This window comes from Atopostipes suicloacalis DSM 15692 (assembly GCF_900129085.1).
GTDB classification, from domain to species: domain Bacteria; phylum Bacillota; class Bacilli; order Lactobacillales; family Carnobacteriaceae_A; genus Atopostipes; species Atopostipes suicloacalis.
On record NZ_FQUF01000021.1, the window covers coordinates 1 to 48118 of the forward strand.

Annotated in this window: 37 protein-coding genes, 1 tRNA gene and 1 pseudogene; 27 read left to right on the forward strand and 12 right to left on the reverse strand. The window is 34.4% G+C overall.

The window, feature by feature from the left end; genetic code table 11:
- Window positions 1–289 precede the first annotated feature (289 nt).
- Window positions 290–1750 carry a PTS transporter subunit EIIC gene (locus BUB96_RS07060; protein ID WP_073298178.1) on the reverse strand — a complete coding sequence of 487 codons (1461 nt, stop codon included), beginning with the start codon at window positions 1748–1750 and terminating at the stop codon, window positions 290–292.
- Window positions 1751–2493: 743 nt separating this feature from the next.
- Between BUB96_RS07060 and BUB96_RS07065 the strand changes: the two genes are divergently transcribed.
- The 4 genes and pseudogenes from BUB96_RS07065 to BUB96_RS07075 all read left to right on the forward strand — a co-directional run bounded on the left by BUB96_RS07065 (window position 2494) and on the right by BUB96_RS07075 (window position 6291).
- Window positions 2494–3423: a DUF7916 family protein gene (locus BUB96_RS07065; protein WP_073298179.1), complete on the forward strand. Its 930-nt coding sequence runs from the start codon at window positions 2494–2496 to the stop codon at window positions 3421–3423.
- Between the two features lie 13 nt (window positions 3424–3436).
- Window positions 3437–4690 carry a PTS sugar transporter subunit IIC gene (locus BUB96_RS07070; RefSeq protein ID WP_073298180.1) on the forward strand — a complete coding sequence of 418 codons (1254 nt, stop codon included), beginning with the start codon at window positions 3437–3439 and terminating at the stop codon, window positions 4688–4690.
- Between the two features lie 514 nt (window positions 4691–5204).
- Window positions 5205–5411: pseudogene (locus tag BUB96_RS10575) on the forward strand (transposase); the annotation flags it as partial.
- Window positions 5412–5730: 319 nt separating this feature from the next.
- On the forward strand, window positions 5731–6291 hold the full coding sequence (locus BUB96_RS07075) for a sugar O-acetyltransferase (protein WP_073298181.1): 561 nt from the start codon (window positions 5731–5733) through the stop codon (window positions 6289–6291).
- A 52-nt stretch (window positions 6292–6343) separates the two neighbouring features.
- Here BUB96_RS07075 and BUB96_RS07080 read toward each other — a convergent pair whose 3' ends face one another.
- Window positions 6344–6991, reverse strand: coding sequence for a YesL family protein (locus BUB96_RS07080; RefSeq protein ID WP_073298182.1), 648 nt, complete (start codon window positions 6989–6991; stop codon window positions 6344–6346).
- A 277-nt stretch (window positions 6992–7268) separates the two neighbouring features.
- Here BUB96_RS07080 and BUB96_RS07085 point away from each other — a divergent pair, with 277 nt between their 5' ends.
- The 8 genes from BUB96_RS07085 to BUB96_RS07120 all read left to right on the forward strand — a co-directional run bounded on the left by BUB96_RS07085 (window position 7269) and on the right by BUB96_RS07120 (window position 19387).
- Window positions 7269–8303: a LacI family DNA-binding transcriptional regulator gene (locus BUB96_RS07085; RefSeq protein WP_073298183.1), complete on the forward strand. Its 1035-nt coding sequence runs from the start codon at window positions 7269–7271 to the stop codon at window positions 8301–8303.
- Between the two features lie 71 nt (window positions 8304–8374).
- Entirely contained in the window at window positions 8375–9694 is a 1320-nt protein-coding gene (locus BUB96_RS07090) for an ABC transporter substrate-binding protein (protein WP_073298184.1), read from the forward strand.
- 83 nt (window positions 9695–9777) lie between these two features.
- A complete protein-coding gene (locus BUB96_RS07095) occupies window positions 9778–10689 on the forward strand; it encodes a carbohydrate ABC transporter permease (protein ID WP_073298185.1) in 912 nt (303 codons plus the stop codon).
- The gene (locus BUB96_RS07100; protein ID WP_084136985.1) at window positions 10686–11576 is read left to right on the forward strand and encodes a carbohydrate ABC transporter permease; all 891 of its coding nucleotides are present in this window, start codon (window positions 10686–10688) and stop codon (window positions 11574–11576) included. The genes BUB96_RS07095 and BUB96_RS07100 overlap by 4 nt, the downstream gene beginning before the upstream one ends.
- 42 nt (window positions 11577–11618) lie before the next feature.
- The gene (locus BUB96_RS07105; protein WP_073298186.1) at window positions 11619–14771 is read left to right on the forward strand and encodes a hypothetical protein; all 3153 of its coding nucleotides are present in this window, start codon (window positions 11619–11621) and stop codon (window positions 14769–14771) included.
- A 41-nt stretch (window positions 14772–14812) separates the two neighbouring features.
- Entirely contained in the window at window positions 14813–15724 is a 912-nt protein-coding gene (locus BUB96_RS07110; RefSeq protein ID WP_073298187.1) for an ROK family protein, read from the forward strand.
- 32 nt (window positions 15725–15756) lie between these two features.
- Complete coding sequence (locus tag BUB96_RS07115) at window positions 15757–16893, forward strand: ABC transporter ATP-binding protein (protein ID WP_073298188.1); 1137 nt, start codon at window positions 15757–15759, stop codon at window positions 16891–16893.
- Window positions 16894–16981: 88 nt separating this feature from the next.
- Entirely contained in the window at window positions 16982–19387 is a 2406-nt protein-coding gene (locus tag BUB96_RS07120; protein ID WP_073298189.1) for a family 16 glycosylhydrolase, read from the forward strand.
- 115 nt (window positions 19388–19502) lie between these two features.
- On the opposite strand, the gene BUB96_RS07125 is transcribed toward BUB96_RS07120, so the two are convergent.
- Both BUB96_RS07125 and BUB96_RS07130 read right to left on the reverse strand, forming a co-directional pair.
- Window positions 19503–20060 (reverse strand): hypothetical protein, encoded by a 558-nt coding sequence (locus BUB96_RS07125; protein WP_073298190.1) that lies wholly within the window; start codon window positions 20058–20060, stop codon window positions 19503–19505.
- Between the two features lie 347 nt (window positions 20061–20407).
- The gene (locus tag BUB96_RS07130) at window positions 20408–21214 is read right to left on the reverse strand and encodes a MurR/RpiR family transcriptional regulator (protein WP_073298191.1); all 807 of its coding nucleotides are present in this window, start codon (window positions 21212–21214) and stop codon (window positions 20408–20410) included.
- A gap of 201 nt (window positions 21215–21415) precedes the next feature.
- Between BUB96_RS07130 and BUB96_RS07135 the strand changes: the two genes are divergently transcribed.
- The 8 genes from BUB96_RS07135 (at window position 21416) to BUB96_RS07170 (ending at window position 35187) form a co-directional block, all read left to right on the forward strand.
- A complete protein-coding gene (locus BUB96_RS07135; RefSeq protein WP_073298192.1) occupies window positions 21416–22789 on the forward strand; it encodes a glycoside hydrolase family 1 protein in 1374 nt (457 codons plus the stop codon).
- A gap of 47 nt (window positions 22790–22836) precedes the next feature.
- On the forward strand, window positions 22837–24138 hold the full coding sequence (locus BUB96_RS07140) for a PTS sugar transporter subunit IIC (RefSeq protein WP_200789068.1): 1302 nt from the start codon (window positions 22837–22839) through the stop codon (window positions 24136–24138).
- A 578-nt stretch (window positions 24139–24716) separates the two neighbouring features.
- Window positions 24717–26213, forward strand: coding sequence for a TIGR02677 family protein (locus BUB96_RS07145; RefSeq protein ID WP_073298193.1), 1497 nt, complete (start codon window positions 24717–24719; stop codon window positions 26211–26213).
- Entirely contained in the window at window positions 26206–27369 is a 1164-nt protein-coding gene (locus BUB96_RS07150; protein ID WP_073298194.1) for a TIGR02678 family protein, read from the forward strand. The genes BUB96_RS07145 and BUB96_RS07150 overlap by 8 nt, the downstream gene beginning before the upstream one ends.
- Before the next feature lie 18 nt (window positions 27370–27387).
- Window positions 27388–31503: a TIGR02680 family protein gene (locus tag BUB96_RS07155; protein ID WP_073298214.1), complete on the forward strand. Its 4116-nt coding sequence runs from the start codon at window positions 27388–27390 to the stop codon at window positions 31501–31503.
- An 11-nt stretch (window positions 31504–31514) separates the two neighbouring features.
- Complete coding sequence (locus BUB96_RS07160) at window positions 31515–32810, forward strand: TIGR02679 family protein (RefSeq protein WP_143274298.1); 1296 nt, start codon at window positions 31515–31517, stop codon at window positions 32808–32810.
- Between the two features lie 180 nt (window positions 32811–32990).
- Window positions 32991–34313 carry a DUF1186 domain-containing protein gene (locus tag BUB96_RS07165; protein WP_073298196.1) on the forward strand — a complete coding sequence of 441 codons (1323 nt, stop codon included), beginning with the start codon at window positions 32991–32993 and terminating at the stop codon, window positions 34311–34313.
- Window positions 34314–34335: 22 nt separating this feature from the next.
- Window positions 34336–35187, forward strand: a complete 852-nt coding sequence (locus tag BUB96_RS07170) for a sulfurtransferase (protein WP_073298197.1) — start codon at window positions 34336–34338, stop codon at window positions 35185–35187.
- A 55-nt stretch (window positions 35188–35242) separates the two neighbouring features.
- Here BUB96_RS07170 and BUB96_RS07175 read toward each other — a convergent pair.
- Window positions 35243–35327 (reverse strand) — tRNA-Leu (locus tag BUB96_RS07175).
- A 153-nt stretch (window positions 35328–35480) separates the two neighbouring features.
- On the reverse strand, window positions 35481–35693 hold the full coding sequence (locus BUB96_RS07180) for a DUF378 domain-containing protein (protein WP_073298198.1): 213 nt from the start codon (window positions 35691–35693) through the stop codon (window positions 35481–35483).
- 519 nt (window positions 35694–36212) lie between these two features.
- Between BUB96_RS07180 and BUB96_RS07185 the strand changes: the two genes are divergently transcribed.
- Window positions 36213–37523, forward strand: a complete 1311-nt coding sequence (locus tag BUB96_RS07185) for a mechanosensitive ion channel (RefSeq protein WP_073298199.1) — start codon at window positions 36213–36215, stop codon at window positions 37521–37523.
- 73 nt (window positions 37524–37596) lie between these two features.
- Here the strand turns inward: BUB96_RS07185 and BUB96_RS07190 are convergent, their stop codons facing one another.
- Window positions 37597–38052, reverse strand: a complete 456-nt coding sequence (locus BUB96_RS07190) for a DUF2188 domain-containing protein (protein WP_073298200.1) — start codon at window positions 38050–38052, stop codon at window positions 37597–37599.
- A 154-nt stretch (window positions 38053–38206) separates the two neighbouring features.
- On the opposite strand from BUB96_RS07190, the gene BUB96_RS07195 reads away from it, so the two are divergent.
- Complete coding sequence (locus BUB96_RS07195; RefSeq protein WP_073298201.1) at window positions 38207–39088, forward strand: NAD-dependent epimerase/dehydratase family protein; 882 nt, start codon at window positions 38207–38209, stop codon at window positions 39086–39088.
- A gap of 329 nt (window positions 39089–39417) precedes the next feature.
- Here the strand turns inward: BUB96_RS07195 and spxA are convergent, their stop codons facing one another.
- Window positions 39418–39828: a transcriptional regulator SpxA gene (gene spxA, locus BUB96_RS07200; protein WP_073298202.1), complete on the reverse strand. Its 411-nt coding sequence runs from the start codon at window positions 39826–39828 to the stop codon at window positions 39418–39420.
- A gap of 306 nt (window positions 39829–40134) precedes the next feature.
- On the opposite strand from spxA, the gene BUB96_RS07205 reads away from it, so the two are divergent.
- The 5 genes from BUB96_RS07205 (at window position 40135) to BUB96_RS07225 (ending at window position 45192) form a co-directional block, all read left to right on the forward strand.
- On the forward strand, window positions 40135–41046 hold the full coding sequence (locus tag BUB96_RS07205; RefSeq protein ID WP_073298203.1) for an alpha/beta hydrolase: 912 nt from the start codon (window positions 40135–40137) through the stop codon (window positions 41044–41046).
- 15 nt (window positions 41047–41061) lie between these two features.
- Complete coding sequence (locus BUB96_RS07210; protein ID WP_073298204.1) at window positions 41062–42426, forward strand: condensation domain-containing protein; 1365 nt, start codon at window positions 41062–41064, stop codon at window positions 42424–42426.
- Complete coding sequence (locus tag BUB96_RS07215; protein ID WP_073298205.1) at window positions 42423–43100, forward strand: DUF6320 domain-containing protein; 678 nt, start codon at window positions 42423–42425, stop codon at window positions 43098–43100. Before BUB96_RS07210 ends, BUB96_RS07215 begins: the two co-directional genes overlap by 4 nt.
- A 125-nt stretch (window positions 43101–43225) precedes the next feature.
- A complete protein-coding gene (locus tag BUB96_RS07220) occupies window positions 43226–43525 on the forward strand; it encodes a phasin family protein (protein ID WP_073298206.1) in 300 nt (99 codons plus the stop codon).
- A gap of 56 nt (window positions 43526–43581) precedes the next feature.
- Window positions 43582–45192 (forward strand): ABC1 kinase family protein, encoded by a 1611-nt coding sequence (locus tag BUB96_RS07225; protein ID WP_073298207.1) that lies wholly within the window; start codon window positions 43582–43584, stop codon window positions 45190–45192.
- Window positions 45193–45285: 93 nt separating this feature from the next.
- Here BUB96_RS07225 and BUB96_RS07230 read toward each other — a convergent pair whose 3' ends face one another.
- The 4 genes from BUB96_RS07230 to BUB96_RS07245 are packed head-to-tail and all read right to left on the reverse strand — an operon-like array spanning window position 45286 to window position 47685.
- Entirely contained in the window at window positions 45286–45534 is a 249-nt protein-coding gene (locus tag BUB96_RS07230) for a GlsB/YeaQ/YmgE family stress response membrane protein (RefSeq protein WP_073298208.1), read from the reverse strand.
- Between the two features lie 36 nt (window positions 45535–45570).
- Window positions 45571–46011 carry a hypothetical protein gene (locus BUB96_RS07235; RefSeq protein WP_073298209.1) on the reverse strand — a complete coding sequence of 147 codons (441 nt, stop codon included), beginning with the start codon at window positions 46009–46011 and terminating at the stop codon, window positions 45571–45573.
- A 30-nt stretch (window positions 46012–46041) separates the two neighbouring features.
- Entirely contained in the window at window positions 46042–47055 is a 1014-nt protein-coding gene (gene floA, locus BUB96_RS07240; protein ID WP_073298210.1) for a flotillin-like protein FloA, read from the reverse strand.
- Window positions 47056–47076: 21 nt separating this feature from the next.
- Window positions 47077–47685: an NfeD family protein gene (locus tag BUB96_RS07245; RefSeq protein ID WP_073298211.1), complete on the reverse strand. Its 609-nt coding sequence runs from the start codon at window positions 47683–47685 to the stop codon at window positions 47077–47079.
- Window positions 47686–48118: the final 433 nt, after the last annotated feature.

Genomic DNA, 48118 nt, shown 5'->3' on the forward strand with positions numbered 1-48118 from the left:
ATTTATAAGATTCTAGATGACAAAGTACCATATGACGAAAAAAGAGCACTAGGTCTGCGGCAACAGAAACTAGTACTCAATTAAGTAAATATTTTTAAAATTTTCATGATTTAATTATACCATGAGAGATGCTTTTTTGTCTCTTTTTAGCATTTTCTTTTCAAATAAAATTATATGTGCTAATGATTTCAAAAAAGTATTAGATAAAAAAATTCTCTCGTCGTCGTATTTTACTGGAAAGATTCCTGAATACGATGGAGAGAGAATTTATTAATAGAGATTAGTTTGACTACTCAGGCACGACTTTTCCTGGGTTTTTTGGTTTTTCTCGTTTTTGTTCCATTTTCATATCGTCGTTGTAACCCCAGAAATAGGTGATGAGGCAAGAAACGACTAAGGTGAGAATGGTAATCATTACGGCGTACCAGAAATTTGAATTAATTCCTGCGTCGGGATCGATGTAAGAGGGGAGGCCAATAATTGAGCCGATAATGCTCCACATATTGACTCGAAGAAGTCCTGTGAAAAATCCGCCAACTGCACTCCCAATACTCGCGGCGATAAAAGGCCTTCTAAAGCGCAAGTTTATTCCGTAAATTGCAGGTTCTGTAATTCCACAAAAGGCAGAAATCGTTCCGGCGTATCCTAATTCTTTGATTTTAGGTTTTTTAGATTTTACAGCGACACCTAAAGCGGCACCGGCTTGTCCGACGATAGAAAAACTGACGATGGCGGACAAATAACTATAGCCTAGCAAAGCAAAGTCGTTGACGTAAATGGGAATAATTCCCCAATGGAGACCAAAAATAACCAAAATTTGATAGAGTCCTGCAATAATTCCCCCAAAAATTGCTGCATTCCAGCTTAATAAAACTTGTAGACCTTCAGCTAAGCCAAGAGAAATCCACGTAATTACCGGTCCTGTAAAGAGGAAAGTAACGGCGACGACAATACTCATCACAATAATTGGTGTAAATATCGACTGGATATAAGAAGGCAGCCATTTTCTCACTCGATCTTCCAAAATTTTTACTAACCAAGCCGCTAAAATCATGGGGAAAATGGAATAAGTATAAGCCACATAAGGGAAATCCACCGGTCCCACGGATAAAATAAGTAATTCTTCCTCGGCCGCTTCGAGAATCGATGGGTACATGATCACTCCGCCAATTACCGCGGTCAAAACAGGGTTTCCCCCCAACCGTTTTGCTGCATTGTATCCTATCAAAATGGGCAGAAAATAAAAAACAGTATCCGCCATCGCATTGATGATGAGATAAGCACTGCCACTTTCCGTAATCCAACCCGAAGTTGTCCCAATCGCAAGCACACTTTTAATAATCCCAGACGCTGCCAAAATATGAATAATCGGCATCACCGCACCTGTGATCACTCCAATCACCTGATTGAACCCATAGCGCACTTTGCCCATGAAGGTTTTTTGATCCTTGAAACGCGATGGAGATTCTGCTTCTTTTTCTTCTTGTTGATTAGGAAGAAGAGCCGTGAGCTCTTTATAAATTTCATCGACTGCTTGTCCCACAATAACTTGGAATTGATTATTGGCTTCGACAATTCCCATAACCCCAGAAAGGTCTTCCAAACTTTCTTTATCTGCTTTTGAGTCATCTTTTAGGTAGAAACGTAAACGCGTAATACAATGAATCACATTATCGATATTTTCTTCTCCACCGACGAGTGCAAGAATTTCTTCAGCTAACTGTTTATAATCCGTTTCTTTCTTTGCCATCGCATTCCATTCCCTTCTATAGAAACTTTTATAAAATAAGTTTCCCATATGAAAGGGTTTTATTCTAGTAAAAGAGCTTGAGGAGTCAACACGCTTTAGTTATTGAAACAAGATAAATGTATTAAAGTAAGATTGTATACAACCTCCACTTTTTCTATGATCTAATTTTTATATTATATCTTCTTAAGGGCATGGGTATCTATTATTTACTGAATAACTCATGTAGATTTTAATGTGAAAGATTTACTAGCAAGCATTGTTTAGCGTCCTCCTTGATGGATTATAATATTATCAGTATCTAAATAACTATATTAATTTTTTAGGTTATATAACCTAAATTGCAATCTTTAAAATTCATTATCTTCCTGAATAATTCACAATTTTTCTATTAATAGTAGCTAGCTTTGATTTAACAGCTTTTTTTAGTTATCTTATCACCTATTAGGTAATAAAATAATTAACTATAAATATTGTAACTACAACGTTTATTAATTTTTTTAAAATATATGAATTATTCAGAGTATATTTTATTGACAAATATTGAAAGCGCCTATATAATATTACTACTGGTTACAACCAGTTAGGTTCTGTAAATAAGAAAGGGAGTGGAAAGCGCATTCTTTAGCCCACAACTAAAGAAATTTGTAAAACAGCCTCTTAAATTGGAGGTATGAATTGAACCTAAATTGAGTCGTATAATTAATTGTTTCTATGTAATATTAAAATAAAGGGGATTAAAATCAATGAATAATAAAAGACTTTTAAACTATAATGCTTCAGATTTTCTTACTGCTAAACCTTTAGAGTTAAAACAAGCCATTTTAGCTTCAGAAGGAAGAACTATAATGGTAGAAAATGTACCGACTGAAGGTTTGTTTCTAAATGGTGTATCTAATGCTGAGGTTGAAAGAGCTGCGGGAGCAGATATGATTATGTTTAATGCAATGGACTTATTTGATCCATATATATTAGGTGTACCTGAAGATATCCCAAATTCCGAACATTTAAAATGGATAAAAGAAGCCACTGGACGTTCTATTGGTGTAAATCTTGAACCAATAGATATGGAAGCTGATATGGCGGAAAATCGAGATGAGATTTCACTAGGTCGACATGCAACTCCTGAAACATATGAAAAAGCTAATGAATTAGGTTTTGATTTTATTACTTTAACCGGTAACCCAGGAACAGGTGTAACTAATAACACTATTTATACCGCAATAAAAGAGGCTAAAAATCATTTCAAGGGTTTAATTATTGCTGGAAAAATGCATGGGGCTGGTGTGGATGAAAAAGTAATGGATTTAAATATTGCAAAAAAATTCATAGACGAAGGAATAGACATACTCTTAGTTCCTGCACCTTACACTATTCCTCATTATCAAGAAAAAGATTTACGAGAAATAGCAGACTACGTAAGAGAATTTAATGAAGGTAAAGATATTAAAGATAAAGTATTAATTATGACTGCTAATGGTACTAGTCAAGATTCATCAGACACTGAGACGATTAAAAAAATTGGTTTAGCCTCTAAAGCAGGCGGGGCACATCTACAACATATAGGAGATTCTTTTAGTGGAATCTGTTTACCAGAAAATATATGGGCATTAGGACAAGCAATTCGTGGTTATCGTCACCAAATGATAATGTTAGCAAAATCTAATAAAAGATAAGGAGTTATAAAAAATGGAAGAAAAAGTTCAAAAAATAGCTTCAAAAATAAGTGCACAGCCTCATTTATTAGCATTGAGAGACGGTATGGCTTCAGCTTTACCTTTAATTATTATAGGATCTGTCTTTATGTTAATTGCAAATTTTCCTGCGGAAATTGTTACAAATTGGCTTGATAGTTTTGGAATAGTTGATTCTTTTAATAATGCATCTGACGCTACTTTTGGAATTGTAGGTTTAGCTGTTACTTTTACTGTTGCTTTTATGTTAGCAAAAGGTTATAAAGTAGACTCTCTATCAGCTGGATTAATATCAACAGCATCTTATGTACTGGTAACGCCTTTAGTTACGAGTGAAGCCGGATCAGGTTTTCCAACACAATATTTAGGCACAGCTGGAATGTTTGTAGGAATTATTGTAGCTTTGGTTTCTACTGAGATTTTTAGATTATTAGTCCAACAAGAAATAACTATTAAAATGCCAGATACTGTACCACCGAATGTTAGTCGTGCTTTTAGTGCAATTATTCCAGGCTTCGCTGTTATTTTTATATGGACTGCAACGCTGATGCTTTTAAATAGTTTAGGTGTGGATAACATTCATCAATTGGTTGCGGATTTAATTGCAACTCCATTAAGTAAAGTCACTGGGACCCTTCCAGGAATTATTGTAGTAATTCTTTTACAATGTTTCTTCTGGTTTTTTGGAATTCACGGTGCTCAAATTACAGGACCAATTATTGAACCATTACTTTTTGCAGCTTCTGATCAAAATAGAGTTGCTTTACAAGCAGGCAAAGAATTACCAAACATCATTACTTATGAATTTTTATATAACTTTGTTTTTCCAGGAGGTGCGGGAGCTATAATTGCTCTAGCAATTTTATTATTTATTGCTTCGAGAAGTGAAGCTAATAAAACACTTGGAAAATTATCTATAGTTCCAGTGTCTTTTCAGATAGCAGAACCAGTAATTTTTGGGTTTCCTACAGTATTAAATCCTAGTATTGTTATCCCTTTTGTAGCTGCGCCTGTAATAAATGCAATTATAATCTATTTTGCAATGGATTTGGGTTGGGTTGCAAAACCAATAGGAGCGGTTGTACCGTGGACAACACCGCCTGTTATTGCTGGGTTTTTAGCAACAGGTGGTCGAATTAGTGGAGCCGTTATGAATATCATTACCATTATGATAAGTATGGCGATATACTATCCTTTCTTCAGAGCAGATGATAAGTTAAAATTAAATCAAGAAATGTCAGAACATTAAAAATTTGTTCCTATAAACTATATACAAGATCATTTTTAAGATTTATTTTATTGTAAATCAGTAAATAATGAGGAAGAGAGTAATTAAAACAAGATAAATCTAATTTTTGAAGAGTTAGAATTGGATGGCCTGGAATTTATATCATCCAACATTTAAATAACCACGAAACTTATTTATTGAGAGAATAGAATAAGTTTCGTGGTTTTTCTGTATATATCTATTTGATATATAGTTTATTTTGTAAACAAAACAGAATCTAGATGGAAAAAAGGTAAGCGATGAATAGGTGGATAACCTTAATTATCCGTAAAACGTTTCAATATAATTTTTAATATGGACGAAATTAAATGATTATAAGGAGTGATCATGTGAAGTACTGCGAAAATTGTGGAGCATGGATAGATTATACTTAGTTGGACAGAAAAGATAAGGTGTGTATAAAAATATACAGGAAGAATTTATTATGTCCACACGTCGTAAGCGTCGAACTTTTAGAGAAGACTTTAAAAAATAAATCATCGATTTATACAAATTTGGTTAATCCAGAAAAGAAAATATAGTGGATTACAATTTGATGCCTTCGGCCTTTGATAAATGGACTCGTCAATATAGTTAATCCGGTTCTTTTAAAGAGAAAGATAACCTAACATCTGAGCAAAAAGAATTACATGAATTACGAAAAGAAAATACACAGCTTAAAATGGAAAACGATATTTTAAAGTAAGCAGCCAAAATCATGGGGAAAATGGAATAATTATAAGCTACATAAGGGAAATCTAACGGGGCGATTGATAAAATAAGTTTCCCATATGAAAGGGTTTTATTCTAGTAAAAGAGCTTGAGGAGAGGGACAGGAGATTAAGATTAATTAATGTTTTTAGATAAAAAATCGGGGTTTTTGTTTTTTAATTGTTAATGAAAACGATGCTTCTTTCTGATATGCTTTAATTATTAAATTAGCAACAGGATATGGAATCGTTAAGAAAATAGGAATATATTGTAGACAAACATTAAAAAATTAATAGAATAGAGGATATAAAATGGATGATTATTCTTTTCTTCATAACGGAGAGATGTATGATCCGAATATTGAAGAATTAATGGATGAACAACAAGAATACAAGATGAGACTTTTTAAATTTAACCAAACAGAACCTATTGAAAAGAATAAACGAAAAAAACTGTTAGAAGAAATGTTTGCAGAATTTGGCGAAAATTCGTATATAGAACCTCCTTTAAATGCAAACTGGGGTGGGAAGTTTGTACATATTGGGAAAAATGTTTATGCGAACTTTAATCTTACGCTTGTGGATGATACTCACATTTATATTGGGGACTATGTAATGATGGGTCCTAATGTTGTGATTATCAGTGGTAACCATCCCACTTCTATAGCCCTTCGAAAAAAAGGATTGCAGTATAATCAATCGGTCAAAATTGGTGATAATGTATGGATAGGTACGGGGACTCAAATTTTACCTGGGGTTGAAATAGGTGAAAATAGTGTAATAGGAGCCGGCAGTGTGGTCACAAAGAGTATTCCTGCGAATGTTGTAGCTGCAGGCGTTCCATGTAAGGTTATTCGTGAAGTGGAAGATTAAGTGAGATAAAAATAATATCATCCTAATAAAATACATTAGAATGATATTATTTTTATCTATTTTTATTGTGTTTAGCGGACCAAATGAGCTTAAAATATACTTTCTTCAAAGCCAAAACAATAATAAAGGCTGGTAAACTAGCGAGAAAGAAGATAAATATAAATGGCCAATGAAGAATTAGATTATAATGTAAAACAAGAAATAAAATAATTAATAAAGATCGTAGAGGACTTGAAAAAGAAAGTAGCAAACTATTTTCAATTTTTTTAAATGTAGTTAAATTAAAATTAGTATAAAAGACAAAGAAATAAAGAATTGTTATGGTGACAATAGAGACAAGAAGAATAAATAATGGGCAAACAATTTTAAAAATTAAAGTGTTAGAACTAAAAAGTACTATTAGACGGTAATCTATCCAAAAAAACAAAACCATAGCATATAATAAGATCATCCATTTATTTATTACTCGCCATTGTTTTTTATATATTTTAATAAAGTGCTTTGTGAGTGGGACTTCGTTATTCTTCCAAGATACTTCTTTTAATGTTTCAAATAAACTTATAGTAGCAGGGCCAATCCCAGCTACTATAAGACCTAGTAAGCAACCGACCAACCATAGAATGTTAAGGTAAAATAATCTAGTGACCCACTGAAATATATCCATTAAAAAATTGTTTTTTTCTTCAGCTGAATGTTTCATAAAGCGGTTTACCTCCTTTTAAAATTATAGTATCAAAAAAGATCCTGGAATGCATGCTTTATTTTTAATGGATAAAATCATGTGTTTTTTTATACAGTAAATAAAAAAATAGAAAACCTTATAGTCAAGCGGTTTCCAATGTTAAAAAAACAGAAAATTATTGAATTTTGAATATCAAAAAATGAGTTAAAATAAAAATAGTGTTGACAAATAAATAAGGATATTATATATTACCCATATAGAAAGCGCTTTACTAACCGTAGAAGGAGTGATGTGGATGAAGGCTACAATCTATGATATTGCTGAATTATCGGGTTATTCTATATCCACGGTATCAAAAGTTATAAATAACAATCCGAATGTTAGTGATAAAGCTAAAACAAAAGTATTAGATGCTATTAATCAATTAGCTTATCTACCAAGCTCTTCAGCAAGAGCTTTAGCTACAAATAAATCACAAATGATAGGGGTGGTATTTACTGAAGATTTAGGGGTAGGGTTAGCTCATCCGTTTTTTGGTCCTGTGATTGAATCGTTTAGAAAATTTGTAGATTTATATAATTATGATCTTCTCTTTGTTTCAAGAAATATAAAAGAAGAAAAAGACTATGTTAATCAATTAATACGACGTGGTGTTGATGGAATTATTGTTTTTAGCACAGATACAGAAAAATCAAGCACTTCTGTTTATCAAAACTTTAAAATACCAACAGTATTTATTGATATGAATTTTGAAAATAGTAATGTGGTGTATAGTGATAATCTCCAAGGTGTTCGCTTAGCTGTTGACCACTTAGTATCTTTAGGACATAAAAAGATTGCTCATATCCATGGCGAAAGAGAAATATTTACATCCGAAGAAAGAATCAAAGGATTTAATTTAGCAATGAATGAACATAACTTAAATCTACCTGAAGAATATATTGAAAATGGAGGTTATTATTCAATTGAAGGCGGAAGAACAGCAATGATGAAGTTATTAAAGTTGGACGATCAACCAACTGCTGTATTCGTATCAGGAGATAAGATGGCGATAGGAGCAATCCAAGCAATTAAAGAGGTTGGAAAATCAGTCCCAGAAGATTATTCAATTATAGGCTATGATGATATAGAAATTGTTCAATATATAGAACCAGCACTCACAACAATAGCTCAAGATAAAGAGTCCATTGGAAGACAAGCAGGTAAAATGTTAGTAGACAATATTCAAAATGAGAATGTTCCATATTCCACTAAGATTATACCTGTTCGATTAATTAAGAGAGAATCAGTAGCTAGACCAAAGGGAGTAGTAAAAAGGTTAGAAATATAATCAATATTAAATAAAAGTAAAGCGCTTTACTTTAACGTTTATGAAAGCGCTTAAAAAGGAGAAGTTATACTATGAAATATTTAAAAAATGGGTTTAAATTAGCCTCTATAGCAAGTCTAAGTTTATTATTAGGAGCATGTGGAGAAGATAAACCTGATTTAACTATTATGTCCTTTACAGATGAACTCCAAAGACCAATTGATAAATTTGAAGAATTACATGATGTCAATGTTGAATTGCAAATTATTCCTAATGAAAGCTACAGAGAAACCTTGCAACCTATCCTAGAAAGCGGAGAAGGAGCACCTGATGTTTTTACAGGTGAAATTGTGTTTATGCAACAATGGTTAGACGCAAATTACTGGGAAGATCTTTCAAGTGATCCTTACAACGTAGACGAATGGTCTGATGATTATGTAGATTATGTTTGGGATTTAGGCAAAGACAGTGATGGCAATGTTCGTGCAGTTTCATGGCAAGTTACTCCTGGTGGAATTTACTACCGCAGAAGCATTGCAGAAGAAGTTTTAGGCACAGATGATCCTAAAGAAGTGGGAGATATGATGTCTACCATGGAAGGGTTAATGGATGTTGGAGCTAAAATGAGTGAAGCTGGTTATGCACTATTCCCAGACGAAGGATCCATTTCTAAATTTACATCGGCATTTGGTGCAAACGAAGAACCATGGTTTGATGAAGAAACAATGGAATTAAATATGAATGAACAAAGACTTTCATACTTTGATTATGCAAAAGAGCTAAGAGATAATCAATATTCTGCTTTAGCTCCTGCTTGGTCACCAGCTTGGTATCAATCTTTTGATGGACCTATTCCTTATAACTTAGGGTGGGATGAATTAGAAGACGCTGAAGGCGAATCTACGATTGAAGTCTTTGGAGTTGCCTTACCAACATGGGCTTTAGATGCTGTTTTCAAGCAAGAAGCTAGTGAAAATGCCGGAGATTGGGCAGTTACTAATGGGCCTACTTCTTATTTTGAAGGAGGTACTTGGTTAGGAGTCTATGAAGGTTCTGAAAACAAAGATCTAGCCTTTGAATTTGTCAAAATGATGACTCATGATGAAGAATTCTTGACAGAATGGGTAGATGAAACTGGTGATGTTTTAAGCTATAGTCCTGTCACAGATAAAGTAAAAGAAGACATTTCAGATGATTTCTTAGGTGGCCAAAATCATTATGAGTTTTTCTTAGATGAAGCTGACACAATTGATGCTTCAACTGTTACGCCATATGATCAACAATTAAACGACTTATTTGGTACACAAGTTGGACTATATGTAGACGGTGAAATTACTAAAGAAGAAGGAATTCAGGCGTTTTATGATGAAGTGAATAATAGCTTCCCAGAGATAATTACACCAGATAATTAAAGATTCTAAAATCAAATCTGGGGTTTTCTAGCAGAATTAGCCCCAGATTTCTTTTTATATTTAATCAAAGAAGGGAGAAACCTATGTTAAGACAGAGAAAGTTACAGCCATATGCTTTTATAGCACCATTCCTTATTGTTTTTTTAATTTTTAATATTTATCCAATCTTTCTGACTTTTTATTTTAGTCTAACAAATTATAGTGGAATGGGAGGAATAGATAATGCTACTTTTATAGGTTTGGATAATTACAGACGTTTAATTACTGATGGATATTTTTATAAATCCATACTTAATACAATTATTATTTGGGTGGGAGGATTTGCTGTTCAATTATTAATTGCTTTAGGTCTTGCTTTAGTTTTTTCAGATATTCAATTAAAACTAAAAGGCCTTGGGTTCTTTAGGACACTATTCTATCTACCAAATATTGTTACTGTTGCATCTGTATCTATTTTATTCAGTCTGATTTTAGATTGGAACTATGGTTCATTAAATCAATTGCTTATGCAGATAGGAATTTTAAATCAGCCAATTAATTGGTTAAATAATCCTGCTTATGCACAAGGATCTGTGTCTGTAATTAATACATGGATGTGGTTTGGTCAAACCTTTATTATTTTATATGCAGGAATCGCTGGTATAGATAATGATTTACTTGAAGCATCATTCATAGATGGAGCAAATTGGTGGCAACGGTTCAGATACATTACATTGCCACAGATTAAACCAATTATGTTATATGTGATGATTACTTCTTTAATTGGTGGCTTACAGATGTTCGAATTGCCTCAATTATTAACGGATGGAACTGGCTCACCTCAAGGATCCTTAAGAACAATAGTCTTGTATTTATATAATCAATCCTTTTTATATAATAACTTTGGATACGGTTCAACAATTGCATATGGATTATTCTTTATCACAGTTATTTTCTCGATTATTATATTTAAAACAATGTATGCTGATCAAGTAAAGGAAGGTGAAAGACGATGAGCGCTAGAGATAAAACTATCTCTGATGATGCAATCTCATTATCAGAGAAGGGACATAGACAAGTTATTCAAGTAAATATTGTTCGCCTAGTTATTTACGTTTTATTAGGTCTATTAGCGATTGTCAGTTTAATACCGTTTGCGATGATGATTATAAATGCAACAAGAACAAATGGCGAAATACTACAAGGGTTCACTTTAATTCCAAGTAACGCTTTAATGGAAAATTATGATATTTTAATTAGCTATGTGGATGTATGGAGAGGTTTTTTAAATAGTCTTATGATTGCTGTGCTGGTAACTTTATTAAATTCATACTTTAGTGCATTAACTGCGTTTGCTTTCTGGGCCTATAATTTTAAAGGAAAAACTTTCATTTTTGGTTTTTCTTTGTTGCTGATGATGGTGCCAGGACAATTAAGTATGTTAGGTCAATATGAGCTGGCAAGTAACTTAGGAATACTCAATACTTATTGGCCACTAATATTACCTGCTATTGCTGCTCCTTTTACTGTATTTTTCTTTAGACAATATCTATATACTTCAATGCCTTATTCTATTGTTGAAGCAGCTAGAATTGATGGTGCGAGAGATTTACTTATTTTCCATCGAATAGTCTTACCTGTTTTAAAACCAGCTATTGCTACACAAGGAATCTTTACTTTTATTGGATCATGGAATAATTATATGGGACCGTTAATTATGATTCGTACTCCAAGTAAATTCACCTTGCCAGTTATGATGGGTGCACTTAGTGGCTCACCTGTTGCTAATAACCTTGGAGCTATGTATCTAGGAATTGCAATTTCTGTTGTTCCTATTATGATTGCATTCATGTTCTTTTCTAAAAATATTATTAGTAGCATTTCTAGTGGAGCAGTCAAATAATTTTATTTTAATGTATTTAAATATAAAGAGGTGGTGTAATCTTTGTTTGAGTTAAATGAGAAAGACAGCTTTATAATAGAAGATTTTCAAAATTCGAAATCATTTGCAAGTTTTCTTCCTGGAATAGTAGGTGAAAAAGGAATCCCTATATGGGCTTTTTATATTAATCGTGGTCAGGCTATTAGTAGTTTTGGTATCGAAAATAAAGATTCGGCAATAAGTGAGTTTTATCCAGCAGATAAAGCATATCAATATACGCCTTACCAGTCCTTTCGAACTTTTATTAAATATAAAAGCAAAGAAAAAGTTTCTTTGCTTGAACCTTTTTCTAAACATTTGGAAAAAGAAACGATTAAAGAAAAAATGATCATTCATAAAAATTCTATTGAACTAGTCTATTGGAATGAAAAATATGGGATTGAATTTTCTGTTCTTTATTATATTCTTCCAGAGTCACCTGTTGGCGCACTTGTTCGTGAAGTAAAAATAATTAATAAAAATAAAGAACCTATAAATATTGAATTAGCGGATGGTATTGCTTCTATATTTCCGGTAGGTATATCGAATATTGCCTATAAAGATATTGGGAATACTTTAAAAAGCTGGTTCGATGTAGAACACAACAATGAGTTATATAACTTCTATTTCTTACGAGGATCTACTGAAGACACAGAACATGTCGTAGAAATCAATGAGGGAAATTTTTATGCTTCTTTAGTAGTTGATTCTGATGGAGAAAAAATTGGAGATATTATCTATGACCGAGAAATTATTTTTGGAAATGATGAGTCATTAACTGTGCCTAAATCATTTTTAGAACATTCTGTATTGGAGTTATTAAATAAAGAACAACATGGAACGAATAAAGTTTCTAGTGGTTTTACATTATGGGATGGAACGATTAAAAGCCAAGAAGAGATAAAATTATATACATTAATCGGAAATGGTACGTCAAGAGAGATTGTAAAAAATTATTTAGAAACGAATTTTAGCGAAGAGATTTTTAACAAAAAATCTTACCAAGCACATATGCTCGCTGAAGAGCTAGTAGAAGATGTAAAAACAAAAACTGGAAGAGTAAACTTTGACGGGTATGTTTCTCAAATGTATTTTGATAATGGTTTACGTGGAGGATTTCCAAAAACATACAGTTATGATGAAAAGAAAAAGACTTATTATATGTATTCTAGAAAACATGGAGATTTAGAAAGAGATTATAACTTTTTTTCTACGTCACCTACTTATTATTCACAAGGAAATGGGAATTATCGTGATATTAATCAAAATCGAAGAATGGATGTTGTTATCCATCCAGAAGTAGAAGATTATAATATTTCTCATTTTATTAATTTAATTCAATTAGATGGTTATAATCCTTTAGAGATTAACAAAGTAACCTACAACTTTAAAGAAAATCTAGTAATTATAAAAGAGTTTATAAAAACAACAAAAGATTGTAAAAAAGTGGAACAGTTTTTTTTGAAGGAATTTGAGCCTGGTAGCTTATTAGACTTTATCCTAACAGAAAATATAGAACTTTCTGTTTCGTTTGATGAATTTTTAGGTGTGGTTTTAAATAATAGTGAAGAAAATTTAAATTCTAACTTTAGTGAAGGATATTGGATTGACCATTGGACATATAATCTTGATTTAATAGATAGCTATTTAGAGGTCTATCCTGATAGAATCAAAGAATTATTTTTTGAAAAGCATTATAAATTTTATAATAACGAAGCTTATGTTAAACCAAGAGCTGAAAAATACCAATATAAAGAAGGAAAATTAGGACAATATGATGCTTTAACTCCTGCAAATATAAAGACGGGCGAGAGTAAGTGGATAAAGACAAATGAGGGAGATCTCCTTCAAGTAAACTTGTTTTCTAAATTATTATTATTAGCTGCAATAAAAACAGCAACCATAGCGCCATATGGTTATGGTATTCAAATGGAAGCGGGGCGACCGGGTTGGAATGATGCTCTAAATGGTCTTCCTGGATTATTTGGCTCAAGTACTTCTGAACTGTACGAACTTAAACGTTTATTACGGCTATTGAATGCTCAAGAAATAGAAGAACAAGACCTTGTTGCAGTGCCTACGGAAGCCCACTATTTCATTGAAAAATTATGTAACACTATAAAGGAATATTTTAATCTTTCTATGGATAAAGACCAACTAGTAAATTATTGGGATAAAGCGTCTACTGAACTAGAAGTATATAGAGAAACAATTTATAAAGAATTATCAAGTGAAACTTCTCAATTTAATAAAGATGAAGTAACCAATATTTTAAATCTGTTACAAAAAGTAGTTGATTATTCCATTCAAGAGGTAGAGAAGACAGGAAATAATGACATTGTTCCTACTTATTTTTATTTTGAAATTGAGCAGGATAAGGAAAACTATCAAATTAAAGCTATTGATGTAGCACCGTTTTTAGAAGGTAACGTTAAAAAGATGAAGCTCTCTCAATCATTAGAGGAATCAAAACAGCTATACAGAGATATACGTAACTCTGAAATATTTGATGAAAAATTAAAGATGTATAAAACAAGTGTGTCAACAATCAATGAACCACAAGAACTAGGAAGAATCCGTTCTTTTACACGTGGTTGGTTAGAAAACGAGTCCGTATTTTTGCATATGGAGTATAAATATTTACTCGAAATTTTAAAAGCAGGTCTGTATGAAGAGTTTTATGAAGATATTGAAACAATGCTGATTCCTTTCTTGGATCCAAAAATATATGGAAGAAATATTTTAGAGAATTCTACGTTTATAGCAAGTAGTGCAAATCCAGATCCTTTAACGCATGGAAGAGGATATGTCGCAAGATTAAGTGGCTCTACTGTTGAATTTTTAAATATTTGGAAAGAGATGTTTATTGGTTCCGGTCCATATAAGTATGATTCGAATAAAAATGAATTGATCTTCTTTTTATCTCCTAGATTAAAACATGAGTTTTTTGATGAGGAAGGAAATATCCAATTTAAATTATTTAGTCAAATAGAGGTTACCTATAAGAACCCAATGAAATCTAATACATTTGGAATAAATGGCGTTTCACCTAAGAAGTTTATTGTCACTTATAATAATGGGAACCGAAAAATTATAAAAAACCATGAGATTCAAGGCCAGATAGCTAAAGATATTCGAGATTTATTCGTTCGTTCTATTGAAGTAGAGTTAGCTTAAGAAATATGTTGAAATCCTATAATTATTTAAGGAGGGGAAAAATGCATTACTATGTAGGAATAGATATCGGAGGATCAAGCATAAAATATGGCTTAATAGATGAGGCGGGCCATTTGTTAAAAAAAGATCAATTAAAGACGGAAAAAGAAGGCACGAAGATTATAGAATCAATAGAAAAAATAGTCAATGAGTTTCAAAAAGAATACGAAATATCTGCTATAGGTGTCAGTGTTCCAGGTATTGTAGAAGAAGATGGATTCTTGACAACTGCAGGAGCCATTTATGATCTATATGGCACGCATTTAAAAAATGTTTTACAAGAGAAACTTTTGCTTCCTGTTTTTGTCGAAAATGATGCTGTTAGCTCTGCTCTAGCAGAAAAGTGGTTAGGAGCCGGAAAAGATTATGCAAACTTTTTTACAACAGTGATAGGCACTGGTGTAGGTGGAGCTATTATTATAGATGGTAAAGTTGTAAGAGGTGCTCATGCTACAGCAGGAGAGTTTGGCTTTATGATTGTAGATGAGATTGTAAAAAATGACACTCGGAAAGCTACTTTAAGCTTAAATGGTTCCGTTCAATATGGTTTAGTTAATTATTATTATGAAAGTCAAAAAGGTTCTTATAAATTGAGCGAATTGAATGGAGAAAAAATATATCAGCTTGCTAAAGAAGAGGATGAAGTAGCACAACAAGTCATTGAGCGATTGTATCAAAAGTTATCCATGGCGTTATTTAATGTCTTAACTTTCTTAGACCCTGAAGTTATATTAGTTGGTGGAGGCATTAGTGCTAATAAAGAATTTATAGAGGAACTTAATCATAGAGTAGAAAAATTAAAAAGAGATCATAAAGATATGTCAAACATGACATTGGCTGAGATTCGTCCATGCTACTTTTTAAATGATGCAGGAATTTATGGAGCTGTTTATAAAGCAATCCAAAATTCATAATGATAAATTTTATTTTATTAAGGAGAATAATTATGGCAGAGATAAAATTAAAACACATTCATAAGCGTTATGAGAACGCTGAAGATTTTGCGGTAACGGATTTTAACTTGGACATACAAGATAATGAATTTATTGTTTTTGTAGGTCCTTCAGGTTGCGGAAAATCAACCACTCTTCGGATGATTGCAGGACTTGAAGAAATTACCGAAGGCGATTTATATATTGATGCCGACGTTGTAAACGATGTGGCGCCGAAAGATCGGGATATTGCGATGGTATTCCAAAACTATGCTTTATATCCACATATGACAGTCTTTGATAACATGGCCTTTGGTTTGAAATTACGTAAAATGCCAAAAGACGAAATTAAAGAACGGGTTGATCATGCGGCAGAAATGTTAGGTTTAACCGATTTATTGGATCGAAAACCGGCTGCATTATCCGGTGGACAAAGACAGCGTGTGGCTTTAGGGCGAGCGGTCGTTCGAAGTCCAAAAGTTTTCTTGATGGATGAGCCGTTATCGAACTTAGATGCAAAATTGCGTGTACATATGCGTACAGAGATCGCTAAATTGCATGAAGAACTCGAAACAACGATGATCTACGTTACGCATGATCAAACGGAAGCCATGACCTTAGCAGACCGTATTGTCATTATGGAAGCCGGAGTCATTCAACAAGTGGGTTCACCTTTTGAAGTCTATAACTCACCGAATAATGCCTTTGTCGCCAGCTTTATTGGCTCGCCTGCGATGAATTTACACGAAGTGACTTATAGTCAGGGGCGCATTACAGGAAAAGGTATTGATCTTGCGGTCAGTGAACCTTCAAGAAAAGAATTAGATGAAAAAGGTTATGAAGGTAAAACCGTAATTTTTGGTATTCGTCCAGAAGATATTCATTCGGAACAAATTGCTTTAGATACCACACCAGAAACAGTCGTGGAAACCACAATTACCGTGGCAGAATTAACTGGAGCCGAATCGATTTTATATATTGATGTCGGTGGAACAGAGATGGTCGCCGTTGTTGATGCGAGAGATTTCCACCAAGCCGGTGAGACAATGGAAGTTGCTTTTAATATGAACAAAGCGCATTTCTTTGATGTAGAGACTGAAGAAGTTATTCGTAAAAAGCCGATTGAAGAAGTAGTAGAAACAACAATCTAAAAAATAAATTCTTAACAATAAAAGAAAGAAGTTAAAAATATGTAGAGTAGTTTAATTTATAAAAATGTAAAATAAGGAGTACTTTAAAGTGAAGAAAAAAATAATGGCGATAGTTATTCCGTTAATCACTATATTCTCAATAGTATCTTTTAAAAATATCGATTTTAAAGAAGTAAATGCAGAAGTCGACGAAGGAAACAGAATAATTAATGGGAATTTTACTGATGAAACCAATCACTGGACTACTCTACATGAATTTGATGGAGAAGCCAATTTTACTGTGGAAAATGGACAAGCAAAAGTTGAAATAATAGATTTGGGTGTAAAGATACATCCAGAATGGAATGTTCCTATAAGTTGGTCTACACAGTTAGTTCAAGAAGATATTTCTATTTCAAATGGATACACTTATGAATTAATTTTTGACGCTTATTCATCACAACCCAGACCGATTGAAATTGAATTCACTGGCTTATCCGGAATTGAAAATAAAAAATTTAATTTAAATGACGAACTCCAAACCTTTTCTTATGAATTTGATTATAATTTTCAATCTACTAATTTTGATTTTAAATTTTTATTAGGAAATGTTTCTAGCGAAAATGCCATTGAAACTCCTGAATCTAATCACTCTGTTTATATTGATAATATTTCACTTAAACCAATTAAAGAATTAGATAACTCTTCAGACAATGAAATTAATTGGACTCTTTCATGGAGTGATGAATTTGATAGTGATACGTTAGATTTATCTAAATGGAAGTATGATACTGGAAATTATATGCAAAGTAATGATGGTGAGTGGGTACAAGGTTGGGGAAATAATGAATTACAAAATTACCAACCTGATAATGTTTATTTGCAAGATGGAAAACTAATTATCGAGGCTAGAGAAGAAATAACTACCGATGAACATGATACTTATAATTACACCTCGGGAAAAATCACAACGGATAATCTGTTTAGTCAAACATATGGTCGATTTGAAGCGAGAATGAAACTACCAGAAGGACAAGGATTTTGGCCAGCTTTTTGGCTAATGCCTCAAGAGGATGTTTATGGCGGATGGGCTTCTTCTGGCGAAATTGATATTATGGAAAATAGAGGGGACCAACTGGATATTGTTGGAGCGGCCGTCCATTATGGTGGCGGATGGCCTAATAATGTTCATACAACAGGAGAATATCGCTTCCCAAGTAATTCGTCAATTACAGACTTTAATGTATATAGTTTAGAATGGGAACCTGGAGAATTAAGATGGTATGTTAATGATGAACTTTATTATAAAACAAATGAATGGCATAGTGACCAAGGCGAATATCCTGCTCCATTTGATCAAGAGTTTTATATTATTTTAAATTTAGCTGTTGGTGGATGGTATGGTTTGGAACCTAATGAAGAAACACTTTTTCCAAGTCAAGTAGAGGTTGACTATGTAAGAGTCTATGAAGGAGAGTATAATAATCCTGTTACTCCTCCTGAAGAAGAACAGCCTGGGGAAGATGATCAAAAAGAGCCTATACAACAAGTGAATCCAGATGATTTTCGTTCAATCAGTGAAAATTATATTCTTAATGGAGATTTCGATGAAATAGATACAGAAAAACTATTAAATGGAATCACAGCGTGGTCTCTTCATAATCAAGGGGAGTATGAGGAATGGGCTGGTTTAGCTGCTTTTGACATAGTAGATGATGTATTGAATATTCAGATCCAACAGAATGGTTGGGAATGGTGGCATATACAGCTTTTCCAAGATTTATCCATACCAAGCGGAATGTATCTCTTTAGTTTTGATGGAAAATCAGATCTACCAAGAGATTTATTTGTAGAATTTGTAAATTCAGAACATGAAATTGTTGAAATCCAATTGAATGAAACAATGAATTCGTATCATTATTTGTTTACCTTTGAAGAAAATATTGAGGATTTACAATTGTTATTTGGGCTTGGACGAAAAACAGGAGAAGAGGAACTGGAGGTTCCCTATAGTATATATTTGGATGATATTAGTTTAATAGAAGTTGAAGAAAATGAAAAGCCTGAAGAAAATAATTTATCTAAACTTGAGGAAGAATTAGCTGAGTTAGAAAATAAAGTTGCGATGCTTGAACGAAGACAGAGTATAAAAGAGAGCGAATTAACTTTATTAAAAGAATCCTTACAAACGCTACATCAAGAGATGAACGATTTAAATATTGAGTCCAATCTACTAAAAGAGCGAATAACTAATTTAGAAATGAAAATTGCTCAGTTAGAAGAGAAGGTCAATGAACAAAATAATGGCAATAATTCTAGTAATAAGATACCAAAAGATGAAGTTTACCCTGAAGGTGAAAGCGTAAATAAAGAGCAAGATAATTCTTCGGAAAATGATGATGTACTACCAAAGACTGGAGAAACTCGAACTATTATTATTTATATTTTTGGAGCTATCTTCATGATTAGTGGAACATGGTTATTCATGAGAGTTAAAAAAGTAGCAAACAAATAAATAACTAAGAATATTGACCATAAAAAGTCTCGTCAGAAAGGAACAACTCTCTGTCTGTTTAACAGAGCTGTTCAATATCGTGTTCTGACGAGACTTTTTTAATTATCCATAGGAATTAAACTTTTTCAATTTCTCCAACACCGATTGGTAGTGTAGTGTGGGGTCCGTATTCTTTGACGGTTCCTTCTACGGTGTCTGGAAGATCAAGTGAATCTGGAACACCGTGGATTAGAACGGTCCGTTTATCTAATTGTAAATCTTCCGAACCGAATTTTTCTTTGAATTTCCCTTTTAATTTTCCAATTGGAACTTCAAATTCATAATTCCAGTTGCCGTCTTCGTCCGCATGTGGATAGTTATCATGGGGAATGTTCATATCCTGAGGTGCGTCATCAAAAGGAACCATTGTTTGGCCAGCGACCGCATAAAGTTCTGGTAAATCAATCACACCATCACCGTTTGTATCAGCTTCCATTGTAGGCACGCGTCCTTTTAGATTATCTGGAAAACCGTGGAAGTGACTCCAGTGCATCATATTTGGCGGTGTACCCGTTGCTTCGATTTTGATTTTTAGCGTATCGCCATCTTCGATGAGTTCTGCTTTTCCAGTAACCGAAGTTCCAATCACATCAGCGTTGATTGGTTTAATTTCTGCAACATATCTTTGTACCATTTTATATGACCTCCTTGAATTGAGAGGGGTGATGTTTTCAACAGGTTTATTATAGATAATAAGTAGAAAAATTACAAAAAATTAAATTGTATTTTTTGAATAAAGGATTGTTTGATTGCAATTAATCTTTGAAAAGCTCACTTCGATTGATAAAAAAATAGATAATATGGATACAATGTAGTAGAGGATAATATAGTTCACAGCTATGGCTGAAGTTTCATTTAGACTGAGAACTAGTGGAATATAAATATTACAACTTTTCTTAAGGTGATTGAGCTTAGGCGGAGTTTTTGATGAAATATTCCTTGAAACACAGCAAACGAGTTGGATTGGATAAAGTGTGTAGATTATGAATAATTGATAAAATAATAGTTTGTTAGATATTCAAAAAATATCAATAATTTATATTTTCCACTTCTAGTCATTCCATGCTCGCCAAGAGGAATAATATAATCAAATAAAGAGCCCAATTTCATTTCGGGATTATGCGTGATTAGTACACTTGTTGCTTCAGATTCAGTTACTGCTAAAGTTAAATCCCGGTTCATAACATGTGAACCTTCTAAGGATATAAAAAGAACTAAATCATTTTTATTTAATTGTTTGACAGATTTAAATTGTTGTAAGGTTGTAGGGTAGCATTCAACAAATTTACCAGCAGTAAGCAGCGTATTTTGTAATAACAAACTTATATTACCTGGTATAGAAGTAGCATAAAGTCCAATTTTATCAGATGTATGAATTAATTGGCTCAAATTTTTAATTAATTCTAAATCAAAATCATTAATAAACGTATCTATATCCTTAATAACGGACTGAAATTCTGATGTTATTGAGGATTCGTTTTTAGAGTCTGGTAAATAATTAGCTTTATTAGTTGTTAAAAAGTCAATTTCCATTTCATGTTTCTCAGATTTTAATAAATCATAATCTTTCTTTAATTCGGTAAAACCTTGATAGCCAAGATTTTGAGCAAATCTTGTTACACTAGCGGTTGAAATATGACAGTCTTCTGAAATTGTGTTTATCGTTAGATTATCTTGGTATAAGTTGTTTAATAAATATTTTGCAATTGTATGGTCAATATCGGATGTTTTGTTGAATTGATTAATAATTTGTTGTAATGAAATAATAAGTCCACCATATACACTCAATGTTCTCCAACTTTCTTAAGTTTTAATAGCTATTTAACGGATATACTCGCTTATATGCTTTTAAAGGTAATATTTTCATAATATGTAAATTTTTTATAAAAATGAAAGAATTCTAATATTTGTAAAACGCTTACAAATAGAGGTCGTTCATAAACGGAAAACTCTGATATGATGATTATAACATATTGAAGGAGGAATAAAATGGTATTAAAAAAAGGCTTTTATTGGGGAAATTCGGTTTCGAGCATGCAGACAGAAGGGGCATGGAATGAAGGAGGAAAAGGGAAGTCCGTTTATGATATTCGGGAAGCTTCCGAATTTGCTTCGGATTGGACAGTCGCCACCGATTCTTACCATCGTTATAAAGAAGATTTTGACTTCATGGAAGATTTAGGGATGAATATGTATCGATTCCAAATTTCATGGAGTCGTGTGAATCCTGGTGGGGATGGAGAATTTAATGAAGAAGGTATTGCGTTTTATAATCAATTTATTGATGATTTAATTGAACGTGGTATCGAACCTATGATTTGTTTATATCATTTTGATATGCCATTAAATTTAGCTGAAAAATATAATGGCTTTTTATCTAGAGAAGTGACAGATGCCTTCGCAAGATATGGAATTGAAATGGTGAAACGCTTTGGCCATAAAGTGAAACATTGGATTACATTTAATGAACAGAATGTTTATCACATGGAAACTCAAGCATTTCAACCAGCCGGATATTTAACAGGTAATAAGACATTAGATGAATTATATCAAATCCAGCATAATGTAATGATAGCTCATGCTTATGTGGCCAATTACATCCATGAAGAGACCGATTGTCAAATTAGTGGGATGTTAGCTTATCAGGAAGTTTATCCAGCTACAAGCCATCCTAAAGATGTTTTTGTTGCGAGACAAGCGGATGAATTTCTAAATAATAATTTACTAGAAGTTTTTGTGTATGGAAGATATTTAGATTCATTTTGGACTTTTGTAGAAAATGAAGGAATAGATTTAAAATTACAAGAAGGAGACTTAGATGTTTTAAGTAAAGTAAGGAGTGATTATTTAACATTTAGTTATTACCAAAGCTTAGTCATTGACCATAGAAATATACCTGAAGATACTCCACCCAATGGTTTTTTAGAGCAAGGCCAAGTTGATAATGAATATTTAGAAGCTTCTGAGTGGAATTGGCAAATTGATCCTTTAGGTTTTCGTAACGTCTTGAATAAAATATACTCTCGTTATCATTTACCTGTATTTCCAATAGAAAATGGAATTGGAGTCATTGAGGAATGGGATGGAAAGAATCCAATCCAAGATGATTATAGAATAGAATATTTAAAAGATCATTTACAAGCAATGAAAGATGCTGTTGAATTAGATGGTGTTGATGTAATGGGCTATCTGGGTTGGGGAATGATTGATATTTTAAGTTCCCAAGGGGATATGCGTAAGCGTTATGGGGTTGTTTATGTAAATCGCGAAAATCATGATTTAAAGGATTTAAAGCGTGTCCCGAAAAAAAGTTATGATTGGTTGAAGAAAGTTATAGAATCTAATGCAGAAAATATAGATTAATATATACTCGTAAATTTATATAATAAAAATTAATAGGAGTGACTACAATGGATATTTCTGAAAATAAGTTTATAAATAGTTTTATAAACTTTGCAACTAAAATTGGAAATCAAGTACATCTACGTTCTTTGCGAGATGCATTCTCTACTCTATCGCCACTATTTATCATGGCAGGTTTGGCTGTATTGATAAATAATGTATTATTTCCTTGGATATTTTCTGGAGCAACGTTAGAAACCGCTCAGCTATTTGGAACAAATATATCTCAAGGAACACTGAATATTGCAGGTTTACTTTTGTGTCCAGCGATTTCATTTTTCTTAGCTAGAAATAAAAAGTATAGCAGTCCGATTTCTATATCTATTGCTGTATTAGCAACTTATATTGTAATGATGCCAAATACTGTTGTGGCTACTACTGTAGAAGGAGCAGAAGTAGAAGTAACAGGCGTTTTGAGTTTAGCTAATTTAGGTACGGAGTCAATGTTCGGTGGTATTATAATCGGGTTGCTTGCAACGGAAATCATATTAAAATTAAGTGAAGTGAAAGCATTAAGGATTAATTTAGGAGATCAGGTACCTCCAGCTGTAGGCGCAGCTTTTAGTTTATTAATCCCTGTTGTTATCACAATTTCTTTATTTTCACTCATCTCAGTACTATTAAAAGTAACAATGGGGACAGATTTGATAAGTTTAATTATTAAATTTATTCAAGCACCTTTACGTGGTATTGGAACGAGTTTAGTGGGGTATTTATTTCTATACAGTTTAGGTAATTTTCTCTATACTTTAGGAATTCACCAGTCTGTTATAAATGGTCCCTTTACCGAACCATTTATGACACAAAATATTAATGAAAATACTTTGGCCTTTGAGAGTGGCAGAGAAGCTCCTAATATTTTAACTGTTAGTTTTCAAACAGCTTTTGCACAAATGGGTGGAACAGGTGCAACAATGTCATTAATTATTGCTATTTTAATTTTTTCAAAAGTTAAGCAATATAACCAAGTAGCTAAACTAGGATTAGCTTCAGGTATTTTTGAAATTAATGAACCAGTTATTTATGGTTTACCAATTGTGTTTAATTTGCCAATGATGATTCCTTTTGTACTATTGCCTATTTTACAGACTTTAATTGCTTATTTTGCAACTGTGATAGGATTAGTTAGCAGAACAGTCGTATTAGTTCCTTGGATTACTCCACCAATTATCAGTGGTTATCTCGCTACAGCAGGAGATTGGCGAGCAAGTGTACTACAGGTGTTTTTATTGATATTAGGAGTGATAATCTATTTGCCATTCTTAAAAATTAGTGAGGCTGTTTTACACAAACAAGCCACCCAAGAGTAGCGATGTAAATATAAAGTGTATAAAAAAACACATCGATATAAGAAAGTGTTGTTATCCCATCCCCCTAATGTAAAGACTAAAAAAGCTTAGGGGGATTTTATATACCTTCAAATAATAAACATACCGTTTAAGATTTGGTTAGTGGTCAATAATATAGGACCTAAAAATTAATAAGAACCTTTTACTGTTTTTTCTGTTTTAAAGATAGAAAAATATGATGTTGGAAAATAAAAGGGATATATACATGGGTTCAAAGAAATTACTTACGCTTTAGTATATATTTCTCGTAATGTTGTAGGAAATGTATTACCTGAAGCAATTTGTTTAATCGAAGACCTCAAGCCATTATCGACCTTTAGATTTGTAGAGAAAGACTAAAGAAATAAGAATAAAACAATAAATATAAAAGTGGTAGGAGCTAATTAAAAAAAGCGACTATCACTTTTTTTGGGAGAAATAATAATTAGCATCACAATTGAGACAAATAATAGAAGAAATTTCGTTGGAAGAACCTTTAACCCACCTCCCAACTATGCTAAACTTAAGAGAATAAAACATACGTTTGGAGGGTGACAGTGATGCCATTAAGAAAGGTGAAAGAAGCAGCATATTTAACAGCGGATAATCATTTGCGATACCGAATGATTTTGCGCTATTTTTTTATACAACATGAAAGAATGCGAGAATTCATATTTCCTGAAGAAATTTATCAGTATTTGAAAGAACAAGAAAGCTTTGAAACATATGAAGAAGAAAGTTTGCATTTAGACTTGGATCAATTAGTCAAATGGGGGAACCTATTCCCAAGACAAGAGATGGGCAGTTCCAAAACAATCGAAGAATATAAGAAAAAAAGATTTCGCTATCAACCCACTCCCTATACGATTGAATTTGAACGAATGCTGTCCGAGATGGAAAACAAAGAAGAAGCCTTTGGTGGGGCCTTGGAGCGCACTCAGTTTGATCGCCTGTATCAACTACTTCAAGAACTGGAAGAAGTTGTCCATCGTCAAAACACGATAAAGAATGAAGAAGCCAATCAATTGTGGGAAGATTTACAGACATACTTTCGACAAATTGTTCAAAATACCTCAGATTATATTGCCTATATTAACAGTGAAGAGGTCGAAGAACGCATGCAAACGGAAGCGTTTTTAATGTATAAAGATCAATTCACGAAATATCTACGAGAATTTATTCGAGCCATGCAGTCGACTTCTGAACAGATTAAATCGGTGTTAAAGGAGTTACCAGTTGAAAAATTATATGACTTTTTTGACCAAGTATGGAAACATAAAGCGCAATCTCGCTTAGAAGAAGTGGAGGTAACAGAAGAGACAAAACAGTTTGAAGATTATACTGGAAAGTGGGAAGCGATCCAATCTTGGTTTAGAGGGACGTCTGGATATGGAAAAAGCGAGTCAGAGATGCTGTTGGAGCGAACGTCAGAAGCAATTCGTAAAATTACGCAAGTCGTACAACGGATGGGCGAGCGGCATCAAAATTTTAGAAGTCGACGAGAAGACTATCTACATTTAGGTAAATGGTTTAGTGAACTGGAAGAGGTTGAAGAAGCACATAAATTATTCTCGGTAGCCTTTGGGGTCGCTCATACGCGTCATTATTTGATTGACCAAAACCCAACGGATGATATTTATACGGAGATTTGGGATTTTGAGCCAAAGATACATGTAACCAAACCGATGATTCGCCAATATAGTGAAAAGACCAAAGCTCACGCGGTAATTGATCGAACAGAGAAACGCCGTAAAGCAAAAGCAGAGTTCTTGAAACAGAAACAATTAGAAGAAAAATGGCTTGAAAAATACATGGATAATCAGCGAATTGAATTAGATCAAATTGAACGAGTTGAACCAAAAGTCCGCCAGATTTTCTTGTCTTGGATGGGAAAAGCAATAGGTCAAAAAGATCAAATCATCCAATCAGATTTTGGAGTACGAGTGAAAGTGAAGTGGAAGAAGGATCGGATTATTTTACATGCGGATGATGGTGATTTAGAAATGCCAAATGTTTCCTTTGAATTGTTAGAAGAAAGGGGAGAGGATCATGCTTGAAACAGGCTTTGAATTGGAGCAACAAGAAGCCCTTGCTTTATTGTTTGAGAATTTTTGGATTATTCGTGAGCAGGATCCAGCTAACTATCAGTTAATTCGTGAAAATGAGAAAGCTTTAAGGCGTTATATTTCAGAAAAATTTGGATTCTCTCTTATAATTCATAAAGATTTTATTAAACTAGAAAAAGTTCCCTTTCAACCGAGAAACTGGATGGGAATTCAAGAGTTTCAAAATCCAAGAGACTATGCAATTTTTTGTTGTGGTTTGGCCTATCTTGAAAGACGTTCGGTGGATGATCAATTTTTACTTTCCGAGTTTGCTACAGCATTAGAAGAACTTTATTCGGGATTGATTCCTCTGGATTGGACCAATTACCAGCATCGTCAATCGCTTGTTCGAGCGATGAAGAAGTTAATTGAGTTTGAGTGTATCCATGAAGTGGATAGTACTGCTGGGGGCTTGGAACAATTTGCTTATTCTGAAGATCAGGAAGTGCTTTATCAAGCAACGGTTTTGTCGCGTTATTTTATGAGAAATCATATGCGTTCCCTGAAAGAATGTACAAAGATAGAAGATATTTTACAAATGGAATGGGAAGAGAATCAAGAAAACGCACGTCAAAAAAGAACTTACCGCAAGCTGATGTTTGAGCCGGTGATGTACCGAGAAGATGAAGAAGATCTAGACTTTGATTATATTCGGCGCTATCGTAATCGTGTTCGCGAAGATTTTGAGACGCATACGCCTTTTGAGCTACAAGTGTCCAAAAATGCTGCGATGTTGACTTTACCGGAACAAAGCCAATTGTATCAAGTGTTTCCTGATCGTAAGGGAATTACTTTAGTCTCTTTGCATGTGCAGGCGTATATTCGTCAAAATCAGACGAATTATTCTAAGAATGCCTTTGGCGAAATACAATTTACTCGACCTCAATTTGAACAGATGATCGAACAGGTAAAAGAGGATTATCATCAGGGGTGGAGTGTTGAGTATCGAGAAAAAAGTAGCTTAAATAAAATAACAGAAGATGTTTTGAATCATTTTATTGAATGGTCTTTTGCAAAGATAGAAGAGGGAACGAAGCTGATTATTTTACTACCTGCAGTGGGTCGAATGATGGGCGAATACCCAAACGATTTTGAGAGAGAGGATTAACGGGATTTGAGTAAATCAGTGAATAAATGGCAAGTGAATCGAGCAGGTTTATTTAATTATTGGTATTACGAAGACGAAGTGTTTGATTTTGTGGGTGGAAAACTATTACTTAGGGGGAATAATGGATCAGGAAAATCAGTGACGATGCAAAGTTTTCTTCCAGTTTTATTGGATGGATCGACGCGGCCAGAACGGTTGGACCCATTTGGTTCTAGAGCACGAAAAATGGAAGATTATTTACTGGGTGAAAAAGACGTTACGGGCTATGAAGAACGTACGGGTTATTTGTACATGGAATTTAAAAGGAAAGAAACTGATCAGTATCTCACGATTGGGATTGGTTTGCAGGCACGTAGAGGCAAGCAATTAAATTTCTGGGGCTTTGTATTGACAGATAATCGAAGAATTGGGCAAGACTTTCTTTTATATAAAAATGAAACACATGACGGCAAAAAAGTTAAAATTCCTTTATCCAAAATCCAATTACGAAATCGAATAGGAGAAGGCGGACATGTCGTGGACACCCGCAATGAATATGCACAACTAGTGAACCAATATGTATTTGGTTATGAAACGATTGAAGAATATGAAGATTTAATCAAGTTGTTGATTCAATTGCGCAGTCCAAAACTATCAAAAGATTATAGACCAACTGTCATTCACGAAATTCTAAAAGCCGCCTTAGCTCCGCTTTCGGATGAAGATTTGCGCTACCTTTCAGACACCATCGAACAGATGGATCAATCCAAGCAACAACTGGAACAAATCGAAATGGAAACGCAAGCTCTAACAGAAATTACGCGTGCTTACACAGCCTATAACGAAAAAGTTCTGTACAATCAAGCAAGTGGCTACCTTCAAGCTTCAAAGGACCTAGAAAAAGAAGAAAAAACCTATCATATGGAAGCTAAACAAGCGAAAGATTTACAAGAATCGATCACTCGCCTAGAAACCGATCTTCGAGAATACGATTTAGATTATGAAACGACCGATAAAAGACGACAACGTTTAGAACAGCATAAGATATGGAATTTGCAACAAGAGCTTCATGAAAAAGAAGAAGATTTAGAAGAAACGAAAAGTCGACTTCAAGAAATAGAAGCGCGTTTATTATCGACACAAACGAAAGAATTTCATGCTCGAGAATCGCTCGATCGTGTGCAAATGAATCTTTATGAACAGCAAAAAAATATTGAGAGTCATTTAGAAGATTTAGCGGCGGATGCTTTGGAAGCCAGCTTTTCCGAAATAAATGCCATGCATAGTGAAGATTTCTCGGATAATTCAGAGACCGACTTTTCTTTTGCGGTTTGGAATAAGCAAACGAATGATTATATGAAGCATTTAGAAACTATTTCTGAAGAACTGCGTGTATTTGAAGGGTTAAAGACCCAGTATGCAAAAAAAGATCAAGAACTTGGCCAAGTTAACCAGGAACTTGATCAACTACGTCATCATGCCCAAAAATGGACGGAATTATTTAATGAAGAAAAGAATCGGCAGCTTAATTTAATCCATCAATGGATTAAAGAGGCGGATTATTTAACCATCACTGAGGCAGCGATTCAAGAAATGTCACGTGCACTAGAACAATTATATGAAACTACGCGTTATGAGCAAGTGCGTGAGCCGTTGCGGATGGCAGTTTCAGATTATGAAACCTCTAAACGGGGACAATTGGCTGAAAAGCAGATAGCGATGAATGCAAAGAAAGAAGAGCTTGATCAGTTGAAAATAGAGTTGGAGGAATGGAAAAAGAAAAAAGACCCAAATCCAGATACACATCCTTTAACGATTGACGCACGAAAAGAGTTAGAGAAAAAGGGAATTCAAGCAGCTCCTTTGTACAGTGTGGTTGAGTTTCGTGAACAGGTGAATGAAGAAACACAAAAACGAATTGAAGCGGCTTTGATTGATTCAGGGCTTTTAGATGCTTTGATTGCAGAAAAAGATTTTTCAATCAAGCATGATCGATTGTTAAAACCTAATCCCCAACTTATGGCGTACACGCTTGCTGATCTTTTAAAACCGGATGTGGACGAAGAGTTAAATCTTTCTGAAGAACTTGTGGATCAAGTTTTGCGTAGTATCATAATTGATGAATCCACGGAGGAAGTATTGTCTATTTCAGAAGAGGGACATTATTCGATAGGGTTAATGAAAGGTCATGCGATTCCAATTGAGTCTGTTCGATTTATCGGCCGAAATGCCCGCAAGCGTTATAAAGAAGAACAAATCCAACGACTTCAGCAAGAAATTCAATTAAAAGAAGCTGAAATCACACAAGGATTCAAAGATAAAGAAAAATTAGAACAAGCCATTAGCCAGGCGAAAGAGCATTTTATAACGTTCCCTGATGACGAAGATTTAGCGGAAGGTTATCATACTATCCATGAAATTCGCTTTGAAATCTCTCAATTAAGTGACCGAATTTTTCAGCTATCTGAAGAGGTTAAAAAAATTGGGAATGCCTTGCGTACACAAAAAAGAGGATTAGATCAAAAAACAAAAAAAGAAGACATAGTATTAGAGCTTTCGGCTTATCTTGAAGCGATGCAATCTATGCGTCATTATGAAAGATTGTTGGGAGAATTACGATTTGAACATGGTAAACAGTTTAATGAATTTCAACGGAAAGCGGATATTTTATCGCGTTTGGATGAGCTGGAAGAAGAGATTTTACAGTTAAAGGGCGATACAAATCGCTTTGAGTATGAAATACGTCATTTAGGTAAAGAAATTCTACAGATTGAGCAACAAATGGAACAAGAAGGTGTAAAAGATATTCAAGAACAGATTAAAGAAGTTCAAGAAAAAATACAGAGTCTAAATCGTTTAATACAAGAGAAAAGAGAGCGACATGCAATAGAAAAACGAGATTTATACCATGTTAAAAAAACAATTGAAGAGAAAGAGGAATTTTTAGATTTTCGCAAACAATTAAAAGAGGCTTGGGCTGTATCTTTTACCAATGAATATCGAAAAGGTTATCTTGTACTTGATTTAGAAGGGGTGACTTTGGAGGAGAAAGCCAAAGAACTGCAAAAAAGATTTAAATATCGATCAGATCAGGAATCTTCTTATTTATTGGGGCGCTTATCAAAGGTTAAAAATGAACAACAAGATTATTTGATAGAATACAGTCCTGCACAACGCACAGTATCGATAGAAGTTCCGGATTGGATGGCAGGAGTGCATCATGCGATGTATCGCCCGCTAATGGATGAATGGAAAGCAGCACGTTCTAGAGATTTAGTGGAATTAAGCTACCAAGGAAAAACAGTCAGCCCTTATATTGTAGAAAAAGATTTGAAGCAGGAACAAGAACGTCAAAAAGTATATTTAGATGAACAAGATAAACAACTTTACGAAGAGATTCTCTTTCAATCGGTTGGAAATAAATTACGCTCAAGAATTGGCCGTGCTGAAAGATGGGTTGAAGAGATGAAAAATTTAATGGAGTCCAGAAATGATTCTTCAGGACTGAAACTTTCTATTCGTTGGAAACCAAAAACGGCCGAAACTGAAGAAGAACTGGATACGGAAGATTTGGTGAGTCTGTTACGTCAAGATCCGCGTTTATTAAAGGATGACGATATTGATCGAGTGACTACCCATTTTCGAACACGGATTGAACGTGCGAAAGCTTTAATGGATGAATCAACTGAAATGCAAACCTTGTTACAAGTATTGAAGCAAGTCCTGGATTATAGACAATGGTTTACCTTTGAATTAAGCTTTCAACGGGCGGGAAGCAATAGAAAACGTCCATTGACCGATAATCAATTTTATACGTTTAGTGGAGGAGAAAAGGCGCGCACAATGTATATTCCTTTATTTATTGCAACATATTCAAGATATTTAGAAGCTAATGAAGAAGCTCCGTATTTAATCTCTTTAGATGAAGCTTTTGCTGGAGTGGATGATGAGAATATTGCCGATCTCTTTGAAGTCATTGAAGAATTAGATCTAAATTACATTATCAACTCGCAAGTTTTATGGGGAGATTATCCAACGGTTTCTGAATTAGGGATTAGTGAATTGTATCGTCCACAGAATGCTGACCATGTTGCCGTTATTCGGTATGTTTGGGATGGAAATAAAAGAAAACTCTTAACAAATGATGAAGAATAAGGTTGGATAAAATGAAGCAAATGATAAAAGAAGCCGTTACATTTTTTAAATCCGAATCTGTGTATGACATTTTGTTTTTTGAATTCAAAAAGAAGTATGAGTCATTGGGGAGAATTGGTGGAAATGTCTCCTTGAGTGAATATTCGATGGAGGATATTAATGAATTATCCCGTTTTTTAGGAGTACGTAGGGATCAGCTGTTAGATAAAGGGAGCATTACTTTACGGCAATTTGAGAATCAATTGAATCGTTATAAGTTTGATGGGTTATCTTTAAAACAATTACTTGAAGCTTATTTTGAGACGCCTTTGATTTCAAAAAAAGAACAAGCGGCCTCTAATCTTCAAAGAAATCAAGCGTTTTTTGAAGAGTTAAAAAGTAACTATCCTTATGTAAACGATTGGTTAAGTTATATTGAACAGAAGCCGGCAGATAGTCATTGGATTTATCGCTTCCTTGAAAAATCTTTCAAGAATTTTGAACAATCCGTAGCAATTTTGAATCAAGTGGTGAAATATGCGCCAAGTGTTCCCATCCGCTTGCCTGTCTTTGCACAACAGATGACGAAAAATCCTCATGGGTTTGACCGCAATCAAAAACTAGGAAAACTGTTGGTTCATTTACTTGCTGTAGAGAAAGCTCAATCTTTTAATGAACCAGTTAAAGTTCCAACAACCAATGAAGGCATTACAGAATTGTTATTTGAGTATAATGTTTTGCGTGATGATATTACCAATTATGTATCCGTCGCGAATATTTTGGCTTATACAGAAGGACATAAAAAGAAAGTTTGGGAAGCGGCTTATCAATCACATAGTGTACTGAATGTTCCAATTCGTGAATTAGTGGATGTACAAAAATTGTATCCAGCAAGTTCTATGAATGAAGTGTGGATTGTTGAAAATTCTGGAGTGTTTTCCAGCTTATTAGATAAAATTGCAGATGTGCCTCTGATTTGTACACATGGGCAATTTACATTAGCCGTTTGGCGTTGTTTAGATTTGCTGGTGAAGCAAGATTGTACGCTGTATTATAGTGGAGATTTCGATCCGGAAGGGATAGGTATGGCAAATCGACTGCTCCGTCGCTATCCGCATCATGTTCAATTATGGAAAATGGATGTCCGCTCATACGAAAAATCCTTATCTAAAGAAGAGAAAATATCTTCCCAGCGATTGAGTCAATTTTCTAACATTAACCATTCAGAACTGAAAGAGATAAAAAATCAGGTTTTAAAACTTCAAGTTCCTGGTTACCAAGAAGCCTTGTTGGATGAAATGATCGAAGAGTTAAAGAAGAAAGATTAATCATAGAGACGACAGGTCAAAGTCATACCCAAATTTCACGTTCCTCAATGACTTCAAGTCGACTACTCATTATTAAGGCTGTTGTAACATATCATAGAGTGATAGGATGCGGACAGATTTTAAAGATGGAAATAAATAATATGTGTTAATATAAAGATACAAAAAAACGGAGGCGAAAGAATGAAGGGCACAATGGATAAATTAAGATATTTTAATGAAGAGTTTCCTCGCGAAGCTCTTGAACAAGCGATAGAAAATCAAGAAGAAACGACAAAAATTTTACTAAATGAATTAGATGAAATGATTGAATATCCTGAATCCACGGTAGAAGATGATGACTATTTTTTGTATTTTTATGTGTTTTATTTATTGGCTCAATTTAGAGAAAAAGAAGGTTTTCCACGCATTCTTAAATTAATTTCTATGCCACCTGATAGAGTAGACGCTATGTTTGGAGACCTTATTACAGAAGATTTAAATTCAATTATTTATAGCACTTTTGACGGTCGTTTAGAACAATTAGAAACGGTCATCGAAAATCCAAAGGTTGATTTGTTTGTTCGTGGGGCTGTTTTAGATGCTTATGGAAAATTATATACTGATGGAAGGGTAAGTAAAGAAGCATTCATACAATATTTACGAAAATTATTAGCCACCGAGCCTGACAATTCAGAAAACGACATAGCGATATTAATTCAAGGCATTATTATAGATAGAAAGTTATTTGAGCTCATCGACGATGTTCAAGCTCTTTATGATGTCGGTCGAATTGATGAAAACTTTTTTGGCCTGTATGATAGCTTTATTGATTATATGTATGATTATTCCAATGATCAAGAACAAGTTTATTTTATTGATAATATTGTAGATGAGATTTACCAATGGGCAATGTTTGAAAAAACAAAAGAAGAAGAAATAAAAAACGAAAAACACTTTCAAAAAGCAAGAGAAAAACTAGAACAAGAGAACCAAAATGTACCGAAAGATAAAAAAATTGGTCGAAATGAACCTTGCCCATGTGGGAGTGGCAAGAAATATAAAAAATGCTGCCTGAAGAAAGAGAATATTTATAAAGAAAAACAGCAAGAGCCCATAGCGGTACAAGAACGTTGGTTGAAAAAATACCCAATAATTGAAGGGGATGGCAAAGAAGAGAATGTACGACTTTCAGATAAATTTGATCAAGAAGCGATCCAAATTGATCGTTTAGTCTATCTTGCTTTACATCGCCGAACGCGTCCAATGGAGGAACCCATCAATTATTCGAAGGAAGAGATCGCTAAAGCTTCTTATCTTATTGATGCCTTCGAACACTTTAAAGCAAAAAGTGAGAAGGAAACTATTCAATCCTTTGAAGAGTATGACCAGTCCTACAAAATTCATTATCGAAGCAAAGATTGGGTTGAAGAACTTCACAAAAAACTTGCAAGTGAAGAGGTTATTTCTATATTTGGCGATCGAACAGAAGAAGTAGAAGCCTTCATTTCTCAATTTGTAGACTAGGAATTTAAAGGAGGAGAATTAAATGGAATTTATTATAGAAAAAGAATGGCTGGTTAAACATTTAAAAAATGAAGAGGTTATCATTATAGATTGTCGCTTTGACTTAAGCCAGCCCGAATTAGGAAGAGACCAGTATAGCGAAAGTCATATCCCTGGTGCTTTTTATTTCGATTTGAAAGAACAGCTTTCAGGGCCTGTATCAAAACATGGAGGTAGACATCCACTTCCAGAGCTCGATTCATTTAAAAAAGATATTGAAAAGGTGGGAATCGATAACGCAAAAACAGTAATTGCCTATGATGCGGGCGGTGGACAGTACGCTTCTCGTTTTTGGTGGCTACTGAAATATATTGGACATGAAAAGATCTATCTATTAAACGAAGGATTTAGCGGATGGAGTGCAGCCAATTTTCCTGTAACCACAAAAATACCTAAAGCGCATCCTGCGAAATATGAAATCAACATTCAAAAAGAAATGCTGGCATCATTTGAGGAAGTCAAAGAAATCGTCGAAAACGCGACGGATGAATCTGTTTTAATCGATTCAAGAGCTTCAGAACGTTATTTAGGAAAAGTAGAGCCGATGGATAAAATTCCAGGACATATCCCGGGAGCTTTGAATAAGGTTTGGGATGAAAGTCTGAGTGAAGGTTCGTTTAAAAATGAGAAAGAACAAGAAGAAAGATTTTCCGAAATAAATAAAGACGAACCGGTTGTTGTTTATTGTGGCTCTGGAGTCACTGCTACACCCAATTATATTGCACTAAAAATGGCTGGCTATACTGATGTTAAGCTTTATGCCGGAGGGTATAGTGACTGGGTTTCTTATGAGGGCAATGCGATAGAAAAAGGGGAAACGTCTAAAGAAGAATAAAGAAGAATAAAAAAAGCCTCCCAAAAAATGGGAGGTTTTAACTTATTCAATTCAATGCGCACAAGAAGACTCGAACTTCCACAGGGAAATCTCCCCACCAGCCCCTCAAGCTGGCGCGTCTACCATTCCGCCATGTGCGCTTAATCAAACTGCAATAGTTATTTTAGCAATTATTATGCGCTGTGTCAATTTCATTTTACGTGTTTCTATTAAAAGGTGTTGCTACAAAAAAATAACCCTACTGTTTAAATTGAAGTAGGGTTATTTCTGTTCGAATAAAAGTTGAACAATTTCTATCTATTTACGTTTGTTCTGTTGATATTTCCGAAAAATTTCAAGCAGTAAAGTGCACTAAGACCTACAAGAACATAGACGATTTTAGCTAAGAGTGCGGTTTGACCACCAAAAATAGAAGCAACTAAATCAAATTCAAAAAGACCGACCAATAGCCAGTTCAATCCACCAATGATTGTAAGAGCTAAGGCAATATTATCTAATGTTTTCATAAGATTCATCTCCTTTCTTATTTGGTGAGTTAAATATAGCATGGAGATAAAACGCTTACTAACCATAAGCCCTAAAAATAAAACAAAAGAACCATTATTATCAAAAATCCCTTGTGTTCTACGAATGACCATGCTATACTAGCAATTGCTTATGCGATGAGCCGACCGAACGTTTGATTTATTTCAGATAGGTCATTTGCACATCACTGCATGAGATTTGAATAGTGATGAAGAGACCGTGCTGTGAACACATCTCTTGTCTGATTAAATGAAAATTTAATAGATTGCCAGCTAGCGTAGACGAGACCTGTCTACGTTTTTTTGTTTTCCCAGCACTTTTTCAATCATTTTAAATTAAAGATAAAAGAATTAACGTCTTGTTTATAGCTAAAAATATTGTTTAAAAATCTATTTATCAAAAAAAAGATTCTTTCAAGGCTAATTGCTTTATTAATAAAAAAATTATTCCTATACTAGACTTATCATTAGATAAATAAATTATTAGAGGAGAGGATATTTATGAACCAATTGCAGAATACATGGAATTATTTTGCAGGAGCCTTGCCGAGTTTGCTTGGCGGAATTGTATTAATATTAGTTGCTTGGCTGATTGCTACTTTAGTAAAGAAAGGAACTACTAAAGGATTAAGAGCAGCCGATATGGATAACCGATTAGTTGGATGGGGGGCTGCACAATCCGAAGAACAAGGTGCTCATATGATCGACATGCTAGGACAAGTTTTATATTACTTAGTATGGGTGTTGTTCTTACCAGGAATCTTTGAAACCTTTGGCTTAACTTCTGTAGCACAACCGATTCAAAATATGATGCATACGGCATTAGCTTTTGTACCGAATCTGTTAGCCGCTATAGTTTTAGTTGTGATTGCTGTAGTCGTTGGTAAATTTGTTCGAAATTTAGTGTATAACTTAGCTTTAACCTTAAACATTGATCGTTGGATCTCTAAATTAACAGGACAAACTGATCGTTCAACATCAGGTAGAACTGCGCAAGGTGAAGCAACTGATGCAGCCTCTACATACAAAGAGAATAAAGATTCAATCGCTAAAGTATTAGCTAACATTGTTTACGTCCTAATTCTGATTCCTATTTTAACGGTAGCTTTAGAAGTATTAGGTATTCGTTCCATTTCAGAACCAATTATTCTTGTTCTAAACTCTATTATGGCAGCTATTCCTAATATCCTAGTCGCTGTTATTCTTTTAGCGGTAGGTATGGCAGTTGCAAAATTTGTAGGGGATATGGTTAAGAATTTACTACAAGGAACTGGAATTAATAATCTAACAGATAGTGTCGATGTTTCTGGAGTAGAAAAACTAGATCTTGCCAAAGTTATCGGTCAAGTCGTTTCTGGTTTAATCGGTTTATTCTTCTTCGTTGAAGCTTTAAATGCACTAAACTTACAAGTCTTAAATGCAATTGGTGCAGCAATTATTGCCTACTTACCAAATGTGATCTTTGCTTTAATTATTCTAGGCTTAGGACTCATTGGAGGACAATGGATAGGTAATCTATTTACTCGTTCATCCGGAAGCCGTTGGGCAGGTCGACTTGTTCAATACCTCCTAGTTGCTTTCTCACTATTTATGGTATTAGATCAACTAAACTTTGCAAGTAGCATTGTAAATACCGCCTTTATCTTTATTATCGGAGGAGTGGCCGTTGCCTTTGCTCTAGCCTTTGGATTAGGTGGACGTGACTTTGCTCGAAAACAACTTGAAAAATTAGATGACAAAGTAGACAAAGAAAAAAAGAAAGATGAGTCACCAGGTGCTGACCAAAAAGAACCTTCTGACTTTGACATGTAAGCTAAGATAAAAAAAAAATAAATCCCAAATAAAAACGGTGAAGTCCTTTTAAAGGCTTCACCGTTTGTTTTTCTTATTCTTTTGGTTTAGGCGTTTTCTTTTCTTGGAGCGATCCATCCTGCTTATAAATATGAACCGAACTCTTTTTATTTCTAGCCAAATCCTCAGCACGACCCACCGCATCTTCTTTATACTCAAAGGTCTGATCCGGTCGTTTCGCACCTACCGTCTGTACCTTCCATTTATCGTCGTCATACTTCACTTCCACATCATTATCCACTAAATCTGGGTTTCCACTCTCATCATGCTTATCTCCCTTAGAAGGATCCGGCTCCTTTTCGTACGCCTTTTTCTCCTTCTCAGAAGCATTATCAAACCAATCCCCCGCTTGCGACTGAGCAATCGGAATCAAACGGTCCTCATCATAACCCTCTTCTTCCAGTGCATTCGCAATATCAATCGCTTTTTTTCGCACAAGAGGATCCATATTTTTCATTGACGCTGGGTAATCATTCATATCCCATGGCATAAAAACTCCTCCTATTTCTTTCTACTATTAACTAAATTAAAACACGCCCACACAAAATATGCGAATACAACGCTTAGTCATTTCGGAAAGAGGGCAAATCTGATAGAATAAATCAGAAGAACCAAAGAAAACTCAAGGGCAAGGAGCACATAAAATGACAAAGATTCTAGTAATAGGTGGAACTCGCTTTTTTGGAAAGAAGGCAGTAGAACGACTCATTGAGCACGGCCATGAGGTTACGATTGCGACTCGAGGGAATACGGAGCACGACTTTGGTGATCGCGTGCATCACGTTTTACTCGACGCTCACGATCGTAACCATCCAGGCTGGAAAGAGGTTGTGAATCAAAAATGGGAAGCCGTATTTAATAATGTGTGTTATACAAAAGAAGAGGCAAAGCTTTTAATTGATAAATTTACAAACGTCACACAGCAGCTGCATTTTACTTCTTCTATGGCCGTTTATTCAGGGGCGAAAGACGGCTATCAAGAAAGTGACTTTGATCCTTATACCTATAAAATTGATCCAACCATTGAAGTGGACTATGGAGAAGGTAAACGACAAGCAGAACAAGTGCTGTTTACTGAAGCGCCTTTTGAAGTGACAGCCTATCGTTTTCCGATTGTATTGGATCTTGATGATTATACAGAACGCCTCCATTACTACGTTCAAAAAGCTCTAAATAATGAGACCATTCTTTTTGAAAAAGCAGAAGCTAAAATAAATTACATCAAAGGAACCACTGCTGCAGAATCCATTGTGTGGGCAATAGAAAATAAAAAAGAAGGAATTTATAACGTTAGTACAAGGGATGCCGTTACCATTCAAACCTTAATGGACTGGCTAGAAGAAGCCGTAGGGAAAGAGTTAACGGTAGATTATTCTGCAGAAAACAAAGCCGCTTCGCCATTTAGCGTCTCACACGATCAATATTTAATTTCTGATAAAATTGCTAACGAAGGCTTTAACTTAAAGAGTCTAGAAGAGTGGATGAAACCTTTAATGCAAGACTTAGTCGAAGAGCTGCGCGTCTAATCATTTTATTTAGAAACTGAATCAACTATTTTATAAAATACGAGACATAATCCTAGAAAATGTCTCATAAGTCAAAAATACGAGACATAATCCTAGAAAAAGTCCCGCAAATCAAAAATACGAGACATAATCTTAGAAAAAGTCCAGTAAATCAAAAATACGAGACATAATCTTAGAAAAAGTCTCATAAGTCAAAAATACGAGACATAATCCTAGAAAATGTCTCGTAAGTCAGAATGTCAAAATAATTTTGAATGAAAAAAGACTGAAAGTCATTAGACTTCCAGTCTTTTTGGATTTGAGGCTATCCTCTAATAATGTATGAAAAATTATGCAGTCTCAACTTCTTCAAGACGTTCGTGGATTTCAGCTAGTTCAATCTCACGAATTTCTCTAGGTAAGAACATGCGAATTTCCTCTTCATTATAGCCAATTTGTAATCGACGATCGTCCATAATAATAGGGCGACGGATTAAACTCGGCTCTTCAATAAATAAATTTAATAATTCATTCATTGAAAGACTATCAATATCCACTTCCAAGTCTTGGTAGGCTTGAGAGCGATAGGAAATAATTTCTTCGGTACCTTCATCCGTTAACATCAAGATTTCTTTAATCTCGTCTTTAGATAATGGTTCATGATAGATGTTCTTTTCTTCATACCCTAGATTGTGTTCTTCCAACCAACTTTTCGCTTTCCTACATGAGGTACAACTAGGTGATACATAAAGTTTTATCATCAATATCTACTCCTTTGTTGAAAAGATCTCGCCCGATCATTTTGCTGAGTAGAAGAAGCCCGAGTATACAAAATTATTAAGTTATATGTACGTCAAACTCCTTAAAATGCGAACGATTATTTCCAATTCTTATTATACCCTGTAAAATAAGCGATATCAAGCCCTCATTAGGGGATATACAATTTTTCATCAAACATTCATACTTGTAACTAGTATGTAATAAATGTCAAGATAGGTAGAATTCTGTTTTAGGGGATGAAATATGATAAACTATAACGAACAAAGAAAAATTATTTGAGGTGCTTTATGAATCCATTATTTAAGTTTGTATTGAAATTAGCTTCTTCACCCAGAATTGATATGCAAGAGGATTATATCTGGATTAGAAAGATGCAAAGTTTCTTTTCTAAAGATGTCAGCAATAAATATCGTGTTTTAGACGAAAAAATTTATTCGCTTGAAGAAGAGCACGAAATTCCTGTACGTGTATTTTTCCCAGATAAAATACTGCACGAAGAAAATATCATTTATATTCATGGAGGTGGCTGGGCGCTTGGGGATATTGATACCTATACGCGAGCGTGTATGAATTTAGCCAATCATTTAGGGCGCCCTGTTTATTCTATAAATTATCGCTTAGCCCCTGAACATCCTTACCCTGCTGGTTTTAATGACTGCCTTCGGGTGGTAAAAGTCTTGTTAAATTCAAAGAAAAATAATGAAAAAAGAAAATGGGTTCTGATGGGAGATTCAGCTGGAGGAAATCTGGTAGCTGCGGTAACTTTAAAATTGAAAGAAGAAAATGAAAAATTACCGGACAAACAAATCCTTTTATATCCACTGACTTATTGGGATCACTCTAGCGAGTCGCCTTTTAAATCGATGGCAACAAATGGTTATGATTATGGTTTGACGATTAAAAAAGTTCAAGAATATATGGAAATGTATGAACCGGATAAGGAAACGCGAAAAAGCCCTTTTATTGCGCCACTTATGGCTGAGGATTTGAGTGGACAGCCGGATGCATTAGTGATTACTTCTGAGTTTGATCCTTTACGGGATGAAGGCGAAGCGTATGGAAAAGCACTGAAAGAAGCAGGAAATCAAGTGGAGATTCATCGGTTATTGGACACGGTACATGGATTTATCAAATATCCGCCTTATTTAGAACCTGTCGAAAAAACCTATGCGTTTATCAATGAGTTTTTAAGTCATTAAGGAAGGAAGATTCTTTTGAACGAGAGAGAATGGTATCGATTAGACAATGCTTCAAATATCTTCTTGGCTACTCAAAATGAAATTGACACAAAAGTTTTTAGACTATCCGCAGAAATGACAGAAAAAGTAGAGCCCGAACTTCTTCAAATGGCTTTGAATACCACGTACGAAGAATATACGTTATTCCATAGCACCTTAAGACGAGGGTATTTTTGGTATTATTTGGAAAGGAGTGAGGTCAATCCAAGAGTAAAATTCGAAACAGATCCTCCTGTTTCTCCAATTTATCAATCTGGAAGAAGAAATTTTTTATTTAGAGTATTGTATAGAGAAAATAGGATTCATTTAGAAGTCTTTCATGCTTTAACGGATGGAACGGGTGCATTATGGTTTTTTGAAGATTTATTAACGGAGTATGTAAAATTAAAACATCTAGAAAATGAAGAACACCCCTCTTTAAAAATAAAAAGAGAAAAAGAAAATTTAGAGGATAGTTTTAATCGTTATTTTAGAAAAGAAGATAGTCTAGCTTTGGATCGATTTACACGTCCGTTTAAACTTTTTTCTCATTCGAATGTAGAAGAAAAAGCTTCCGCGCAGAAATTTTTCCCACGCCCGCTTGAGCAACAGATTGATGAGAAAGTCTATCAGATTAAAGGAACTAAAACAGCAGATCATCGACCGAGAATTATCAACCTTGATCTGCCATTGAAGAAAACGCTTGAACTTGCTCGAGCCGAGAATGTTTCCTTAACAATTTATTTAACGGCTTTGTATGTTCTTTCTGTTTATATGACGAGTAAAGAACAGCGTAAGGAGACAACGATTAGTGTATCTATCCCCATTAATTTGCGACAGTTTTTTCCTTCAGTGACGGTTCGAAATTTTTTTAGTACAACTAAAGTGGCTTATACGTTTAAAAAAACGGAAGAACCCTCACTAAGTAAGATCTGTCAAGAGCTGGATCAGCAATTTCAAAAGAAACTAGAAAAAGAAGCTTTGGAGAACCGTTTGCGAAAGCTGATTGATTATGAATATAATCCTGCGGCCCGGATTATCTTGCGCCCGATTAAGGATTTAGTTTTAAAAGTAATCAATCAATTAAATAATCGAAAAATTACTGGAGCGATGTCAAATTTAGGAAGAGTGGACTTACCTAAACAGATTAGTCCTTATGTAAAAGATTTTAATTTTTATACCTCTGTTATTCGCCCTCAATTTTGCATGATTAGTTACCGAAATCAGTTAAATGTAACTTTTACAAGCCCTTATACGGAGACGAATATTGTTCAATGGTTTGTTCGCTATCTTACGCAAAAAGGATTAGAGGTAAGTATAGATGTTAATAAAGTGACACGAGAGGAGCTGCAGGAATTATGAGTTATTGTTCTCATTGTGAAGCGACTGTAAAAGGAGATTGGTCACATTGTCCGTTATGTCAGACAACTTTGGTTCAGAAAGATTCAAAAGATTCAACGAAAGAACAAAACACCTCTTTTCCAAATATTCCTTTACGGTTTAATCGTGAAAAAGCACTCCAATCTTTTTTGAGATATTCTTTAGTGATTGTTTTATTCTATTTTATTGTTCAATATTTTTGGACATTTGAATTCTTTGGCTTGGAATACGTGATATTAGGGCTGATGGTCACTTGGACAAATATTGTTTTCCTAGTGAGAAAAAGAAGGAATCTTGCAAAAGCGATTAATTATATCCTGTTTTTTGTTTCGATAGTGAGTATTTATATGGACTATCTCAGAGGATGGAGAGGCTGGTCGATTACCTTTGTTGTTCCGATTTTAAGTATATCTTCTCTAATTGCAATATCGATTTCGATTCGAGTAGTTCGTTTAAAAGTGGAAGATTATGTATTGTATCTTCAATTAGCAGCGATGGTCGGGATTGTGCCTTTAATATTTTTACTGATGGGGTGGACGGGAGATCCATTACCCAGTATCGTTTCGGTGGTTTTCAGTTTCAGTTTGTTTGTTTTTATATTGATACGATACCGAAGAAAAGTGATGAAGGAACTTCAAAAAAGAATGCATATTTAATTTAAAACTTGTCTCTGTAATCTTTTCTTTATAAATTCGTTTATTTGTCTCTGCCTTATTACTGTTATTTCATAATGTTTGGTTTATAATTATCATAGAAGGAAAAATACGAGGAGGAATGTAAAATGTTTGAACAACTTAAGAAATTAGCGATGATTGGTATTGGCGGAACTGCGTTAGCAATGGATAAGGTTTCAGAGTATGTTGATGAGCTAGTCAGTCAAGGAAAATTAACCGTTGAAGAAGGAAAGAAACTAACAGAAGAACTGATCCAAAGTAAGAAAGAAGAAGTTAGTGAAAAAGATCGTGCAGAGATTGAATCTGTTCTTTTAGAAATGAATATTGCTCAAAGAAAAGATATAGAACAATTGGAACAACGAATTCAAGAATTAGAAACAGAATTAAGTAAAGATAAAGAAGACTAAATTGAACCATTGATTTTATCGAGAGGGCTTGTAAAGTTTTCTTAAAGGAGGCGGCAATGACTGACAAGAAAAAAAAGACCGGACGGGGACGGCTAACTGAAATTGCAACCGTACTTGCGTCTTATGGTTTTGGTCATATTTATCGAACTAAAATAGGGAAAAGGAGCGGTTCTCAGGATGCAGTAAGTTTACGACATGCTTTTGAAGAGCTAGGTCCGACCTTTATTAAATTTGGCCAAATACTATCCACTCGTCCGGATTTGTTGCCTCCTGATTATATTGAAGAATTAGCGAAGCTTCGAGATCAAGCCCCTCCTTTTTCATTTGATAAAATTGAAGAGAGTTTTGAAGAAGAATTTGATCGAAAAATTGAAAATGAATTTGAATGGGTGGATGAAAAACCTCTCGCTAGTGCTTCGATTGCCCAAGTCCATCGGGCACGTACCTTAGATGGACGAGAAGTGATTATTAAAGTACAAAGACCCGATATGGAAGAAGATTTGTTGCGAGATATTCGGTTGTTTTCACGCATTATTTCTATGGCCCCAGAGACGATAAAAAGCTTTGTAGTTGATGCGGAAGTGGCCTTGGCGGAAGTAGAAAAAGCCACGAGAATTGAATTAGATTTTCGAAATGAAGTGAATGCTTTAATTCGCTTTAGGAGAAATAATAAAAAGCGACCAGTTATCTCAGCGCCGGAACCTTTTCTTGAATATGTATCAAAAAGGGTATTGGTAGAAGAATATGTTTCTGGGATTAACGGCTTAGATATGGATAAAATTGTTCAAGCAGGTTATGACAAAGAGGATTTTGTAGAAAAATTTGTTTATACGTTTTTAACCCAAGTCTTTGAAGATGGTTTTTTTCATGGGGATCCTCATCCGGGAAATATTATTATTAGTGATAAACAGATTATTTATATTGACTTTGGTTTATATGGTGAGCTGTCGGAACAAAATAGAGAGCGTCTCCTAGAGATATTAGATGCAATTGTTTTTGAGGACATTGATGGTTTGATGAACTTATTGCTGCAGATGGCGATTGTAAAGTCAGAGGTGGATCGTTTTGTCCTTTATGAAGATTTAGAAAATTTCTTCTACATCTATGTAGCTAAAGATCTTTCACAAATTGATATTGGTTCTTTATTTAATGATATTTTAAAAATTACACATAAACATAGTTTGATCATGCCTAATGATTTTATTATGTTAGCCAAATCTATGGGGGTTATTGAAGGAATTGTAAGTGACTTTCATACAAAAGTGAACGTCATGGATATTGCTAAAACCTATCTCAAAGAGAGCAAGGGTTTCTCGCCGTTTAAGCACCTCACCGATGAGCACCTGGGTCTAAAAGCAGTCCAATTATCTTCAGATACCTTAGAATTACCGACTTCCCTTAGAAAAGGGCTAGACACTCTCGTGAAGGGTAGAACACGACTCAATTTGGAAATTTTAAACTGGGATAAGAAAAGTGTCGAAATAAATAAAATGGTGAACCGTTTAGTGTTTGCGATTATTATTGCCGCCTTGATTCTAGCCTCGGCTTTTATTATTGTAAGTGCTAGCAGTCCTAGCTTATCGAATCTAGCGATTTTGATTTTCTTAGGAGCAGGTTTAATGGGCTTGTGGTTACTGATTTCAATTATTCGCTCAGGAACTCTGTGACTTTTAAAAGAACGATTAAAAAAACGATGGTGCCCATCAATTGATGAGCATCATCGTTTTTTATTATGCATATGTTATGTTCAGATTAATTGATTAACGAGTCTTTCCAGCAATCCAGCTGAATAAGAAGACGACGATTACAGCGCCCAGTATTGCAGGGATAATTGCAAAGTCTTGAATAACTGGACCCCAGTCATTAAAGATTAATGAACCGACCCAAGAACCAATAAAACCTAAGATAATATTTCCTAAAATACCACCTGGAACTTCACGATTCATTAAACTCTCGGCAATCGCACCAATAATTCCTCCGACAACTAGTGAAAGTAAAAAACCTATCATAATATATCTCCTCCATTCGATTAATACATTAATAGTTTACCAATATCTATTTCTGAGTGCAACTGGTTTGCTCAGAATCTCGCTTAAAATTATAGCATCCGCGAGTTGATCACCATCTGACAACTTTTCAATAAGGCGGTTTTTGCTTTGCTGTTTTGATTGAGTTGACTGTTTGGTCGTAGCATATTGTCCCGGATAAGAAGTTGATTTCCTTGAGGGCTCTCTTTTCTTCGATTGAGTCAGTTGTTTTCGTTTTTGAGCACTTGGTGTAGACGATTGCTTCGTTTTCCTTGTAGGACGCTGTTGTTTATTTCGATTCCGTTTCTGCGAGTCTTGTTGTTCAAGACTTCGCTTTTCTTTGGTTCTATCTGGAGTTGCTTTTTGCGTCTCTTGCATGTTTCGCTTCCGTCTAATTTCTTCCAATCGTTTAACTAATTTTTCTTGTTTAGGGTTTAAGTTTGGATTGTTTGAGTCCATCTAAGCACATCCATTTCTTAAAAATCAAACTTAATTTTTATAGTTGTTTCGATTTTTGTTTTCATTCCTATTATTTGAGTCATCATCATTCATTTCACGCGAAATTGATTTTCTCATGTCAGAATCAGCCTGTACATTTTTCATATTGTAGTAATCCATAATTCCTAAGTTTCCACTTCTAAAGGCTTCAGCAATGGCAAGAGGAACTTCCGCTTCCGCTTCGGTAACTTTCGCACGCATTTCTTGTTCACGGGCAATAGCCATTGCTCTTTGTTCTTCGGCTTTTGCTTGCGCAATGTTTTTATCGGCTTCTGCTTGATCTGTTTGTAATTTTGCACCAATATTTCGGCCAACGTCTACGTCAGCAATATCAATAGAAAGAATTTCAAAAGCTGTCCCTGCATCTAAACCTTTATTTAATACAGTCTGAGAAATCATATCAGGGTTTTCTAATACTTTGGAATGTTTATGAGCCGATCCAACAGTTGTAACAATTCCTTCACCGACACGCGCAATAATGGTGTCTTCACCCGCACCACCCACTAAGCGGTCAATGTTTGCACGAACAGTTACTTTTGCTTTTGCAATAATTTCAATACCGTTCTTAGCAACAGCAGCAATATTTGGTGTTTCGATGACTTTAGGGTTAACAGAGACTTGAACGGCTTCAAAAACACTTCGTCCCGCTAAGTCGATTGCTGCAGCTTTTTCAAAACTTAGCGCAATATTTGCTCGTTCTGAAGCGATTAAGGCATCGATAATGTCATTAATGTTTCCACCTGCTAAATAATGAGCTTCTAATTCATCAATCGATAAATCTAGACCTGCTTTCGTTGCCTTGATTTGAGGACGGATAATCTCATGTGGACTTACTCGACGTAAACGCATCCCCACAAGCGTAAATAAACCAACTCGTACTCCTGAAAAGTAAGCAGTCACCCATAAACCAATAGGGATAAACCGCAAAACTAAACTAATAATTCCAAGTAGGAGTATCGCGATAATAATAAAATTGATAAAATTTCCTGTTAAAAATGTATCCATATCATCTACCTCTGTTCTTTTTTATTTTTTTCTGCGAACAACAACTTTTGTACCATTAATTTCTTGAATAATTACATTGGTGCCTGTATCTATATGTCCTTCTGAGCTTAATACATCATATATGTGTGTGTTCTCATCAAAAGCAACTTTTCCTGATGGTCGTAGTGGAGTAACCGCTTCTCCTACCATTCCTACCTTGAGTGGAGTCTGTTCTTCGGCGTCCTCAACATCTTTTGTTTGTTGGCTGCTCGTATTTAAGACAAGTCTACTTAAATTTGAAAGTGAATAACCATTTTTTATTAAAACAAACATTAATGTTGTTGATGCAATGAGTGCAAGACTCAAATCTCGAATCATTATTCCAAAATCGCCTACTGTATAATAAATACCTAATGCAACCGAGCCTATTCCTAATAATCCCAATAAACCAAAGCCGGGGATTAAAATCTCTAGAATAAATAAAACAAGTCCAACGACAAATAAAATCAAAGGAGCCCAACTCGTAATTCCCGCAAAATAAAAATAAGCGACTAGGCTTCCAACTGAAACGATAATTCCTGTTTTAGTCCAAGGAGTCAATATTAAAAAAACAATTCCCATAAAGCCGATGGTTAAAAGTAAAGTTTCCACATGTTTAACCCCCTCCAAATATGTGCCTATATTCAAAGTATATCATCTTTAGGTAGTGTAAAGAAATTAAAACAATATTTTTCCAGGCTTTTATCTATAAAAAACTATATGATTGCTTCGCAATCTAAGCCATGACAGAAAAGAGAGAGTATCCTATAATTAACATAGGAAACATTAATCCGAAGGTTTAATGGGTTTTGCCGAACCTGTATAAAAAACTGGATGAACATTTTATCTTTTGCGATAAGCCGAATACATCTTAGAATGTGAAAATAAAATTACAATATTTTATAGAATGTTCTGTTTCCTAAATTATTTGATGGAGGTTTTCATCATGGAAGTTATGATTGAGACATGTTGTGGAATCGACGTTCATCAGAAGACAATTGTATGTTGTATATTAGATGGTCCTTTGGACACGAATAAACCTAAA

Excerpts from the sequence above, each read along its gene's own strand:
- BUB96_RS07060 (WP_073298178.1), bottom strand. The coding sequence starts at position 1,750 with ATGGCAAAGAAAGAAACGGATTATAAACAGTTAGCTGAAGAAATTCTT.
- BUB96_RS07065 (WP_073298179.1), top strand. The coding sequence starts at position 2,494 with ATGAATAATAAAAGACTTTTAAACTATAATGCTTCAGATTTTCTTACT.
- BUB96_RS07070 (WP_073298180.1), top strand. The coding sequence starts at position 3,437 with ATGGAAGAAAAAGTTCAAAAAATAGCTTCAAAAATAAGTGCACAGCCT.
- BUB96_RS07075 (WP_073298181.1), top strand. The coding sequence starts at position 5,731 with ATGGATGATTATTCTTTTCTTCATAACGGAGAGATGTATGATCCGAAT.
- BUB96_RS07080 (WP_073298182.1), bottom strand. The coding sequence starts at position 6,991 with ATGAAACATTCAGCTGAAGAAAAAAACAATTTTTTAATGGATATATTT.
- BUB96_RS07085 (WP_073298183.1), top strand. The coding sequence starts at position 7,269 with ATGAAGGCTACAATCTATGATATTGCTGAATTATCGGGTTATTCTATA.
- BUB96_RS07090 (WP_073298184.1), top strand. The coding sequence starts at position 8,375 with ATGAAATATTTAAAAAATGGGTTTAAATTAGCCTCTATAGCAAGTCTA.
- BUB96_RS07095 (WP_073298185.1), top strand. The coding sequence starts at position 9,778 with ATGTTAAGACAGAGAAAGTTACAGCCATATGCTTTTATAGCACCATTC.
- BUB96_RS07100 (WP_084136985.1), top strand. The coding sequence starts at position 10,686 with ATGAGCGCTAGAGATAAAACTATCTCTGATGATGCAATCTCATTATCA.
- BUB96_RS07110 (WP_073298187.1), top strand. The coding sequence starts at position 14,813 with ATGCATTACTATGTAGGAATAGATATCGGAGGATCAAGCATAAAATAT.
- BUB96_RS07115 (WP_073298188.1), top strand. The coding sequence starts at position 15,757 with ATGGCAGAGATAAAATTAAAACACATTCATAAGCGTTATGAGAACGCT.
- BUB96_RS07125 (WP_073298190.1), bottom strand. The coding sequence starts at position 20,060 with ATGGTACAAAGATATGTTGCAGAAATTAAACCAATCAACGCTGATGTG.
- BUB96_RS07135 (WP_073298192.1), top strand. The coding sequence starts at position 21,416 with ATGGTATTAAAAAAAGGCTTTTATTGGGGAAATTCGGTTTCGAGCATG.
- BUB96_RS07140 (WP_200789068.1), top strand. The coding sequence starts at position 22,837 with ATGGATATTTCTGAAAATAAGTTTATAAATAGTTTTATAAACTTTGCA.
- BUB96_RS07145 (WP_073298193.1), top strand. The coding sequence starts at position 24,717 with ATGCCATTAAGAAAGGTGAAAGAAGCAGCATATTTAACAGCGGATAAT.
- BUB96_RS07150 (WP_073298194.1), top strand. The coding sequence starts at position 26,206 with ATGCTTGAAACAGGCTTTGAATTGGAGCAACAAGAAGCCCTTGCTTTA.
- BUB96_RS07160 (WP_143274298.1), top strand. The coding sequence starts at position 31,515 with ATGAAGCAAATGATAAAAGAAGCCGTTACATTTTTTAAATCCGAATCT.
- BUB96_RS07165 (WP_073298196.1), top strand. The coding sequence starts at position 32,991 with ATGAAGGGCACAATGGATAAATTAAGATATTTTAATGAAGAGTTTCCT.
- BUB96_RS07170 (WP_073298197.1), top strand. The coding sequence starts at position 34,336 with ATGGAATTTATTATAGAAAAAGAATGGCTGGTTAAACATTTAAAAAAT.
- BUB96_RS07180 (WP_073298198.1), bottom strand. The coding sequence starts at position 35,693 with ATGAAAACATTAGATAATATTGCCTTAGCTCTTACAATCATTGGTGGA.
- BUB96_RS07185 (WP_073298199.1), top strand. The coding sequence starts at position 36,213 with ATGAACCAATTGCAGAATACATGGAATTATTTTGCAGGAGCCTTGCCG.
- BUB96_RS07190 (WP_073298200.1), bottom strand. The coding sequence starts at position 38,052 with ATGCCATGGGATATGAATGATTACCCAGCGTCAATGAAAAATATGGAT.
- BUB96_RS07195 (WP_073298201.1), top strand. The coding sequence starts at position 38,207 with ATGACAAAGATTCTAGTAATAGGTGGAACTCGCTTTTTTGGAAAGAAG.
- spxA (WP_073298202.1), bottom strand. The coding sequence starts at position 39,828 with ATGATAAAACTTTATGTATCACCTAGTTGTACCTCATGTAGGAAAGCG.
- BUB96_RS07205 (WP_073298203.1), top strand. The coding sequence starts at position 40,135 with ATGAATCCATTATTTAAGTTTGTATTGAAATTAGCTTCTTCACCCAGA.
- BUB96_RS07215 (WP_073298205.1), top strand. The coding sequence starts at position 42,423 with ATGAGTTATTGTTCTCATTGTGAAGCGACTGTAAAAGGAGATTGGTCA.
- BUB96_RS07220 (WP_073298206.1), top strand. The coding sequence starts at position 43,226 with ATGTTTGAACAACTTAAGAAATTAGCGATGATTGGTATTGGCGGAACT.
- BUB96_RS07225 (WP_073298207.1), top strand. The coding sequence starts at position 43,582 with ATGACTGACAAGAAAAAAAAGACCGGACGGGGACGGCTAACTGAAATT.
- BUB96_RS07230 (WP_073298208.1), bottom strand. The coding sequence starts at position 45,534 with ATGATAGGTTTTTTACTTTCACTAGTTGTCGGAGGAATTATTGGTGCG.
- BUB96_RS07235 (WP_073298209.1), bottom strand. The coding sequence starts at position 46,011 with ATGGACTCAAACAATCCAAACTTAAACCCTAAACAAGAAAAATTAGTT.
- floA (WP_073298210.1), bottom strand. The coding sequence starts at position 47,055 with ATGGATACATTTTTAACAGGAAATTTTATCAATTTTATTATTATCGCG.